Genomic DNA, 54,720 nt, shown 5'->3' with positions numbered 1-54,720 from the left:
ACCTCGATCTGGGCGCCGCAATTGGGGCAGGACAGCAGGCGGACCGTCGCGGCAAGATCCGATCCGGCATCCAGGCGAAGGCCCTGCTCCAGCGGGATTTCCGCCAGTTCCGGCGCCTTGTGCCCGGCATCCCATTGCAGGGCGCGGCCTGTTTCGGGATCGGCCAGGATCGCATCCTCGCCCTCCACTCCACCCCGGGTCTGGCGGGCGGGCGCGCGGGCCGGGCCGTCGCCGATGGCCTGCCGGTGCCCGCACCAGTCGCAGACCAGCACCTGCTGGCCCGGCTGGAAGCGCAGGCTGGCCCCGCATCGTTCGCAAGGATAACGGTGTTCGGCCGGCGGGGTCGGCATGAGGCGGTCAGCCGGGCAGGGGCGGCGGCATGGTCGGGAACAGATGCGCCAGTTCGGGAATGTCGCCCGCCTTCCGCCAGCCGTCCTGGCCCGGCGTCCAGACCAGCGTTTCGTGCAGGACGCGACCCTCGGCCGACAGGCGCTGCAATCCAGCGCGGTCGAACGGCCCCTCGGCCCGGCCGTTCAGCGCGACATGCCATACCGCCGCGTCCTGCGGCAGGGGCGGAGGGATCGCAGCCCCGGCCTGCGGAACGCTGCCCCACGGACCCGAGGCCGGGCGCGCCGCCATGCCGGCGCCAAGCGCCGCGCCCATGGCAGCACCCATCCCTGCCCCGGCGGCGCCGGGGTTCTGGCTGGCATTCACCATCGCCTCGCCCGCCGCATATCGGCCAAAGCGGTCCAGGTCGCCCAGGATTCCCATCGAGGTGCGCTTGTCCAGCATCTTCTCGACTTCCTGAGGCAGGCTGATGTTTTCGATGTAGAATTCCGGGATCGTCAGGCCATAGGCGCTGATCGTCGGTTCGATCGCGGTGGCGACCAGCTTGCCCAGGTCGCCGGTGTTCGCGGCCATGTCCAGCACCGGGATCCCCGATCCGGCGATGACGCGGGAAAACTCCTGCACGATCACATTGCGGATCTGGAAGGCGATCTCGTCGCGGGTGAATTCGCCGTCGGTGCCGACGATTTCCGTCATGAACCGCGCCGGGTCGGTTACGCGCAGGGAATAGGTGCCGAAGGCGCGCAGCCGCACCGGGCCGAATTCCGGGTCGCGCGCCATCACCGGGTTCTTGGTGCCCCATTTCAGGTCGTTGAAGCGCGTGGTGTTGACGAAATAGATCTCGGACTTGAAGGGGCTGCGAAAGCCGTGGTCCCAATGCTGCAATCGCGTCAGGATCGGCAGGTTGTTGGTTTCCAGCATGTAGAGGCCGGGGCCGAAGGTATCGGCCAATTGCCCTTCATGGATGAAGACGGCGGCCTGGCCCTCTCGCACCGTCAGCTTGGCGCCGTATTTGATCGCGTTGCCGACGGTCGGATAGCGCCAGACCATCGTGTCGCGGGTGTCGTCGGTCCATTCGATGACCTCGATGAATTCGCCGCCGAGAATGTCGAAGATCGCCATCTGTCCCTCCGCAGGATGTCTTGTGCCTGTATGCGGCCAAGCCGCGCCGCCGCGCAAGTCAGATGCTTTGCGCCAGCAACTCGGCCGCGATGCGGCGGACGATCGGCTCGGCCTCGGCCGCCGACATGCCGGGACGCAGGCGCGGGTCATAGAGGATCCGCAGCAGCAATTCGTCGTGCCGGGTCAGCAGGGCGAATTCCTCGTCGTCGTTGAAGATCGACGGGCGGGCGTCGGGGCTGTCATTGGCAAGGCCCATGCCCTGGGCCAGTTCCTCGTGGATGCAGGATGTCTGCAACAGCGGCGGCAGTTCGGCCCGGATCAGCGCCACGGCATTGGAATAGACCGGCGACGCGCCCCGCGAATAGGCGAAGACGGTGCAGAAATTGTCCGCGTCCAGGGCCTGCATGACCGCGATATCCTGCGCGGGGATTCCGGGCACCAGCTGCGCCAGGCGCGGGCCGATGGCACGGCGTTCGTCGTCGGACAGGACCATGACCACGAAATTGCCGCCGTTCTCGGCCAGCGACACGCTGTGCCCGGTCGCCTGCGCCAGCCGCGCGGCGAACTGGCTGACCTCGACCCGATAGGCGCGGCGGGTGGCCACATCGACGACGGCCCCGAACTCCATCTGGATCCGCACCGGATCCTGCCAGCGGCGCAGGGGCGCGGGGGTGCCGCTGTCCCTGGCCTGGATGCCGCCCGCGCCATATTCGTCGCGCAGCGCGATGGCGATGAAATCGCGGGTCAGCGCGTCTTCGTCGATGGGCGCGTCCAGGGGCACCCGTTCCCGGCGCAGGCGGCCCTGGTCCAGAAGCGCGCGTTCGGCGCGGGCATAGAAATCCCGCTGCGCCGTGCTTGCAAGGCTGGCCTGGGTCAGGGCCTGGGACGCGGCGGCGTTGGCGGCGCGATTGCGTTCCGCGCGGGCCTTGCGCAATTCCGCCTGCGACGGGCCGTCATCCTGGGGCCGCGCGACCGGGCGCGCGGCGGGAACCGGCTGCGGTTCGGTTTCGGGCGCCTGGCACGCCGCCAGGGCCAACAGCACCAGCAGCGGCAGGCTGCGCAAGCCGTCTGTCCTGTGGCTCATGTCCGCGCCGGAGTCCCCTGACCCTGGGCCGTGGCGCGGGCCAACGTGTCGCGCAGATCGGCCTCCATCTTGGTCAGGTCGTTTTCGGCGGCGGCGCGGCGGGCGCGGCCCTCGTCGGCGATGCGCAGGCTGTCCTCGATCGTGGCGATCAGTTGCGCATTGGCCGCCTTGACCGAGTTGATGTCGAAGACGCCCCGTTCGGTCTGGGTGCGGATCTGCGCATTGGCCTGACGCAGGTTGTCGGCATTGCGGGTCAGCAGGTCGTTGGTCAGATCGCTGGCTTCCTTGACGGCGCGCGCGGCCTCGGCGCTGCGCTGGATCGTCACCGCCTGGGCAAGCTGCGTTTCCCACAGCGGCACGGTGTTCACCAGGGTCGAGTTGATCTTCGTGACCAGCGACTTGTCGTTTTCCTGCACCAGCCGGATCGAGGGCAGGGACTGCATCGTCACCTGCCGCGTCAGCTTCAGGTCGTGGACGCGGCGTTCCAGATCGTCGCGGCCCGCCCGCAGGTCGCGCAGCGCTTGGGCCTGCATGACCTGCTGATCCTCGGGGGCGGCCTTCACGCGGGCCTCCATCTCGGGGATGGTGGTGCTGTCCAGTTCCCGCAACTTCTCTTCTCCGGCGGCGATGTACAGCGCCAGTTCGTCATAGAAGTTCAGCGTGTGGTCATACAGCAGGTCCAGCGACTTGATGTCCTTCAGCAGCGTCTGTTCGTGCCGTTCCAGTTCGACCGTGATGCGGTCGATCTGGGTCTGGACCTGTTCGTAATTCGCCACGAATTTCGCGAAGGGCGCCGACCGGCCCAGCAGCTTTTCCCACCAGCTGCGCGTCCGCCGCATATCCAGCTCGCTGGTCGAGAAGCCGCGGATCGTCGTCACGATGCTGCGCAGGCTTTCGCCCGCGGGACCGACATCCTTGCTTTTGACATCGGCCAGCATCTTCTGGCTGATTTCCTGCAAGCCCGCCTGCGCGCGGGTGCCGAAGCGGACGATGGATCCGGTATCGCCCAGGTCGATCTCGTCCATGCGGCGGCGGATTTCGGCCTGAAGCTGGGGATCGCCGTCGCGGACCGACAGCGGATCGGCCTTGGGCTGGGGCAGGGGCGCCGATGTCACCGTCTCGATCTCGGTGCGGATGTCTTCGGCGCGGCGGCGGGTCTCGTCGGTCATGGCGCTTCCTTCCCTGGGCCTGTGCAAGCCAAGCATGTTGCGGCGCAGCATAGGCGGAATGCGGCGCAGTTCAACAAAGCGCCGCGCGAAAAAATGCGGTCCATGCAGCCCCGCAACAGGGGGCGATTCGCGTGGCCTTCGGGCGGGTCGGGGGCGCGGAACTGCTGAATCCTATCCAAAATGTCAGGTCATTAACGCAGTTAAATCAAACTTTATGCATATTCTTCCCTGCGCCAGGGTGCTAATGTCGTCCCGTTAGCAGGTGCCGTCCCCGATTTTCAGGGGGCATATTTTTTCCAAGTGTTAGTGCAGGTAAAGATGTCGGTGAAATCCCAGTCGGTTGCCCTGGCCCGTGTCGCGGCCGTCCCTTCTGTCCAAACCTCGCGTCCTTGGCTGTATCGCAGCCTGATCAAGCGTCCGCTGGACCTGATGCTGGTGCTGCTGACCTCTCCGGTGGTGGTTCCGCTGGTCCTGCTGCTGGCGCTGATCGTGATGCTGGACGGCAGGAACCCGTTCTATTCGCAGCAGCGCGTCGGCCGCGACGGCCGGATGTTCCGCATGTGGAAGCTGCGCAGCATGGTCCCCGACGCCGATCAGCGGCTGGAGGAGCATCTGGACCGCGATCCCCAGGCCCGGCAGGAATGGAACACGACGCAGAAGCTGCGCAACGATCCGCGCGTGACCGCCTTCGGCCGGATCCTGCGCGCCAGTTCCATGGACGAGTTGCCGCAACTGTGGAACGTCGCCACCGGAGACATGAGTCTGGTCGGTCCCCGTCCCATGATGCCCGACCAGCAGGCACTGTATTCGGGGCAGGGGTATTACCGTCTGCGTCCCGGCATCACCGGCTTCTGGCAGACCGCCGGGCGCAACAAGACGACCTTTGCGGCCCGCGCCTGGTATGACGACCGCTATGAACGCAGCCTGTCCTTCGCCGGCGACGCCGCGATCCTGCTGCGCACCGTGTCCGTGGTGCTGGGCCGGACCGGCTGCTGATCAGGGGCGCTGCCGCAGCGCCGCCATCGCCTCGGACGGCAGGATGGCGGCGCAGCGGGCGTATCGCGGCACCAGCCGCTTCGGCGCCGACAGCATCCGCCAGGCCCATTCCATCGCGATCCGCCTGACCCAACGCGGCGCACGAGTCTGGTTTCCCGCCAGGAAATCCAAGCCCGCGCCGATCGAGGCGAAGCCGACCCCCGGCGCGACCTCGCGCCCCCGCGCCGCCAGCCGTTCCTGTTTCGGCGCGCCAAGCGCCAGAAGGCACAGCCGCGCCCCGCTGTCCCGCACCTGCACCAGCAGATCGCGCGCCGCATCGCCATCGGGGTCGAAGCCCATCGGCGGGGCGATCCGCGCGACGATCCGGCAGCCGGGCGCGCGGCGCCTGATCTCATCCGCCGCCGCCGCCAGGGCTGCATCGGTGGTGCCGACCAGGGCCAGGCCCACGCCTTCGGCCGCGGCAAGCTGCGCCAGGGGGATCACCAGATCCGAACCCGTCACCAGCCCGACCGGACGGCGCGCCAGACGCGACAGCCAGACGATGGGGTTGCCGTCCGCCACCACCAGATCCTGCCCGGCATAAGCCTTGCGGAAGGTGTCGTCGGCCCGCAGCTTGACCAGGTGATCCAGGTTGATGGTCGCCAGCGCGAAGCCCTGGCCGCTGCGCAGCCGCCGAGTGATTTCTGCCAGAAGCGAAGGGCGGTCGGGCATGTTCACCCGAACGACCGAGGATCCATAGGAAAACTGCATTGCCATGTTCCGCACCGGGCCGCGTTCCGGCCTTTGCCGCTTCCTTGCAGCTTTGCGTCCTGGCTGCAATCGGGCAGTTCAACCTTTCGGCAAATAGGGGATTGCGCCCGCCAGATCGGTGTCGTCGATCAGGTGGAAATTGCTGATGCTGCCCGCCTTGCGCGCCTGGGCGAAGGGGGCATAGTCGGGATCGGCGGCAAAGGCGCGGGCGGCGTCCTTGGACGGAAACTCGATCAGCGCGATCAGGGTGTTGCCTAGGGCCTTGCCCTCCAGCGTGTCGATATTGCCCGAACGCGACAGATAGCGTCCGCCGTGCCGTGCCGCGATCTCGTGGACGCGGGCGGCGTAATCGGGCACCCAGGAATCGTCGGTCACGGTCACGTCCGCGATCAGATAGGCAGTCATCGGATCCTCCCCCGGTTCATCTGCTGGGGACACAGTGCCTGCGGCCGGCGCATCAGGCAAGCACGGCTGTCGGCTGCGGACGAAATCGCATTGTCCTTCATTGCGGCTAACGATAGCGTGAGCGGTAGCAAACGGGCCTTACGCGAACGGGCACAGGTCAGCATCGGTAAACCTTTCGGACGGACAGCATGGCGACGCTGAGACAAATCCTTGTTTTTTCCGGCCTGGTCGCGGCGGCTGCCCCGCAGGGCCTTCTGGCTCAGGCGCCCGGCGGCGACATGCCGCCCCCTGCCGTCACCGTCGTGACCTTGCAGGCCCAGGACGTGACACTGACCGCCAGCCTGCCAGGCCGCGTCGTGGCCTCGGCCGAGGCGGAACTGCGGCCCCAGGTCGGCGGTCTGATCGTCGAACGCCTGTTCGAGGAAGGCAGCCCTGTCGCGCAAGGCGACCCCCTGTACCGTATCGACCCGCGCAGCTATGAGGCGGCGCAGGCCCAGGCGCAGGCGGCCTTGGCCCAAGCCCAGGCCCAGGCCGATGCCGCCCGACGCGAGGCGGAACGGGTCGTGGCCCTGCGTGACCGGCGTGTGGCCAGCGAACAGACCCAGGACAGCGCCGTCGCCGCCCGCGACGCCGCCGAAGCCGCAGTCAAGGCGGCCGAGGCGCAGTTGCTGGCGGCCCAGATCGACCTGGACCGCACCACCATCACCGCGCCTCTGGACGGGGTGATCGGCCTCGCCCAGGCCAGCCCCGGCGCCCTGGTCACGGCGGGGCAGGCCAACCCCCTGGCCGTGATCCGCCGCATCGACCCGGTGCGCGTGGACGTGACACAATCGGCGGCGGAAATCATCCGCTGGCAGCGCATGGGAGCGGATGCCGCGCTGCCCGAGGGCGCCGACCGCACCGTGACGTTGCGCCTGGCCGATGGCAGCACCTATGAACATACCGGATCCCTGACCGCGGCCGAGCCGCATGTGGACGAAACCACCGGCGTGATCACATTGCGGATGGAATTCGCCAATCCCGAGGGGTTCCTTCTGCCCGGCATGTTCGTGCTGGCCGACATCCCGCAGGCGCAGTTGAAGGACGCCATCCTGGCCCCGCAAGAGGGCGTCAGCCGCGACCGGCGCGGCCGTCCCGTCGCCATGGTCGTGAACGATCAGAACCTGGTCGAGGAACGCGCCCTGGAAATTGCCCAGGACCACGGCAATCAATGGGTGGTGACCAAGGGCCTTGCCGCCGGCGACCGCATCATCGTGGCGGGCGTGCAGCGCATCGCGCCGGGCGCGCCGGTCACGCCGCAGGAACGCGGCAGCGAGGATGCCGGCGCCGCGGCAGCTACCCCCGGAGAAGCGGCCCCCGAACCGCAAAATCCCGACCAGGCGACCCAGGCCGAAGCCGCGTCCGCCAACTGACGTTCCAGCCAGCGAAGGCGTGACAGACCATGGCCCGTTTCTTCATCGACCGTCCGGTATTCGCCTGGGTAATCTCGATCATCATCATGGGCATCGGCATCCTGTCGATCCTGACCCTGCCGGTGGCCCAGTATCCGCAGATCGCGCCGCCCTCGGTCACGGTGCGCGCCACCTATCCGGGCGCCTCGGCGGAAACCATCTCGAACACCGTGACGCAGGTGATCGAACAGCAGATGACCGGGCTGGACGGGCTGCGCTATATCTCGTCCAGCTCGACCTCGGCGGGGTCGTCGTCCACCACGCTGACCTTTGAAACCGGGACCGACGTGGACATCGCCCAGGTCCAGGTCCAGAACAAGCTGTCCCAGGCGACGCCCCTGCTGCCCGAACCCGTGCAGCGCCAGGGCGTGGTGGTCGAGAAGTCGACTGCGGGCTTCCTGATGGTCATCGGCCTGATCGGCGACGACAACTATGACCAGACCGACCTGTCGGACTATATGTTCTCGAACCTGGTGGACGATCTGTCGCGGGTCGAGGGCGTCGGCAGCGTCCAGGTCTTCGGCGCACCCTATGCGATGCGCATCTGGCTGGATCCCGACAAGCTGGCGGCATACGAGATCACGCCTTCGGACGTGGTGGCGTCGGTAACGGCGCAGAACACGCAGATTTCCGCCGGGGCCTTCGGCGACCTGCCCGCCGTGCAGGGCCAGCAGCTGAACGCCACCGTGACCGCCCAGTCGTTGCTGTCGACGCCCGAGGATTTCCGCCAGATCGTCCTTCGGGCCGAGGAAAACGGCGGCCTTGTGCTGCTGCGCGACGTGGCGCGGGTCGAGATCGGGTCGGAAAGCTATGCCACCGACGCGACGTTCAACGGGCGCCCCTCGTCCGGGATGGCACTGTCGCTGGCGCCAGGGGCCAACGCGCTTGATACCGCCGACCGGGTCAAGGCGCGGATGGTCGAATTCGCCGAATTCTTTCCCGAGGGCGTCGATTACGTCATTCCCTTCGATACGTCGCCCTTCGTGTCGATCTCGATCGAGGAGGTCGTCAAGACGCTGATCGAGGCCATCGTGCTGGTGTTCATCGTCATGTACGTGTTCTTGCAGAACTGGCGGGCGACGCTGATCCCGACATTGGCGGTGCCCATCGTCCTGCTGGGCACGTTCGGGATCATGGCGGCCTTCGGCTTCACCATCAACACGCTGACCATGCTGGCGATGGTGCTGGCCATCGGCCTGCTGGTCGACGACGCCATCGTGGTCGTCGAAAACGTCGAACGCATCATGGAGGAGGAAGGGTTAGAGCCGCGCGAGGCGACGCGCAAGTCCATGGGCCAGATCACCGGCGCGCTGATCGGGATCGCCCTGGTCTTGTCGGCCGTGTTCGTGCCGATGGCCTTCTTCGGCGGCTCGACCGGGGTCATCTATCAGCAGTTCGCCATCACCATCGTTTCGGCCATGGGCCTGTCGGTTCTGGTCGCGCTGACCCTGACGCCCGCCTTGTGCGCGACGCTGTTGCGGTCCAAGGACCATCACACCAAGAAGGGCCTGTTCGGCTGGTTCAACCGCAACTTCGACCGCACGACGAACGGCTATACCGGCGCCGTCGGCTGGATCGTGCGCCGCCCGCTGCGGTCGCTGCTGGTCTATGCCGCCATCGGCGCGGCGATGGTGCTGTTGTTCCTGCGCACCCCCGAAGGCTTCCTGCCGGACGAGGATCAGGGGATCATGTTCGTGCTGATCCAGGGTCCGACCGGCGCCACCGCCGAACGGACCGCCGCCGTCATCGACCAGGTGCGGGATTATTTCCTGAACCAGGAAAAGGATTCGGTCGAATCGATGTTCGGCGTGGTGGGCTTCAGTTTCGCGGGCCAGGGCCAGAACGTCGGCATGGCCTTCGTGCGGATGAAGGACTGGGACGAACGGCTGGACCCCTCGCAATCGGTGCAGGCCGTGGCGGGCCGGGCCTTCGGCGCGTTGTCCGGCATTCAGGACGCGATGGTCTTTCCCATCGTCCCCCCGTCAGTGATCGAGCTTGGCAACGTCTCGGGCTTCGATTTCTATTTGCAGGCGCGCGGCGGGCAGTCGCACGAGGATCTGCTGAACGCCCGCAACCAGTTCCTGGGCATGGCGGCGCAAAGCCCGCTGATCGCCCAGGCCCGACCCTCGGGGCTGGAGGATGCGGCCCAGTTCAGCCTCGACATCGACTGGCGCAAGGCGGGCGCGATGGGCGTCACCGCGACCGACGTGGCGAACCTGTTGCAGATCGCCTGGACCGGCCGCTACGTCAACGATTTCGTGGACCGGGGCCGCATCAAGCGCGTCTATGTCCAGGGCGAGGCGAATTCCCGGTCCACCCCCGGCGATTTCGACAAGTGGCGGGTGCGCAATTCGATGGGCGGGCTGGTGCCATTCTCGAACTTCTCGACCGGGAACTGGTCCTTCGGCCCGCAGGGGCTTAGCCGTTATAACGGCATTCCTGCGATGCAGATCCAGGGCGGTCCCGCGCCGGGGGTCAGTTCCGGCGACGCCATGGCCGAGGTCGAGCGCCTGGTATCCCAACTGCCCGGCTTCGCCGTCGCCTGGACCGGCCTGTCGCTTGAGGAGCAGGAATCGGGCGACCAGACCATGCTGCTCTATGCGCTGTCGCTGGCGGCGGTGTTCCTGTGCCTGGCGGCGCTTTACGAAAGCTGGTCGATCCCGCTGGCGGTGATCCTGGTCATGCCCATCGGCGTTCTGGGCGCGCTGCTGGGGGCGTATCTGGGCGGCTTCGACAACGGCGTGTTCTTCCAGGTGGGGCTGCTGACCGTGATCGGCCTGACCGGCAAGAACGCCATCCTGATCGTGGAATTCGCCCGAGAACAGTCCGAACAGGGCGTCCCCCTGTTCCGGGCCGTGGTCGAGGCCGCGCGCCAGCGGTTCCGCCCGATCATCATGACCTCGATCGCCTTCACGCTGGGGGTGCTGCCGCTGCTGCTCTCCACCGGGGCGGGGGCCAACGGCCGCAACGCCATCGGCGCGACGGTGATCGGCGGGACCGTCGCCTCGACCGTGATGGGGATCCTGTTCGCGCCGCTGTTCTATGTGCTGATGCGCCGACTGCTGGGGCGCAAGGACAAGCTGGATGAGGGCGCAGCGGTGCCCGCCGCATGATCGACAAGCTGGAAATGTTCCTGGCGGTCGCCAAGGAACGCCATTTCGGCCGCGCCGCCGAAAGCCTGGGGCTGACGCAGCCCACGCTGTCGGCGGGCATCAAGCAGCTTGAGGAACAGCTTGGCGTGCTGCTGATCTTTCGCGGCTCGCGCTTCGGCGGGCTGACGCCAGAAGGCCAGTCGGCCCTGGTCTGGGCCCGCCGCATCGTCGGCGACGCCCGCCAGTTGCGGGAGGAGATGCGCGCCACCCGCCACGGCCTGTCCGGCCAGCTGCGCATCGCGGTGATCCCCACGGCCCTGACATGGGCCGCCCGGATCAGCGCCCGCTTCGGCGCCGCCCATCCGAATGTCGGCATGACCATCCTGTCGCGCACCTCGGTCGAGATCCTGCAAATGATCGACGACCTGACGGTGGATGCGGGGATTTCCTATCTGGACAACGAACCCCTGGGCCGGGTCAGCACGGTTCGCCTGTATGACGAACGCTACATGCTGGTCTGCGCGGCCGATTCGCCCCTGGCCGGAAAGGACCGTATCGGCTGGGCCGATCTGGCGGGGCACCGGCTGTGCCTGCTGACCAGCGACATGCAGAACCGCCGCATCATCAACCGCAACCTGATCGAGGCGGGCGTGACCCCGCAGGCGACGGTCGAATCCAGTTCGACCGTGGTGCTGGTCGCGCATGTGCTGGAGGGCGGCTGGATCACCATCCTGCCCGAGGACATCGCCGCCTTCCTGACCGAAGGCAAGCCGCTGCGGACCATCCCGCTGGACGGCGACGGCGCCAGCCATGCCGTGGGCCTGGTCGCACCCTGGCGCGAGCCGCATACGCCGGTGCTGGAGGCGCTGCTGGCCGAAGCACGGCGGATGGCTAACGATAGATGATTTCTATCGACTGACGAAACAACGATATTGATTTCGCGATGGCGGGTCTGGTCTGATGGTCGGAACACGGATCGTCGAAAGGCTAGCTTATGCATGTCAATGCGCCAGCCCCGACCGAGGAGGAGATCCGCAGCGTTGTCACGCCGCTCGCCTCTCTGGAAGGGCCACTTCTGCCGATGCTGCACGCATTGCAGGACGTATACGGATATGTCCCGCAGGAATGCGTGCCGGTTCTGGCGGAGGTGCTGAATCTGGGCCGGGCGGAAATCCATGGCGTCATCAGCTTCTATCACGATTTCCGCGCCCATCCGACCGGCCGCCACGTCCTGAAAATCTGCCGGGCCGAGGCCTGCCAGTCGATGGGCGCCAATGCTCTGGCCGAATCCACCCTGCAAAAGCTGGGGATCGGCTGGCATGACACGACAGCCAACGGCGCGGTGACGGTCGAACCCGTCTATTGCCTGGGCATGTGCGCCTGCGCGCCCGCCGCGATGGTCGATGGCCGCGTCGTCGGCCGCCTGGACGATGCCCGCATGGACCGCATCCTGGCCGAGGTGGGCGCATGAAGATCTTCGTCCCCCTGGACAGCGCCGCCAGGGCGCTTGGCGCGGATGACGTGGCCGATGCGATCGCGCGCGAGGCCAAGGCGCGCGGGCTCGACCTGCATCTTGTCCGCAACGGCACGCGCGGCATGGTCTGGCTGGAGCCCTTGGTCGAAATCGACACCCCACAGGGGCGCATCGGTTACGGAAATGTGACCCCGGAACAGGTGCCCGACCTGCTGGACGGCAGGTTGAACAGTCTGGGCCGGGTCGAGGATATCGACTGGTTCGCCCGCCAGACCCGGCTGACCTTCGCCCGCTGCGGCGTGATCGACCCGCTGGATCTGGACGATTACGCGGCCAATGGTGGTCTGGTCGGTTTGCGCCGCGCGCTGACCATGACCAAGGCGCAGATCGTGCAGGAGGTTATCGACAGCGGATTGCGTGGCCGGGGCGGGGCAGGGTTTCCGACCGGCATCAAGTGGAAGACCGTCAGCGAAGCCGAGGCGCCGCAGAAATACATCGTCTGCAACGCCGATGAGGGCGACAGCGGCACCTTTGCCGACCGCATGATCATCGAGGGCGATCCCTTCCAGCTGATCGAGGGCATGGCCATTGCGGGCCTGGGCGTCGGCGCGACGCGCGGCTATGTCTATCTGCGGTCGGAATATCCCGACGCCATCGCGATCCTGACCCGCGCGGTCTCCATCGCCCGCCAGCGGGGCCTGCTTGGTCCCGACGTGCTGGGATCGGGCCGCGCCTTCGAGATGGAGGTCCGCACCGGCGCGGGCGCCTATGTCTGTGGCGAGGAAACGTCGCTGCTCAACAGCCTCGAAGGCAAGCGCGGCACCGTGCGCGCCAAGCCGCCGCTGCCCGCCTTGCAGGGCTTCCTGAACCGGCCCACGGTCGTGAACAACGTCATCTCGCTGACCACGATCCCCGTGATCTTCGAACGCGGCGCCGCCCACTACGCCGATTTCGGCCTGGGCCGGTCGCGCGGCACTGTGACCTTGCAGATCGCCGGCAACGTCAAGCGCGGCGGGCTGTTCGAAACCGCCTTCGGCCTGACCCTGGGCCAGGTCGTGAACGAGATCGGCGGCGGCACCGCCAGCGGCCGCCCGGTGAAGGCGGTCCAGGTGGGCGGCCCCCTGGGCGCCTATATGCCGGTCGAGAAATTCCACACGCCGATGGGTTACGAGGAATTTGACCAGAACGGCGGGCTGATCGGCCACGCGGGGCTGGTGGTCTTCGACGACAGCGTGGACATGCTGCGCATGGCCCGTTTCGCGATGGAGTTCTGCGCCGTCGAATCCTGCGGAAAATGCACCCCCTGCCGGATCGGGGCGGTGCGCGGCGTGGAAACCATCGACCGGATCGCCCAAGGCGACGCAGCGGCGATCCCGCTGCTGACCGACCTTTGCGAGACGATGAAGGACGGCTCGCTCTGCGCGCTTGGCGGCTTCACGCCCTTCCCCGTCATGTCCGCCCTGACCAATTTCCCCGACGATTTCGCCACCTATCGGGAGGCAGCCGAATGAGAGATTTCATCATCCCCCAATACCCGTCGGGCGACGACCGCGACATGGGCACCCCCGCCCGCAGCGGCGCGCCGGTTACGCTGACCGTGGACGGCTTTCCCGTCACGGTGCCGGAAGGCACATCGGTCATGCGCGCCGCAGCCTTGGCCGGAATCATGGTCCCCAAACTGTGCGCCAGCGACAATCTGGAGGCCTTCGGATCCTGCCGCCTGTGCGTGGTCGAGATCGAGGGGCGGCGCGGAACGCCCGCATCCTGCACCACCCCCGTGACGGAAGGCATGGTGGTCCATACCCAGTCCGACAAGCTGCGCCGGATGCGCAAGGGCGTGATGGAGCTGTATATCAGCGACCACCCGCTGGACTGCCTGACCTGCGCGGCCAATGGCGATTGCGAATTGCAGGACATGGCTGGCGCCGTGGGCCTGCGCGACGTGCGCTACAAGGCGCCCGAGGAACGCAGCCTGCTGAACCACTTCGCCACCCGCGACGGGGCGGGGATCAATGCGCTGTATGTCCCCAAGGACGAAAGCAACCCCTATTTCACCTATGATCCGGCGAAATGCATCGTCTGTTCCCGCTGCGTCCGCGCCTGCGAAGAAGTGCAGGGCACCTTCGCGCTGACCATCGAGGGGCGGGGATTCGACAGCCGCGTCAAGGCGGGGACGATCGGCGACGATTTCCTGACCTCGGACTGCGTGTCCTGCGGCGCCTGCGTGCAGGCCTGCCCGACCGCGACCTTGCAGGAAAAATCGGTGATCGAACTGGGAACGCCAGAACGGTCGGTCATCACCACCTGCGCCTATTGCGGCGTCGGCTGTTCCTTCAAGGCGGAACTGAACGGCGACCAGCTTGTGCGCATGGTCCCCTACAAGCACGGCAAGGCGAACCGGGGCCATTCCTGCGTCAAGGGCCGCTTCGCCTATGGCTATGCCCAGCACAAGGACCGGATCCTGCGCCCCATGATCCGCGACACCATCGAGGAACCCTGGCGCGAAGTGTCCTGGGACGAGGCGCTGAGCTTTGCCGCCAACCGCCTGAAGGGCATCCAGCAGAAATACGGCCGCAAGTCGGTGGGCGTCATCACCTCCAGCCGCTGCACCAACGAGGAAACCTATCTGGTGCAGAAACTGACCCGCGCGGTCTTCGGCAACAACAACACCGACACCTGCGCGCGCGTCTGCCATTCGCCGACCGGATACGGGCTGGGCAAGACCTATGGCACCTCGGCCGGGACGCAGGACTTCGACAGCGTGGAACAGGCCGATGTGGTGATGATCATCGGTGCCAACCCGACCGACGGCCACCCGGTCTTTGCCAGCCGCCTGAAAAAGCGCCTGCGCCAGGGGGCAAAGCTGATCGTGGTCGATCCGCGCCGCACCGACATCGTGCGGTCCCCGCATATCCAGGCGCAATATCACCTGCCGCTGAAACCAGGCACCAACGTCGCCACCGTCACCGCGATGGCGCATGTGATCGTGACCGAGGGACTGTTCGACGAGGATTTCATCCGCACCCGCTGCGACTGGGACGAGTTCCAGTTCTATGTCGATTTCGTCAGCGATCCGCGCCACAGCCCCGAAGCGGTCGAGATGCTGACCGGGGTGCCCGCCGCCGACCTGCGCGCGGCGGCGCGGCTTTATGCGACGGGAGGGAACGCGGCGATCTATTATGGTCTTGGCGTGACCGAGCATTCGCAGGGGTCCACCACGGTGATCGGCATCGCTAACCTGGCCATGCTGACCGGCAATATCGGTCGCGCCGGCGTCGGCGTGAACCCGTTGCGCGGTCAGAACAACGTGCAGGGCAGTTGCGACATGGGCAGCTTCCCGCACGAACTGCCCGGCTATCGCCATGTCAAGCTGCCCGATGTGCGGGCGATTTATGAACAGGCCTGGGGCTGCGAGATCGACCCCGAACCCGGCCTGCGGATCCCGAACATGCTGGACGCGGCGGTCGAGGGCACCTTCAAGGGCCTGTACTGCCAGGGCGAGGACATTCTGCAATCCGACCCCGACACCCATCACGTCGCCGCCGGGCTTGCGGCAATGGAATGCGTCATCGTCCACGACCTGTTCCTGAACGAAACGGCGAACTATGCCCATGTCTTCCTGCCGGGATCGACCTTCCTGGAAAAGGACGGCACCTTCACCAATGCCGAACGCCGCATCAACCGCGTCCGCAAGGTGATGGCGCCCCGCAACGGTTACGAGGACTGGGAGGTCACGCAGCTTCTGGCCAAGGCCATGGGCGCGGACTGGCATTATACCCATCCCCGCCAGATCATGGAGGAGATCGCGGCCACCACGCCCAGCTTCGCCGGCGTCACCTATGAACTGCTGGAGGAGAAGGGTTCCGTCCAGTGGCCCTGCAATGCAACTGCGCCCGAGGGCACGCCGCTGATGCATATCGACGGCTTCGTGTCGGGCAAGGGGCATTTCATGGTGACGGAGTATGTCGCCACCGACGAACGCACCGGGCCGCGCTTCCCGTTGCTGCTGACCACCGGGCGGATCCTGGCGCATTACAACGTCGGCGCCCAGACCCGTCGCACCGAGAACGTCGCCTGGCACCCCGAGGACGTTCTGGAAATCAACCCCCATGACGCCGAACAGCGCGGCATCAACGAGGGCGACTGGGTGCGGCTGGCGTCGCGCGCCGGGGAAACCACGCTGCGGGCGACGCTGACTGACCGGGTGGCGGCGGGTGTGGTCTATACGACCTTCCATCACCCCTCGACCCAGGCTAACGTGGTGACCACAGATTTTTCCGACTGGGCGACGAATTGCCCGGAATTCAAGGTCACCGCCGTGCAGGTCAGCCCCTCGAACGGTCCCACGGACTGGCAGGAGCGTTACAACGAACAGGCCGAACGGTCGCGGCGGATCCTGACTGCCGCGGAGTAAGCCATGACCCTGCCGCCGCCCTTTGGGGCCTCGGACGCCACCCACCATCGCCCCGGCAGCAGCGTCGCGGTCACTCGCGCGCTGCCCGACGAGGTGGCGATCGCGATGGTCTATCACGGCTCGACCCATGCGGTGATGATGGCGACGCCCGCCGATGTGCAGGACTTCGCGGCGGGCTTTTCGCTGACCGAGGGCATCGTCACCGGCCTGGACCAGATCGCCAGTTGCGAGGTGATCTCGCATCCCAAGGGGATCGAGGCGCAGATGTGGCTGGCCGAGGACCGCGGCGAGGCACTGGCCGCGCGCCGCCGGTCGCTGGCCGGGCCGGTCGGCTGCGGGCTGTGCGGCATCGACAGCATCGAGGCGGCGGTGCGGTCCCTTCCGGACCTGTCCGGCACCGGGCCTGCCCTGACGGTTGAGGATGTCGCCGCCGCGACTGAATCGCTGCGCGGCTGGCAGCCGCTGCACGACAGAACCCGCGCGGTCCATGCGGCGGGCTTCCTGCTGCCCGGCCAGGGCGTGGTGCTGGCGCGCGAGGATGTGGGGCGGCACAATGCCCTGGACAAGCTGATCGGCGCGATGGCCCGGCAGGGGATCGACCCTTCGCAGGGCGCCATCGTCCTGACCAGCCGCGTGTCCACCGAGATGGTGCAGAAATGCGTCATGGCGGGCTGTGCCATCCTGATCGCCGTCTCCGCCCCGACGCTGCACGCCCTGCGCCTAGCCCAAGGGTCGGGCCTGACCCTTGCCGCATTCGCGCGGGGCGAGGGTTTCGATCTGTTCTGCCACCCCGAACGGCTGCGCGCCGAGGTTTCCGATGTCGCCTGAAAAGATGGTCATGATGGCCAACCAGATCGCCACCTTCTTCGACACCCAGCCGGGCCACGCGCCCGACAAGATCGCCGACCATCTGCGCGACTTCTGGGAGCCGAGGATGCGCGAGCAGTTGAAATCCTATCTCGCCCAGGGCGGAGCGGGCCTGCGCCCCTCGGTGCAAGAGGCCGTCCGGCACCTTTGATGCGGCGGGCGTGAAACCGTCCTGTCGGCTTGCGTGTTGATGGGGGAAATCACCTCGGGGGACGGATGCGCGATACAGCCGATAGGGTGGATCTGTCCGCCTGCCGATTGTGCGTGATCGGCAATCTTGGATCGGGAAAGAAGGACGGCCGCCAGCAGGCCGAGGCGATCCGCGATGCGCTGGAAGGCCGGGTTGCCGAATTCGCCCTGCGCGCGACCGACCGGGGAGAGCAGTTGCCGGGCCTTGCCCGCCGCGCGGTCGAGGATGGGTTCGACATCGTGGTGGCCTATGGCGGCGACGGCACCCAATCGGCAGTGGCGGGCGCGCTGACCGGGACGCAGACGGTGATGGGCGTGCTGCCGGGCGGCACCTTCAACTATTTCGCGCGCGATTTGGGCGTGGGCGAGACGGTCGAGGATGCGCTGGAAACCCTGCTGGACGCCAACGTCAGGCCCGTCGATGTCGGCCAGATCGAGGATCTGGTGTTCCTGAACAATGTCAGCCTGGGCGCCTATCCGCATATCCTCAAGACGCGCGAGGGGATCTATGAACGCTGGGGCCGGTCGCGGCTGGCGGCCTATTGGTCGGTGCTGGTGGCGATGCGGCGGCTGCGCCATCCGATGCGCCTGACCGCCACGGTCGACGGCCAGGACCGTCATTTCACCACTGCCCTGGTCTTCGTCGCCCGCAGCGCCTATCAACTGGACGCCTTCGGGCTGGACGGCGCGGATGCGATCCGGGCGGGCAATTTCGCGGTTCTGATTGCCAAGGCGCGCAAGCCCCTGCCGCTGCTGCGGTCTGCCTTTCGGCTGGCTTTCGGCTTCAGCGCCAAGGACAGCGATTTCGACCTGATCCTGACAGACCGCCTGGTGATCGAGACCGGCAAGCGCCAGCAGTTGATCGCCCATGACGGCGAAAAGACCCGCATGGTTAGCCCCTTCCACCTGCGCGTCCGGCATGGCGACCTGAAGGTTCTGGTTCCCGCCGATGGCGTCAGCAAAACCAGGGACGCGCGGGCGTGACGCGGATCGTCCACCTGTCGGATCTGCATTTCGGATTCCATCGCGCCGCCCTTGCCGAACCGCTGCTGGCGCGGGTGAACGGCGCCGGGGCCGATCTGGTGGTCGTGACCGGCGACGTGACCCATCGCGGACGGAGCGGCCAATATGCTCAGGCCGCCGCCTTCCTGTCGCGGATCCGGGCGCCCCTGATGGTGGTGCCGGGCAATCACGACGTGCCGCTGTATAACCTGGCCGTCCGCTATCTTGCGCCCTATGCGGGATTTCGCCGGGCGATGGGACGGGATCTGGTGCCTGTGCGACAGGCGGGCGGCGCGCGGGTTCTGGGCCTGAACAGCGTCGATCCCTTCGCCGTGCAGCGCGGCATCATCCGCACGGGAGAGATCGGGCGGCTGATCGGCCGCCTGGATCCGCTGGCCACGAACATCGTCGCGCTGCATCATCCGCTGGAACATCTGGCCCAGGTCGACAAGGAATTGGCCCGCCGCGCGCCGCAGGCCCTGGCACGGCTGGAACGCGCGGGCGCGCAGATCGTGCTGTCGGGGCATCTGCATGTCTGGGCGACGGGTGCCATGCTGGAACAGACGGCCCATCCGGGCGTGCTGCAAATCCAGGCGGGCACGGCTTTGTGCGGGCGGTTGTCGGACCGGCAGAACGAATTCGCGGTCTTGCAGATCGACGGGCCGATGCTGACCATCGAACGCCATATCGCGCCCATGGACGAACCGGATTTCCGCCCCCCGGAATACGAGCATTTCTCGCGCGAGAGCGGGATCTGGGTCGCTCATCAGCCGCCCGAAACGCCGATCGTCCCCGGCGCGACCGAGACCGCCTTCAGCACCGCGTGAACCGGCAGGCCGGGGCGCAGGTCCAGCGCGGCGGCCGAGCGCGCGGTGATCCGCGACAGGATCACCTGATCGCCCGCGTCCAGCCGCACCAGCACGCTGTCCCCGGCCGGGCCCAGATCGCGGATCCGTGCGGGGATGACGTTCAGCGCGGAGATCCCCTGCGGCGGCACGGTGGCGATCATCACGTCCTGCGCCAGGATGCGCAGCCGCAGCAGCGTGCCGACGGGCGCGGCGATCCGGGGCAGGTACAGCGGTCCTGCCGGGGCCGCCAGCCGGGTCAACCCGTCGCACTCCTGCGCGTCGACTCGCGCGGTCAAGACGGCGCCCGCCTCGGCAAGGCCCAGCAGGGGGGCGACCGCCGGGTCCGACAGCAGCGCGGCGACCGGCCCCGCCGCCGTCACCCGGCCCCGATCCAGCAGGACGACGGTGGTCGCCAGCCGGGCGACCTCGGCCGTGGAATGGCTGACATAGAGGATCGGCAGCCCGGCCTGATCGCGCAGCCGTTCCAGATAGGGCAAGATCTCGTCCTTGCGGGGCTGGTCCAGCGCGGCCAGCGGTTCGTCCATCAGCAGCAGGCGGGGATGTGACAGCAGCGCCCGGCCGATGGCGACACGCTGGCGTTCCCCCCCCGACAGGGCGTTGGGGCGGCGGGTCAGAAGCGGGCCGATGCCCAGCATCTCGACCACGCGCGGCAGGTCGGACGGGCGGCCGCGGGCCGTGAACCAATGACCATAGAGCAGGTTCTGCCGCACGGTCAGATGCGGAAACAGCCGCGCGTCCTGAAAGACATAGCCGATGCCGCGCCGATGCGGCGGCAGGAAGATGCCCCGGTCGCTGTCGTTCAGCACGGTGTCCTGGAGCGTGACGCGCCCCGATTGCGGGCGCAGCAGGCCTGCGACGGCGTTGACGACGGTGGTCTTGCCCGAACCCGACCGGCCGAACAGCGCGGTCAGCCCGGCGGGGGCCTGGAAGGCGGCGTCAAGGGTGAAGCCCGCGAAGGCGTGGCGCAGCGCGACCGACAGCATCAGGCGCCCCGGATCCGCCGCGCGATCAGGCGCGACAGCCATTCGGACAGGAACAGCGCAGCCATGGCGACCGCGACGGCGATCAGCACCAGCCGGGCGGCGGCGGCCTCGCCCCCCGGCACCTGCAGGAAGGCATAGATGGCCGAGGGCAGGGTCTGCGTCTGGCCGGGGATGTTTGACACGAAGGTGATCGTCGCGCCGAATTCCCCCATCGCCTTGGCGAAGGCCAGGATCGCGCCCGCCAGGATGCCAGGCAGGATCAGCGGCAGCGTCACGGTCAGAAACACCCAGGGGCGCGGTGCCCCCAGCGTCGAAGCCGCATGTTCCAGTCGGGGATCCACCGCCTCGATTGCCAGGCGGATGGCGCGGACCATCAGCGGAAAGGCCATGATCGCGGCGGCCAGCGCCGCGCCGGTCCAGCGGAAGGCGAAGACGATGCCGATCTGGTCCAGCCATTGCCCGACCCAGCCGCGCCGTCCGAAGGCAAGCAGCAGCAGATAGCCGGTGACGACCGGCGGCAGCACCAGCGGCAGATGCACCAGCCCGTTCAACAGCCCATGCCCCGGAAAGCGCCATCGCGCCAAGGCATAGGCGACCAGGATCCCCAGGGGCAGGCTGGCCGCGACTGCCCACAGCGATACCTTCAGCGACAGGCGGACCGCCTGCCACGCTTCGGGGGTCAGCCAGTCGGTCAAGTCAGTCCTTCACGCTGAAGCCATGCTTTTCGAAGATTGCATCCGCAGCATCGCCCGACAAGGCGTCGTAGAAGGCGCGGTCGGCATCGTCCGCAGCCCCGGTCAGCAGGGCGGCCGGATAGATGATCGCCGGATAGCTGTCGGCGGGAAATTCGCCCACGATGGTCACGTCATCCTCGGCCGCGGCGTCGGTGGCATAGACGATGCCATAGGGGGCCTCTCCGGTCGCGACCAGGGCCAGGGCGGCGCGCACATTGTCGGACTGCGCCACATCGGCCTGAACGCCGTCCCACAGGCCCAGGTTTTCCAGCGCGGCCTTGCCGTATTTCCCGGCGGGCACGGACTCGACCAGGGCCATCGCCAGCTTGCCGCCGTCCAGCATTCCGGCCAGGTCGGTGTCAGAGCCGATCGTGACCGGCTGCGCGTCGCCATGCGCGATCAGCACCAGCCTGTTGCCCAGGATATCGTCGCGAGTCTGGACCAGACCGGCCTTCTCGACCTCGTCGACCCATTGGACATTGGCCGAGATGAACAGATCGGCCGGCGCGCCCTCGATGATCTGCTTGGCCAGAGCGTTCGACCCGGCATAAGAGATGGTGACGGTGTTGCCGGTGTCGGCGATGAACTGCGCGGCAACCTCGTCCAGCGCGTTTTTCAGCGAGGCGGCGGCGAAGACGCTGACATCCTCGGCCCAGGCGGGCAGGGCAGTCAGGGACAGGGCGGCGGCAAGCAGGGCAGGGCGCATCGGAAACCTCGTGGGATATGTTTTCCCGAACCTATCGCCCTGCCTCACGGACCTGCAAGCGATATTTCCGGTTGAATATAACCTGGTGCCCGCCCCTTTTTGCATTGAACCACGGGCCGAACACGACTATATGACCGCCAGTCTTACGGGCGACATGGTCACAACAGACCGCATCGGAATGGGTCGGGCGTCAACGCCGCGACCCTTTGTCGTTCCCGGAAGGCAGCCATAAAGACCGGCGGAGCCAACCGCATGGCCAGTAACATGACCCAAAGGAAAACGATCATATATGTGCGCTAAAGCGACCATGGAGGAATTCGAAGCCCTCCTGAACGAAAGCTTCGACATCGACACCCCGGACGAAGGTTCGGTCGTCAAGGGCAAGGTCATCGCCATCGAGGCGGGCCAAGCCATCATCGACGTCGGCTACAAGATGGAAGGCCGCGTCGATCTGAAAGAATTCGCAAATCCCGGCGAAGAACCCAGCATCAAGGTCGGCGACGAGGTCGAGGTCTATCTGGACCGCGTGGAAAACGCCCGCGGCGAAGCCTCGATCAGCCGCGAGAAGGCCCGCCGCGAGGAAGCCTGGGACCGTCTGGAAAAAGCCTATGCCGATGAAGAGCGCGTCGAAGGCGCCATCTTCGGCCGCGTCAAGGGCGGCTTCACCGTCGATCTGGGCGGCGCCGTGGCCTTCCTGCCCGGTTCGCAGGTCGATGTGCGTCCCGTACGCGATGCCGGCCCGTTGATGGGTCTGAAACAGCCGTTCCAGATCCTGAAGATGGACCGCCGCCGGGGCAACATCGTCGTGTCGCGCCGCGCCATCCTGGAAGAATCCCGCGCCGAACAGCGCGCCGAGGTCATAGCCAACCTGACCGAAGGCCAGGTGGTCGATGGTGTCGTCAAGAACATCACCGAATACGGCGCCTTCGTCGACCTGGGCGGCGTTGACGGCCTGCTGCATGTCACCGACATGGCCTGGCGCCGCGTCAACCATCCGTCCGAGATCCTGGCGATCGGCGAGACCCTCAAGGTCCAGGTCATCAAGATCAACAAGGACAGCCACCGCATCAGCCTGGGCATGAAGCAGCTTCAGGCCGATCCGTGGGATACCGTCGGCGACAAGTTCCCGATCGGTTCGGTCCATCAGGGCCGCGTGACCAACATCACCGACTACGGCGCCTTCGTGGAACTGGAAGCCGGTGTCGAGGGTCTGGTCCACGTTTCGGAAATGAGCTGGACCAAGAAGAACGTCCATCCGGGCAAGATCGTCTCGACCTCTCAGGAAGTCGAAGTGATGGTGCTGGAGATCGACGAAGCCAAGCGCCGCGTGTCGCTGGGCCTGAAGCAGACGCAGCGCAACCCGTGGGAAGTCTTTGCTGAAACGCATCCCTCGGGCACCGTCATCGAGGGCGAGGTCAAGAACATCACCGAATTCGGTCTGTTCGTCGGCCTGGAAGGCGATATCGACGGCATGGTCCACCTGTCCGACATCTCGTGGGATGCGCGTGGCGAGGATGCGATCCAGGACTTCCGCAAGGGCGACGTGGTGAAAGCCGTCGTCCAGGACGTGGATGTCGAGAAAGAGCGCATCAGCCTGTCGATCAAGTCGCTGGAAAACGAGCACATGGCCGAAGCCGTTGACGGCGTGAAGCGCGGCTCGGTCGTCACCGTCGAAGTGACCGCCATCGAGGACGGCGGGATCGAGGTGGAATACAACGGCGTCAAGTCGTTCATCCGCCGTTCCGATCTGGCCCGCGACCGCCAGGATCAGCGCCCCGAGCGCTTCCAGGTCGGCGACAAGGTCGATGCCCGTGTCACCAACATCGACACCAAGACCCGCCGCCTGGGCCTGTCGATCAAGGCCCGCGAGATCGCCGAGGAGAAGGAAGCTATCGACCAGTACGGCAGTTCGGATTCCGGCGCCTCGCTGGGCGACATCCTGGGCGCCGCGTTGAACCGCAGCAACTGATCGCGGTCCTGACCGCCTGACATCGCCCGTTCCGCCTGCGCGGGACGGGCTTTTTCGTGCCCGCCGGGCGGCCGGGTTCCGCTCACGCATCTTGCGTGGCGGGGGCAAAACTGGCATCGCTATGGAAACTGGGAACCTTTTCCTGCGTTGCCTTTTTGTCGCAAGTCTTGCGGACGACGCCTTGCAGCCCGTTACGCCACCTGGGGGGATGATGATCCGGTCCGAACTGATCCAGCTTATCGCTGATGAAAACCCGCATCTGTTCCGGCGCGACGTCGAGCGGATCGTGAACACCGTGTTCGAGGAGATCATCGACGCCATGGCGCGCGGGGACCGGGTCGAACTGCGCGGCTTCGGCGCCTTCTCGGTCAAGAAGCGCGATGCCCGCACCGGCCGCAATCCTCGCACCGGCGAGGCGGTCGATGTCGATCAGAAATACGTTCCCTTCTTCAAGACCGGCAAACTGTTGCGCGATCGGTTGAACGGGGACGCCTGACCGGCATAGAAAGCCCGTAAGGACACCGCGCCGCGCCCTTGCGGCCGCAACCAAGGATATTCCATGCGCTTTCTTCGACTGATCTTCGTAGTGTTGCTGGCCCTCATCCTGGTGGCCGTGGCTCTTGCCAACCGCGAGACGGTGACGCTGTCGGCATTTCCTGCGAATTTCGGGCAATATCTGGGCGGGCAATGGTCCGTGGCCCTGCCGCTGTTCCTGGTGATCTTCCTGGCCTTCGCCTTGGGGATGCTGGCCGGACTGGTGTGGGAGTGGCTGCGCGAATCCCATATCCGGCGCGAGGCGCGGGCCCAAGCCGACCGCGCCGCCCGGCTGGAAAACGAGGTCGGCCACCTGCGCCACCGCCACGCCGCCCCCAAGGACGAGGTTCTGGCGATTCTGGACCGGCCGAAGCCCAAGCCGTCCACCGTTCCCGCCGCCACGACCGCACCGGCGCCGGGCACCACACTGCCCGCCCCCGGTCGCTGAGGAATGGCCCAGGTCAAGATCTGCGGCCTGCGCCGTCCCGACCATATCGAGGCCGCGGCCCAGGCGGGGGCGCGCTATGTCGGGCTGGTGTTCTTTCCGAAATCGCCGCGCGCCGTCTCGGTCGAGGAGGCGGCGTTGCTGACGCAGCACATCCCGATGGGCGTGGCGGCGGTCGGGCTGTTCGTGAACCCGGACGATGCGCTGCTGGATCAGGTGTTGGGCCGTGTGCCGCTGGACATCATTCAGCTTCATGGCGGCGAAAGTCCCGACCGGGTGGCGCAGGTCAAGGCGCTGACCGGCCTGCCGGTGATGAAGGCGGTGGGGGTGTCCGGTCCCGAAGACCTTCCCGCGCTGACCGATTACGGGCTGGTCGCCGACATGCTGCTGGTGGATGCCAAGCCGCCCAAGGGGGCCGACCTGCCCGGCGGCAACGGCCTGTCCTTCGACTGGCGGCTGCTGGTCGGGCGGAAATGGCTGCGCCCCTGGATGCTGGCGGGCGGCCTGACCCCGCAGAACGTGGCCGAGGCGATCCGCCTGACCGGCGCCCCGGCGGTCGATGTCTCGTCCGGGGTAGAGACCGAGCCGGGCATCAAGGACGAAGGGCTGATCCGCGCCTTTGTCGCGGCGGCCTCGTGACCGTCCGGTTCCGTCCCGCGCATCGGGACGACATTCCGGCGGTTGCGGCCCTGCTGGCCGACGACATCCTGGGCCGGACCCGCGAAGGGGCGGACATGGCGCCTTATCTGGCGGCCTTCGACGCGATGCAGGCCCAGGGCGGCAACATGCTGGTGGTGGGTCTGTCGGATGACCGCATCGTCGCCTGCTATCAGATCGTCTTCATTCCCGGTCTGTCCGCGACCGCCAGCCTGCGCGCCCAGATCGAAGGGGTGCGCGTCGCCTCGGACCTGCGGGGCCGGGGGATCGGCGCGCGCCTGATTGCGGATGCCGAGGATCGGGCGCGGGCGGCGGGATGCGGCCTGATGCAGTTGACGACCAACCGGACGCGGGTCGATGCGCACCGCTTCTATGACCGCACGGGCTTCACGCCCAGCCATATCGGCTATAAGAAGCCGCTCTAGGATTTCAGGGAAGGCGCGCCCCATGGCAGACGATCTGGTGAACAGCTACAAGACCGGCCCCGACGAACAGGGCCGCTTCGGCATCTATGGCGGCCGCTTCGTCAGCGAGACGCTGATGCCGCTGATCCTGGACCTGGAAGCCGAATACGAACGCGCCAAGACCGACACCGCCTTCTGGGCAGAGATGGACGATCTGTGGACGCATTACGTCGGACGCCCCTCGCCGCTGTATTTCGCGGAACGCCTGACCGAGCATCTGGGCGGCGCCAAGATCTATATGAAGCGCGACGAGCTGAACCATACCGGCGCGCACAAGATCAACAACGTGCTGGGCCAGATCCTGCTGGCGCGGCGGATGGGCAAGACCCGGATCATCGCCGAAACCGGCGCGGGCCAGCATGGCGTGGCGACGGCTACGGTCTGCGCGCGATTCGGGCTGAAATGCGTGGTCTACATGGGCGCGCATGACGTTGAACGCCAGGCGCCCAACGTGTTCCGCATGCGCCTGCTGGGGGCCGAGGTCGTGCCCGTCACCAGCGGCCGGGGCACGCTGAAGGACGCGATGAACGACGCGCTGCGCGACTGGGTGACGAATGTGCGCGACACCTTCTATTGCATCGGCACGGTGGCGGGGCCGCATCCCTATCCGGCCATGGTTCGCGATTTCCAGTCGATCATCGGCAAAGAGGTCAAGGAACAGATCCTGCCCCGCGAGGGCCGTCTGCCCGACACGATCATCGCCGCCATCGGCGGCGGGTCGAACGCCATGGGGCTGTTCTATCCGTTCCTGGACGACAAGGACGTGCGCATCATCGGGGTCGAGGCCGGGGGCAAGGGCGTCGACGACCGGATGGAGCATTGCGCCAGCCTGTCGGGCGGCCGGGCGGGCGTGCTGCACGGCAATCGCACCTATCTGTTGCAGGACGATGACGGTCAGATCCTGGAAGGCCATTCGATCAGCGCAGGCTTGGACTATCCCGGCATCGGCCCGGAACATGCCTGGCTGAACGACACGGGCCGCGCCGAATATGTCAGCATCACCGATACCGAGGCGTTGGAGGCGTTCCAGCTGTGCTGCGCCCTGGAAGGCATCATCCCGGCCCTGGAACCCAGCCACGCCTTGGCGCATGTGATGAAGATCGCGCCCGACCTGCCGCGCGATCACCTGATCGTCATGAACATGTGCGGGCGCGGCGACAAGGATATCTTCACCGTCGCCAAGCATCTGGGATTTGATATCAAGACATGATGTCAGCGGCTTAGCGTCAGAATATCGAAACGGCTTTCAAGATGGGGGGCGGGGAACATCACCCGCCCCCCGGTTTTGCCGGTCATCTGGACCACCGCGACCTGGGGTGTGCGTTGCGGGCTGGCCTGGGGATCGAAGGCGGGCAGGTCGGCATAGGGCGGCGGCGTGTCACCCGCGATGAATCCCACGCCCAGATAGACCAGCCGGTCGCCGTCGCGATGGATGCGCCCCCTGGTCCGCTGCGATCCGGTCAGCTTTTCCAAACTGCCGTCGCTGCCGATCCGGCAGCGGAACGGCGGATAGACGGTCAACGGCAGCAGCCCGCCGATCTTGATCGTCCGGCATGCCCATTCCCCCGCCAGCAGCGGCAGCGCCTGATCGGGCGGCAGCGGCGCGCCCTGCAAGATGTTGGCCAGCATCGCCACGTCGGTCGGATCGCCGCCTGCGAAAGCCTGCAACAGCGCGTCGCCTGCCGCCGCGTGGAACGCGCCCAGCCTGCGGTCGTCGTCGGGATGGATCGCCGTGCCGTCGCCCAACTGCTGCGCCAGCCCTGCCAGGGGCAGCAGACAGAGCGCGGCGGCCAGCAGTTCAGTTCTGCGCATCGGCGGCATGGGCGCGCAGCAGTTCCAGCGGAATGATGTCCAGGGCGCGGGCATGGGTCGCCTCCAGCACCACCTTGGGCGCGCCGAATTCCTGCGCCGCTTGCAGGAAGCGCGCCGCACAGAGGCACCAGCGGTCGCCCGGCTTCAACCCGTCGAAGCGGAATTCGGGACGCGGCGTGGACAGGTCGTTGCCCAGGTATTTCGACAGCGCCAGGAATTCGGCATCGACGATCACGCAGACCGTATGACTGCCCGCATCGCCCTGTCCGGTATCGCAGCAGCCGTTGCGGTAAAAGCCCGTCAGCGGCGACATCGAACAGGGCTCCAGCCGGGTTCCCAGCACGTTCAGCGATGGCTCCATGGCGTATCCTCCTGCCGCAAGGCTACGGCTGGCGGAAGCGATCCGTCAACTGCCGCAGCTTGTCGGTCAGGCTGGCGGGCTGTTCGGAAACCGCCGGGACAGGCGCGGGGGCAGGGGCAGGGACAGGGGGCGTCCGCAGCGGCGCGCCGGGCGCGGGCCGGGTGCCGCTGTTCCGGGCGGGCTGGGTCCGCGCCGCGACCGCGTTCTGGAACCGCGCCCCGTCCCCCGCCGCCAGGTCCGCCGCCCCGTCCGAGACGCCGCGCAGCAGGTCGTCCAGCCAGTCGGCATCGGCCTTGGCAAAGTCCGACAGCACATAGGGCGCAACCCGGTCCTTGTGGCCGGGATGGCCGATGCCCAGCCGCACCCGGCCGTAATCCGCGCCGATATGCTGGTGGATCGACCGCAGCCCGTTATGCCCCGCATGGCCGCCGCCCTGCTTCACCCGGCATTTGCCCGGCGCCAGGTCCAGGTCGTCATGCAGCACGATCACCTCGGCCGGGGACAGCCTCAGGTATCGCATCGCCTCGCCCACCGATTGCCCCGACAGGTTCATGAAGGTCTGCGGCTTGAGCAGGATGACCCGCGCGTTTCCCAGCCGACCTTCCGAGACCAGCCCCTGAAACCGCGCCTTCCAGGGCGAAAAGCCGTGATCGGCGGCGATCCGGTCCACGGCCATGAAGCCGATATTGTGCCGGTTCGCCGCATATTTCGCGCCGGGATTGCCCAGCCCCACGATCAGCTTCACGCCATCCTCCTGCCGCCCGGCCGGGCGAAGTTCGTTCCATGCCTTGCGGCGGACCTTGCCCGTTACTAAGACTCTGTCAACCTTTCGCGGCTAACAGATGGGATCAGCGCCCTGACGAATCGCGCAGGCAGGGACACCAGGCAAGGACAGACGATGACCGATCCGGCAGAATTCTACATGAACACGCTTGTGCCCATGGTGGTCGAACAGACCTCTCGGGGGGAACGAGCCTACGACATCTTCTCGCGCCTGCTCAAGGAACGGATCATCTTCGTGTCGGGTCCGGTCCATGACGGCATGTCCACGCTGATCTGCGCGCAGCTGCTGTTCCTGGAGGCTGAAAATCCGAACAAGGATATCAGCATGTATATCAACAGCCCCGGCGGCGTCGTGACCTCGGGACTGTCGATCTATGATACGATGCAGTATATCCGCCCGCGCGTGTCCACGCTGGTGGTGGGCCAGGCCGCCTCGATGGGGTCGCTGCTGCTGGCGGCGGGGGAAAAGGGGCTGCGCTATTCGCTGCCCAACAGCCGGGTAATGGTCCACCAGCCCTCGGGCGGCTTCCAGGGCCAGGCCACCGACATCCTGATCCATGCGCGAGAGACCGAGAAGCTGAAGCGTCGCCTGAACGAGATCTATGTCCAGCATACCGGCCGCAGCCTGGCCGAGGTCGAAGAGGCGCTGGAACGCGACCGCTTCATGTCCCCCGAAGAGGCGAAGGACTGGGGCCTGATCGACGAGGTCGTCGCCCCGCGCGGCAAGGCGGAACCCGAGAAGAAATAGGGTCGTTGGGGATTGTGACGGGCGCGCGTCAACCCTAACATAAAGGACAGACACCGTGGCGGCCTGTTCGCCGCGGAAAATTCAGATGCGGCACAGGGCGACCGGCGCCGCCTGCGGGTTGGCAGACCTGCGGCAATCAAGGAACGTGGACGATGGCGAACCAGTCCGGCAGTGACAGCAAGAACACGCTCTATTGCAGCTTTTGCGGCAAGAGCCAGCACGAGGTTCGCAAGCTGATTGCGGGACCGACCGTCTTCATCTGCGACGAATGCGTCGAACTTTGCATGGATATCATCCGTGAGGAAACGAAATCCTCGGGGCTGAAATCCGGCGACGGGGTGCCGACCCCCAAGGAAATCTGCGCGGTCCTGGACGATTACGTGATCGGCCAGGAACATGCCAAGCGGGTGCTGTCGGTGGCCGTCCACAACCACTACAAGCGGCTGAACCACGGCGCCAAGGGCGATATCGAGCTGGCCAAGTCGAACATCCTGCTGATCGGCCCGACCGGCTGCGGCAAGACGCTGCTGGCCCAGACCCTGGCGCGGATTTTGGACGTGCCCTTCACCATGGCCGATGCGACCACCCTGACCGAAGCCGGTTATGTGGGTGAGGATGTCGAGAATATCATCCTCAAGCTGCTGCAAGCGTCGGAATACAACGTGGAACGGGCGCAGCGCGGCATCGTCTATATCGACGAGGTCGACAAGATCACCCGCAAGTCCGACAATCCCTCGATCACCCGCGATGTGTCGGGCGAGGGGGTGCAGCAGGCGCTGCTGAAGATCATGGAGGGCACCGTGGCCAGCGTCCCGCCCCAGGGCGGGCGCAAGCATCCGCAGCAGGAATTCCTGCAAGTGGACACGACCAACATCCTGTTCATCTGCGGCGGCGCCTTCGCGGGCCTGGATCGGATCATCGCGCAACGCAACAAGGGCACGGCAATGGGCTTCGGCGCCTCGGTCAAGGAGAACGACGACCGCGGCGTGGGCGAGCTGTTCAAGGAACTGGAACCCGAGGATCTGCTGAAATTCGGCCTGATCCCGGAATTCGTCGGCCGTCTGCCGGTGATCGCGACTCTGACCGACCTGGACGAGGAAGCGCTGATCATCATTCTGACCAAGCCGAAGAACGCGCTTGTGAAGCAGTATCAGCGCCTGTTCGACCTGGAAGGCGTGCAGTTGACCTTCACCGACGACGCGCTGCAAGCCATCGCCAAACGCGCCATCAAGCGCAAGACCGGCGCGCGCGGCCTGCGCTCGATCATGGAGGACATTCTGCTGGACACCATGTTCGAACTGCCGGGCATGGACAGCGTCGAGGAGGTCGTGGTCAACGAGGAAGCCGTGGACAACGCCGCCACCAAGCCGCTGCTGATCCATTCGGATCCGAAAAAGGAAACCGCCTCGGCTGGCTGAGCAGTGGCGGGCTGGGCATCGGGGGCCGCAAGGCCCCCCGTGTCGTTCGTGCAGGCTGGATCTTCGCCGCGCTTTGCGCCATATCGGTGCCAGCCAAAGACCAAGAGGTTTCCGCCCATGTCCTTCCTGCTTCGCGCCTTGACCTGGTGGAACAGCCAGACGATCAACACCCAGTTCTGGACCTGGCGGAACGGCATCAAGGTGGGCGAGGATGCCGAGGGCAACGTATTCTACCAGAACAAGGACGGATCGCGCCGCTGGGTGATCTATAGCGGCGAATCGCAGGCCAGCAGGGTCAGCCCCGAATGGCACGGCTGGCTGCACCACACCTGGAGCGAGCCGCCGACCAAGGCGCCGCTGCCCCACAAGCCCTGGGAAAAGCCGCACCAGGAAAACCGGACGGGGACGCCCGGCGCCTACTATCCCGAAGGATCGCTGTACCGGGCGGAACAGCCGAAGCGGCGTGACTATGACGCCTGGCAGCCGGAATAGATGACCTCCGGGGCCGATCATCGGGCGGAACTGCTGGCGGGCGCCGTCGTGCTGGCCGTCGCGGCGGGGTTCCTGGGCTGGGGTTTCGGCAAGGGGTTCGCGCGCGAGGCGGGGTATGAGGTCAGGGCCTCTTTTCCCGATGTGGACGGCGTAGCGGTGGGGACCGAGGTTCGGCTGGCGGGCGTTCCCGTGGGCCGCGTGACCGGCGTGACGCTGAACCCCGATACCTACATGGCCGATGCCCGCCTGAGCCTTCCCTCCGGTATCGTCCTACCCAGCGACAGCGCCGCGCTCATCCAGTCCGACGGGCTGCTGGGCGGGGCCTATATCCAGATCCAGCCGGGCGGCAGCCCCGACAACCTGGCGCCGGGCGACGAGATCGAGGACGTTCAGGGCGCCGTCAGCCTGTTGCAGTTGATGATGAAGTTCGTGGACAGCCAGGCCGAGGATAATTCGTGATCCGCGCCCTGGCCCTGGCCCTGGTCGCGGTCCTGGCGGCCCCGGCCGCCGCGCAAGAGGTTGCCCGCGCGGAGGGCGCCTTGCTGCGCGGATTGGACAAGATCTCGGGCCGGACCACCGACCTGCCGGTCCATGTCGGCGAGGCCGTGCGGTATGGCCGCCTGCAGGTCCGGTTGGGCGAGTGCCGCTATCCGGCGGGCGATCCCAGTTCCGACGCCTATGCGCAGATGACGATCACCGACATGTCGGAAAACGTCACGCTGTTCAGCGGCTGGATGATCGCGTCATCGCCCGCGCTGTCGGCGCTTGACGATACGCGCTATGATGTCTGGGTGATTTCCTGCCAAAGCTGATCCGCGGTCGGCAGCGGATGCGAGTGCAGGTCGGCGCGCCGTGACAGGGCGTCCGCCAGCATCAGGCGATAGGCGTCTCGGGGGATTTCCCGGCCGCCCATGCGTTCAAGATGCGGCGTCAGGAACTGCGTGTCGAACAGCGAGAAGCGGCAGCGGGCCAGATGGCTGGACATCCACAGCAGCGCCATTCTGGATCCGTTGGTCCGCGCCGACACCATCGATTCCCCGAAGAAGGCCGCCCCTAGCGTCACTCCGAAAAGGCCCCCGGCGAAGGCGCCGTCATGTCGCACCTCAAGCGCATGGGCATGTCCCGCCTGATGAAGCTGACGGTACAGCCGGGCCAGCGGAGCGTTGATCCAAGTCGTTTCCCGGTTCGCGCAAGCCGCCACCATCGCGTCGAAATCGCCGTCCAGATGCGCCGACCAGCCGCCCCGGCGCAGGTCGCGCAGCAGGGACCGCGCGGCATGGACGCCGCCCACCGGCAGAATTCCCCGCAGGGGCGGATCGAACCAGTAAAGGCGCGGGTCGGCCGCGCTTTCCGCCATGGGAAAGACGCCGCGCGCATAGCCTTGCAGCAGTTGCGCGGCGGTCAGCATCGGCGCGGTCAGCCGAACTTCTGTTCCAGCCAGCGTTCCAGCCAGTGGATCGAATAGTTGCCCGCCAGAATGTCGGGTTCCTGCAACAGCGCCGTGAACAAAGGCACGGTCGTGTCGATGCCGTCCACGATCAGTTCGCCCAGGGCGCGGTCCAGCCGGGCCAAGGCCTCGGGCCGGTCACGGCCATGAACGATCAGCTTGCCGATCAAGCTGTCGTAATAGGGCGGGATCGAATAGCCGTCGTAAAGCGCCGAATCGATGCGCACGCCCAGGCCGCCCGGCGCGTGATACTGGGTGATCCGGCCGGGGCAGGGCGAGAATCCCGGCACCTTTTCGGCATTGATCCGCACCTCGATGGAATGGCCCCGAATCGACAGGTCTTCCTGGCGGAACTCCATCTCGGCGCCGGATGCCACCAGGATCTGCTGGCGGACCAGATCGACGCCGAAGATCGCCTCGGTCACGGGATGTTCGACCTGAAGGCGGGTGTTCATCTCGATGAAGTAGAACTCGCCGTCCTCGTACAGGAATTCGATGGTGCCCGCCCCGGCATAGCCGATCCGGGCCACCGCGTCGGCGCAGATCTTGCCGATCCGGGAGCGCTCTTCGGGGGTGATGGTCGGTCCGGGCGCTTCCTCCAGCACCTTCTGGTGGCGGCGTTGCAGCGAACAGTCGCGTTCGCCCAGATGGACAGCGCGGCCCTTGCCGTCGCCGAACACCTGGATTTCGATATGGCGCGGCTTTTGCAGGTATTTCTCGATATAGACATCGGGATTGCCGAAGGCGGCCTTGGCCTCGGCCCGTGCGGTGCGGAAGGCGACCTCAAGACCCTTGTCGTCATGGGCGACCTTCATGCCGCGCCCGCCGCCGCCCGCCGTGGCCTTGATGATGACGGGATAGCCGATGGCGGCCGCGACCTTGCGCGCGTCCTCGACATCGTCGACGCCGCCTTCGCTGCCGGGCACGCAGGGCACCCCCAGGTTCTTCATCGTGTCCTTGGCGGTGATCTTGTCGCCCATGATGCGGATATGTTCCGCGCGCGGGCCGATGAAGGTGATGCCGTGGTCTTCCACCATCTGCACGAAGGCGGCGTTTTCGGACAAGAAGCCATAGCCGGGATGGATCGCCTGCGCGCCGGTGATCTCGCAGGCCGAGATGATCGCGGGCATCGACAGATAGCTGGCCGACGAGGGCGCCGGGCCGATGCAGACCGATTCGTCGGCCATGCGGACATGCATCGCATCGGCATCGGCGGTGGAATGGACGGCGACCGAGGCGATGCCCATCTCGCGGCAGGCGCGGATCACGCGCAAGGCGATCTCGCCCCGGTTGGCGATCAGGATCTTGTCGAACATGCCGTCCCTCACTCGACGACCATCAGCGGGGCGCCGAATTCGACCGGGGTGCCGTCGTCGATCAGGATGCGCTTGACCGTGCCGGCGCGGGGCGACGGGATGTGGTTCATGGTCTTCATCGCCTCGACGATCAGCAGCGTGTCGCCTTCGGCCACCGCCTGTCCGATCTGGACGAAGGGCGCGGCGCCCGGTTCGGCGGACAGATAGGCGGTGCCGACCATCGGCGATGTCACGGCGCCGGGCAGGCTGGCCGGATCCTCGCTGATCGCGGGCAACTGCGCGGCGGCGGCAGGGGCCGAAGCAGGCGCGGGCGCCGGGGCGGCGGCAGGGGCGGGCGCGGCATAGGCGACCTGCTTGCCCTGCTTGGACAGGCTGACCGTCAGGCGGTCATGTTCGCCGTATTCCCGTTTCACCGACAGTTCGGACAGGTCGCTGGCATTCAGCAGTTCGGCAAGCGACTGGATGAAAGCCACGTCGCCTTCGTGATGCTTGCCGTTTTGGGAATCGTTGCTCATGCGGTCCTCTGCGAATGTCCTATGGTGCCGCGACCTTGCCCGGTCGCGACGATTTTGCAGCCTTATAGCCTTGGAACCGCGTCAAGGGGAAGGGTTTCTCAACCCAAGGTGGGCCGCGACGCCTTTTCGGCCAGGCCCGAGGTTCCCGCCCGGCGGTCCAGTTCCGCTTCGACCTGGGCCAGCGTCACATCGCGCGCGGCCAGCATCACCAGCAGGTGGAAGATCACGTCGGCGGCCTCGGCGGTCAGGCGGTCGCGGTCGCCCTTGACGGCCTCGATGATCGCCTCGACGGCCTCCTCGCCGAACTTCTCGGCGCATTTCTCGGGGCCTTTCGCCAGCAGCTTCGCGGTCCAGCTGTCGTCCGGGTCGGCGGACTTGCGGGCGGCGACGGTGGCGGCCAGGTCGTGGATCGCGCTCATGTCAGCCTCATCGGGATGCCTGCGGCGGCCATGTGGGCCTTGGCCTCGGCGATGGTGAAGGTGCCGAAATGGAAGATGGATGCGGCCAGGACCGCGCTGGCATGGCCTTGGGTGACGCCCTCGACCAGATGGTCCAGCGTGCCGACCCCGCCCGAGGCGATCACGGGGATGTTCACGGCATCCGCGATGGCGCGAGTCAGGGGAATGTTGAAGCCCGCCCGCGTGCCGTCGCGATCCATGCTGGTCAGCAGGATTTCCCCCGCGCCCTTCGCCTCGACGGTGCGGGCGAAGTCGACGGCGTCGATGCCGGTGGGCTTGCGGCCGCCATGGGTGAAGATCTCCCATCGGCCATCCGCGACGGTCTTGGCGTCGATGGCCACGACGATGCACTGGCTGCCGAAGCGGTCGGCGGCCTGGGCCACCACGTCAGGGTCGGCCACGGCGGCCGAGTTGAAGCTGACCTTGTCGGCCCCGGCCAGCAGCAGGCCGCGCACATCGTCATGGGTGCGCACGCCGCCGCCCACGGTCAGCGGCACGAAGCACTGTTCGGCGGTGCGCGTCACCAGGTCGAACATGGTGCCGCGATTTTCATGCGTGGCGTGGATGTCGAGGAAACAGATCTCGTCCGCCCCCGCCGCGTCATAGGCTTTCGCCGCCTGCACGGGATCGCCCGCGTCGATCAGGTCCACGAAGTTGACGCCCTTGACGACGCGCCCGTCGGCCACGTCGAGGCAGGGGATGATGCGGGTTTTCAGCATGGGCTTCTCCTTGCGGGACCGTCCTATGCGCAAACGGGGTTTCGTTGAAGATGCGATTTGCAGGTGATAGCGTGGCGCCAACGAACGGAGGCGCCGATGGACGACCAGTTGAAGACCGAACCCCGCCTGACATCCCTGTCCCATGGCGGCGGCTGCGGCTGCAAGATCGCGCCGGGCGTGCTGACCGGACTGCTGCGCGGCACGGCGATGCTGCCGGTGCCCGAGGCGCTGCTGGTCGGGATCGAGACATCCGACGATGCCGCGGTCTACAGACTGAACGACCGGCAGGCCCTGGTGGCGACGACGGATTTCTTCATGCCGATCGTCGACGATCCGCTGGATTTCGGCCGCATCGCCGCGACCAATGCGATCAGCGATGTCTATGCGATGGGCGGCACGCCGATCATGGCCCTGTCGCTGGTGGGGATGCCGATCAACACGCTGTCGGGCGAGACCATCGCCCGGATCCTGGAAGGCGGCGCGATGGCCTGCCGCGCGGCCGGGATCCCCATCGGCGGCGGCCATACCATCGATTCGGTCGAGGCGATCTATGGCCTCGTGGCCTTGGGACTGGTCGACCCGGCGCATGTGAAACGCAATTCCGGCGCGCAGCCGGGCGATGTGCTGATCCTGGGCAAGCCTCTGGGTGTCGGGATCATGTCGGCGGCGCTGAAAAAGGGCGCGCTGCCCGATGACGGCTATCGCGCGATGATCGCGGCCACGACCCGGCTGAACACCCCCGGCCCGGATCTGGCGCGGCTGCCGGGCGTGCATGCAATGACCGATGTGACGGGCTTCGGCCTGGCGGGCCATGCGTTGGAGATGGCGCGCGGGTCGGGCTGCGACTTGCGGCTGGACTGGTCCGCCGTGCCGCTGCTGGCCGGGGTGCGCGACCTGGCGTCGAGCGGCCATGTGACGGGCGCGTCGGGGCGGAACTGGGCCAGCTATGGAGCCGAGGTCGCGTTGCCGGACGGCTTTGCCGACACCGACCGCGCGCTGCTGGCCGATCCGCAGACCAGCGGCGGGCTGTTGGTGGCCTGCGCCGAGGATCAGGCCGACGCGGCTTTGGCGATCTTTGCCGAACACGGCTTTGCCGAGGCGGCCGTGATCGGGCGGGCGGTTGAAGGCCCCGGGCGGATCGTGGTCGGCTGAGGGCGTCCGCCTCCGGCGGGGGTATTTGGACAAAGAAGAAGCGGCGGTGTCAGGCCGCTTCGGCCGTTCGGGCGCGGGCGATTTCCTCGGCCGTGAGGGGGCCGGGGAAATGGCAGGCGGTCTGGTGGTCGCTGCCCGCCAGCACTGGCACCTCGGCCGCGCAGCGGGCGGCCGCGCGGGGGCAGCGGGTGCGGAACACGCAGCCAGAGGGCGGGTTCGTGGGCGAGGGCAGTTCGCCCCGCAGCGGCACGATCCGCGCCGCCGGATCCTGGGCCGGATCGGGGACCGGCACCGCCGACAGCAGCGCCTGGGTATAGGGATGCTGCGGATTCGAATAAAGGTCGTCCGAGGACGCGATCTCCATCACCTTGCCCAGATACAGGACCATCACCCGGTCGCTGATATGGCGCACCACCGACAGGTCGTGGGCGATAAAGATCAGCGACAGACCCAAGTCCGCCTGCAAGCGCATCAGCAGGTTGATGACCTGCGCCTGAATGGAAACGTCGAGCGCGCTGACGGGTTCGTCGCAGATGATCAGGCGGGGTTCCACGATCAGCGCGCGGGCGATGCCGATCCGCTGGCACTGGCCGCCGCTGAACTCGTGCGGATAGCGGTTGATCTGGCTGGGCAGCAGGCTGACGCGGTCCATCATCGCCTTGACCCGGTCCCGGATCTGCGCCCTGGGCAGGTCAGGGCGGTGGGTGGCCAGCGGTTCGGCAATGATCTGGCCCACGGTCATGCGCGGGTTCAGACTGGCCAGCGGATCCTGGAAGATCATCTGGATCTGGCTGCGATAGGCCATCATCCGGCGGGGCGACAGGCCGATCAGGTCGGCGCCGTCGATCCACTCCGCGCGGCCCTTGGCCGGGACCAGCCCGATCAGGGTGCGGGCCAGGGTCGATTTCCCGCAACCGGATTCGCCCACGACGCCAAGCGTCTGGCCTGCCGGCAGGGTGAGATCCACGCCGTTGACGGCACGCAGCAGGCGGGACCGGGTCCAGGGCATCGCGCCGGAAGGGCGAATGGGAAAGCTGACGCGCAGGTCGCGGACGGTCAGAAGCGGTCGGGGCATGGGAATGCCTTCGTTCCAGCCCGCAGCTCGTCCAGCGGCGCGAAGCAGGCGCGCCAGCGGTCCGGGGCGAAGGGTGCCAGCGGCGGGCGGTCGTCGCAGGCGTCGCGGCGATAGGCGCAGCGCGGCTGGAAGGCGCAGCCGGGGGGCGGGCGGCTCATGTCCGGGGGCTGGCCGGGGATGACGGCCAGTTCGGCATCCCTTACGTCGATGCGCGGGACCGCCGACAAAAGGCCCTGGGTATAGGGATGGGCCGGATCGGCAAAGACCGGCCCGACCGGCCCCAGTTCTCGGATCCGGCCCCCATACATCACTGCGACCCGTTCGCAGGCCCCCGCCACCACGCCAAGATCATGGGTGATCAGGATCATCGCCATGCCGAAATCGCGTTGCAGGTCGGCCAGCAGCGTCATGATCTGCGCCTGAACCGTCACGTCCAGCGCGGTCGTCGGCTCGTCCGCGATCAGCAGTTTCGGGCGGCACAGCAGGGCCATCGCGATCATCACCCGCTGGCGCATCCCGCCGCTGAATTCGTGCGGGTAAAGCCGCACCCGGCCACGCGCGTCGGGGATCCGCACGGCGTCCAGCATCCGCACGGATTCGGCCACCGCGTCGCGTTTCGACAGGCCCTTGTGCAGGACCAGCACCTCGGCCATCTGGTCCGAGACGCGCATATAGGGGTTCAGCGAGGTCATCGGATCCTGGAAGATCATCGCGACCTTTTCGGCGCGGACCCGGTTGATGACCTTGGGCGGGGCGTTCAGGATGTCCTGCCCGTCAAGCCGGACCCGGCCCGAAGCCTCGCCATTGCGCGCCAGCAGGCCCATCACCGCGAAGGCGAGTTGCGATTTGCCGGATCCGGATTCGCCGACGATGCCCAGCGTCTCGCCCGGATCGACGGACAGGGTGACATTGTTCACGGCCTGCACCGCGCCGTCATGGGTGCGGAAGCGGACGGACAGATCCTCGATCCAAAGCAGCGGCATCGTCAGCGATCCTTGGGGTCCAGGGCGTCGCGCATGCCGTCGCCCACGAAGAAGAAGCCGAACAGCGTGATCACGAAGAAGAACAGCGGGAAGGCAAGCTGCCACAAGGTGCCATAGTTCATCGTTCCCGCGCCCTCGGAAATCAGCGCGCCCCAGGATGTCAGCGGCTCCTGCACGCCCAGGCCCAGGAAGCTGATGAAGCTTTCGGTCAGGATCATCAGCGGCACCAGCAGCGTGGCATAGACCGCGACCACGCCCAGCAGGTTCGGGACGACATGGCGGGTGATGATGCGCCATGTGGGGACGCCTGTGGCGCGCGCGGCCTCGATGAATTCGCGGTTCTTCAGCGACAGGGTCTGTCCGCGCACGATGCGAGCCATGTCCAGCCAGGAAATCAGGCCGATGCCCAGGAACAGCATCGACATGGACCGACCGAACATCACCAGCAGCAGGATCAGCACGAACATGTAGGGGATCGACATCAGGATATCGACCAGCCGCATCATCGCCTGGTCGGTGCGCCCGCCGACATACCCGGCAACCGCGCCGTAAAGCGTGCCCACGATCACCGCGATGCCCGCGCCGACGATCCCCACCAGCAGGCTGATCTGCGTGCCCTGGACGGTGCGGGCGAACAGATCGCGGCCCAGGTCATCGGTGCCGAAGTAATGGCCGTTGGACCAGGAAGGCGCGCCCATGGTGGCGACCTGGCCCATGACGCTGAAATCCAGCTCCTCGTTCGACCACACGGCGGCCTGACTGCCGAAGATGGCGAACAGCGCCACCAGGACCAGGATCATCAGGCCCGCCATGGCCGCCTTGTTGCGGAAGAACCGCCTGCGGGCATCGGCCCAGGGCGACCGGCCCCTTACCTCGGCCTGGGCGATCCGGGCGGCCAGAGAGCGCATCTTCCGTTCGTCGATCACCATGGCCTAGTACCGGATTTTCGGGTCGATCCAGGCATAGAGGATGTCCACGACCAGATTGAACAGGATGGTCAGCGCGCCGACCAGGATGGTGACGCCCATCATCACCGCATAATCGCGGTTCAGCGCCGAATCGACGAAGGCCTTGCCGATGCCGCCGGTGGAAAAATAGATGTCGATCACCACCGATCCGGTGATCATCGACACGAAGACCGGCCCCAGATAGCTGACGACCGGCAGCATCGCGGGCCGCAGCGCATGGCGCAGGATCACGCGGTATTCGGGCATTCCCTTGGCGCGCGCGGTGCGGATGTGGTTGCTGCTCAGAACCTCCAGCATCGACGACCGGGTGATCCGGGCGATCGAGGCCATATAGCTGGTGGAGAGCGCGATCACCGGCATGATCCAGAAGGACGGGTCCGAAAAGCTCCACCCGCCGCCGGGCAGCCAGCCCAGCCACAGCGTCAGGACCAGCACCAGCAGCGGCGCCATCACGAAATTCGGCAGCACCTGCGCGCCGATGGAGATGCCGACCGCCAGGTAATCCAGCCATGTGTTCTGCCGGGTCGCGGCCAGCGTGCCCAGGGTGATGCCGACGGCCACGGCGGCCAGAAAGGCCAGCGACCCATAGGTCAGCGTCACCGGGAAACCGTCGGCGATCAGCTGGTTCACCGTGCGGTCGGGATAGACGAAGCTGGGGCCAAAGTCTAAATGCACGACGATGCCCCAGACATAGTTCCAGATCTGGCGCCACAGCGGGTCGTCCAGGCCGTATTTGGCATTCAGGTTCGCCAGGACTTGCGGCGGCAGGGCGCGTTCATGGGTGAACGGCCCGCCCGGCGCCAGGTGCATCAGCAGGAAGGACAGCACGATCAGCAACAGCAGCGTGGGAACCGCGATGGCCAGCCGCCGCAGGATATAGGCGAACATCGGCGGGCCTTAGTCGGCGATCCGGTAGAAGTCCTTGGCATACCAGGCATTCGTGACGTTTTCCGTGGGAACGCCCTTCACGGCCGGGTTCAGCATGTCGACCTTGGCATAGTGATAGACGAAGACCGCCGGAACCTCTTGTGCCAGGATTTCCTCGGCCCGTTTATACAGGGGGGCGGTGTCTGCGGCGGTTTTGGACTCGGCCATCAGCTTGTCGTATTCCGCGTTCGACCATTTGCCCGAATTATAGCCTTCGGTGCGGAACCAGTCCAGGAAGGTCGAAGCCTCGTTATAGTCGGCGCACCAGGCATAGCGGGCCATGTCGAAATCCTGGTTCTGCATCCGGTCGGTATGCACCTTCCATTCGACATTGTTCAGCGTGATGTTCACGCCCAGCGGCTTCCAGAACTGCTGGGCGGCGATCGCCAGCTTCTTGTGGTTCTCGTCCGTGTTGTATTGCAGGGTCAGGGCCAGCGGCTTGTCGGGACCATAGCCCGCCTCGGTCAGCAGGGCGCGGGCCTTTTCGGTCCGCTGTTCCTGCGTCATGGCGGCGATTTCCGTGTCGGGGGCCTGGAAGCCCTCGATCGCCCAATGGGTCCAGCTATAGGCGGGCTTCTGGCCGCCTTGCAGCACCTGGTCCACGATGATGTCGCGGTTCAGGCCCAGGGACAGCGCCTGGCGGACGCGCACGTCCTTCAGCGCCTGGGGGCCCTTGTCCGAAACGTTGAAGACATAGGCATAGGAACAGGCATAGGGGATCGACACAGCCTGGTCGGGATATTCCTGCGACAGGCGCGGATACTGCCCCGCCGGGATCTGCACGCGATCGAGTTCGCCCGCCAGATACCGCGTCAATGCGATGTTGTTGTCGTTCACGGTCACGCCGCGCACGGTCTGCATCATGACATTGGCTGCGTCCCAGTATTCAGGGTTCTTCACCACGGTGATGTCCACGCCCAGGTTGTGGCTTTGCAGCGTGAAGGCCCCGTTGCCGACCAGATTGCCGGGCTGGGTCCAGGCGTCGCCGTGCTGTTCCACGACCTTTTGCGGCACCGGGAAGGTGGTCGCGTGAGACAGCGTTTTCAGGAAATAGGGGGTGCGCGCGATCAGCCTGACCTCCAGCGTCCTGTCGTCCACGGCGCGCACGCCCAACTGGTCGGGCGGCAGGTCGCCCGCGATGATCTGCGTGGCGTTCTGCACGTTCATCAGTTCCAGGAACCACGCATATTCCGAGGCGGTTTCCGGGTTCACCACCCGCTGCCAGGCATAGACGAAATCCTGCGCCGTCACCGGATCGCCGTTCGACCACCGGGCGTCGCGCAGGGTGAAGGTATAGGTCAGCCCGTCGTCGCTTTCGGTATGGCTTTCGGCCACTCCGGGGACCATCGCGCCGGTCGGACCCTCGTTCATCAGCCCTTCGAACACCTGGCGCAGGACATCGGAGCCCTCGACATCGGTGTTCTTGGCCGGGTCCAGTGTCTTGATCGCGTCCAGCAGCCAATAGGTATAGGTCTGGCTGTCGGCCAAGGTCTCGCCCGCCGCCGGCTGGACGGCCTGGGCCGGAAGGGTCAGGGCGGCAAGAAGGGCGGTGGTCGTGAACAGCTTGGACATCGGCGGCTCCCCTTGGTGTTGTTTCTGCACGCGTGGCGCTCAACTTACCGCACAAGAACGGCAGGTAAAGCCGCATCGCTGTCGCAGGGCGCGGCGTTCCGTGACAGAGCGACCTGCGGAAGCGGCGGCTTCTGACCGGAAAACGCTTGGTCAGCTTGACCTGACGGGGATCGCCCCAGCCGCCGCGACGTTGCGTCGGATCATCTCCTGGAACCGGCCGGGGGGGGGGCGCCTTGACGCGCCAGTCACCGAACTTCTTGACCGGTTTTGCCACTTCGATCATACCGCGACAGGATGAACAGTCGGCTGGACGGCGCACAAGGCTGATTTCCATGGGGGAGGAATTTCGATGAACGGCCTTTTGGCCCTGTCGCGCGGGATCGACCGCGTCAACACCGTGATCGGACGCAGCGCGGCCTGGCTGATCCTGCTGGCGATCTTCGTCAGCGCGATCAACGCGGTAGTCCGCAAGGTATTCAGCGTGTCGTCGAACGCCTATCTGGAACTGCAATGGTACCTGTATGGCGGCGCGTTCCTGCTGGCGGCCGCCTATACGCTGCTGGAAAACGAACATATCCGCATCGACATCGTCTATGGGGCCTTCTCGCGCCGGGTCCAGCACTGGATCGACCTGCTGGGAACGATCTTCTTCCTGATGCCGGTCGTGCTGCTGACGCTGTATTACGTCTGGCCCTGGCTGATGCGCAGCTATCGCGGCGGCGAGATGTCGATGAACGCGGGCGGGCTGATCCTGTGGCCCGCCAAGGCGCTGCTGTTCGCGGGCTTCGCGCTGCTGTTCTTCCAGGGCATTTCGGAAATCATCAAGAAGATCGCCGTGATGCGCGGCCTGATCCCCGATCCCTTCCCGGCGACCGCCCATCACGCGCCGCTGGAGATCGATCCCGAACTGGCCGCCCAGGCGGGCTTTGCCGATCCCGACCATCCGCTGACCGATCTGGCCGACGACGCGCGCAAGGAACCCCGCACATGATGGAGCTTATTGCGCAGAACATGGCGCCGATCATGTTCGTCTCGCTGATCATCTTCCTGCTGATCGGCTATCCCGTAGCTTTCGCGCTTGGCGCCAACGGGCTGCTGTTCTTCATCATCGGGGTGGAACTGGCGCCGCTGTCGGGCGGGTCGATCAACCTCAGCTGGCCGTTGCTGGGCGCTATTCCCGACCGCTTCTTCGGCGGCGTCGTCGCGAACGAGACATTGCTGGCGGTGCCATTCTTCACCTTCATGGGCATCGTGCTGGAGAAATCCGGCATGGCCGAGGATCTGCTGGACACGATCGGCCAGTTGTTCGGCCCGATCCGGGGCGGTCTGGCCTATGCGGTGATCATCGTCGGCGCGCTGCTGGCCGCCACGACCGGCGTCGTCGCCGCCTCGGTGATCGCAATGGGGCTGATCTCTCTGCCGATCATGCTGCGCTATGGCTATGACCGGCGGATCGCGTCTGGCACCATCGCGGCGTCGGGGACATTGGCGCAGATCATTCCGCCGTCGCTGGTGCTGATCGTTCTGGCCGACCAGCTGGGCCGGTCGGTGGGCGACATGTACAAGGGCGCGATGATCCCCGGCCTGGTGCTGACCGGGCTGTACATGGTCTATATCTTCGTGATGTCGATCCTGCGCCCGCATTACCTGCCCGCCCTTCCGAAAGAGGCGCGGACCCTGGGTTCCGGCGTCACCTCGCTGATCGTGGCCTTGGCCGTCGCTGCGGGGATCTTCTGGGCTACGACCCGCTGGCTGGGCCCCGCGCATGCGTCCGACGCGCCGATCTGGGGCATGGTGATCGCGGTCACGGTGATCTATGTCGTCGCGCTGATCGACAAGACCTTCGGGATCAACATGATGTCGCGGCTTGCCCAGCAGGTCATCATCGTCCTGATCCCGCCGCTGGCGCTGATCTTCCTGGTGCTGGGTACGATCTTCTTGGGGATCGCCACTCCCACCGAGGGCGGCGCCATGGGGGCCGTCGGCGCCCTGTTCATGGCCGGCATTAAGCGCCGCTTGTCGATAGACGTGATCCGGCAGGCGCTGTATGCGACCACGCGGCTGTCGGCCTTCGTGATGTTCATCCTGATAGGGGCGCGAGTATTCTCGTTGACCTTCTATGGCGTGAACGGGCACCTGTGGGTCGAACATCTGCTGACCTCGTTGCCGGGGGGCGAATACGGCTTCCTGATCGTCGTGTCGATCCTGGTGTTCCTGCTGGCCTTCTTCCTGGATTTCTTCGAACTGGCCTTCATCATCGTGCCCCTGCTGGCCCCTGCCGCCGAAAGCCTGGGCATCGACCTGATCTGGTTCGGCGTGATCCTGGGCGTGAACATGCAAACCGCCTTCATGCACCCACCCTTCGGCTTCGCGCTGTTCTATCTGCGTTCGGTCGCGCCGAAGCTTCCCTACAAGGACCGCCTGACCGGCAAGATGATGGAGCCGGTGCGCACCAGCCATATCTATTGGGGTGCGGTGCCCTTCGTCTGCATCCAGATCGTGATGATCGGCGTGGTGATCGCCTTCCCGCAGCTTGTCATGCATTACAAGGGCGCACCCATCGACACATCGGGCGTGCGGCTGGAGATACCGGCGGGCAGTTCGGGCGGCTTCGGCAGCCTGGGCGGCGCGCCGAATTTCGGCGCCCCGGCAGCACCTGCAACCCCGGAAGCCCCGGCGCCCGCCGCACCGCAGCCGGACCAGACGCAAGGCAGCGGCGGCCTGGGTCTGGGCGGCCCGCCGCCGGGCCTGGGCGGAAACTGACAGGATCTCGAAAGGGCCGGGAAACCGGCCCTTTTTGTTGATCCACGCCATGAAAAAACCGCCGCAGAACCCCGCGGCGGTTTTCGGTTCAAGAGGCGGGATCAGCCCTGGGTGGGGGCCAGCTTGCCGTTGCGCTGCTGGATCATCATGAAGGTGTCGAAGGTATATTCCGCCGTCTGGTTGTACAGGTACCAGTCATCGCGGAATTGCAGCTGCGCCTCGTACTGCCGCTTGAAATGTTCGTTTTCAGCGGACAGTTCGGCATAGACCTCGTTCGCGGCGGCAAAAGCGGCGTTCATGATTTCCTCGCTGAACGACCGCAGCTGCGCGCCCGACGCGGCCAGTTCCTTCAAGGCCGTGGGGTTCTTGAAGTCGTATTTCGCCAGCATGTTCTGGTCGGTCGCCTGGCAGCAGGTCCGCAGCAGCGACTTGTAGTGTTCGGGCAGTTCGTCATACTTGGCCTTGTTGACAAAGAAGCTGACCGTCGGCCCGCCTTCCCAGAAGCCGGGGTAATAGTAATAGGGCGCGACCTTCTGGAAGCCCAGCTTGTTGTCGTCATAGGGGCCGACCCATTCGGCGGCGTCGATGGTGCCCTTTTCCAGCGACGGATAGATGTCGCCGCCCGCGATCTGCTGCGGCACCACGCCCAGCTTTTCGACGACGCGCCCGGCCAAGCCGGAAATCCGCATCTTCAGGCCCTGCATGTCGGCGACGGTGTTCACTTCCTTGCGGTACCAGCCGCCCATCTGCACGCCGGTGTTCCCGGCCGGGAACGCCACCAGGTTCACCGTTTCCAGGAACTGGTTGTACTGGTCGATCCCGCCGCCGTGATAGTTATAGGCGGCCTTGGCGCGCGCGCTGAAGGTGAAGGGCAGGTCGGCGCCGCAGGCGAAGGCCGGGTTCTTGCCCCAGTTGTAGTAACCCACCGAATGCGCGGTTTCGACGGTGCCGTCGGTCGCGGCGTTGATGGCGTCCAAGCCCGGCACGATCTCGCCGGCGGCGAAGACCTGGATGTTGAACTTGCCGTCCGAGGCTTCCTTCAGGCGGGTCGCGATCTCCTCGCCGCCGCCATAGATCGTGTCCAGCGACTTGGGAAAGGACGATGCCAGCCGCCAGTTGATCGTCGGCGATTCCTGCGCGATGGCAGGGGCGGCAAGCGTCGCGCCGGCTGCCGCCGCAACGCCGCCGACCGATGCCGTGGTCAGGAACGACCTGCGGTGCAGGGTCTTGGAATCTTTCATGAACTCTCCTCCGATGTTGGCAAGCGGGATCGTTGCCCAATGGGGTCGCGCCCCAAGCGAGGTCCAGTTTAGCCAGCGATTTCGGCCTGTCGAGGGGACTGCGTATCTCGGGCGGAAAAAACGAAACCGCCCCCGGCGGATGCGCGGGGGCGGGGGGCGGCGGGGCTTGGCCGGGGTTCAGCGCAGGATGCTGCGGCCGGCATATTCGGCGGTTGCGCCCAGCATCTCCTCGATGCGGATCAGCTGGTTGTATTTCGCCAGCCGGTCGGACCGCGCGAGGCTGCCGGTCTTGATCTGGCCGCAGTTGGTGGCGACCGCCAGATCCGCGATGGTCGCGTCCTCGGTCTCGCCCGAGCGGTGGGACATCACGCTGGTATAGCCGTTGCGGTCGGCCAGACGCACCGCGTCCAGCGTTTCCGACAGGGTGCCGATCTGGTTGACCTTGACCAGCAGGCTGTTGCCGCAGCCCTTCTCGATCCCCTCGGCCAGGCGCGCGGGGTTGGTCACGAACAGGTCGTCGCCCACCAGCTGCACCGACGCGCCCAGACGGTCGGTCAGCAGCTTCCAGCCGTCCCAGTCGTCCTCGGCGCAGCCGTCCTCGATCGACAGGATCGGATAGTCGGCGCAGAGCGCGGCCAGATAGTTCACATTCTCGGCCGAGGTGAGCGACTTGCCCTCGCCCTTCATCTCGTATTTGCCGTTCTTGAAATATTCGGTCGACGCGCAATCCAATGCCAGCATGATGTCGTCGCCGGGCTTGTAGCCCGCCTTCTCGACCGCCTTGAGGATGAAATCCAGCGCGTCGCGGGTCGAGGACAGGTTCGGCGCAAAGCCGCCCTCGTCGCCCACGCCGGTCGCCAGGCCCGCCGCCGACAGTTCCTTCTTCAGCGTGTGGAACACCTCGGACCCCATGCGCACGGCGTCGCGGATGTTCTCCGCAGAAACCGGCATGATTATGAATTCCTGGATGTCGATGGGGTTGTCGGCATGTTCGCCGCCATTGATGATGTTCATCATCGGAACCGGCAGGATGCGCGCCGCCGTGCCGCCCACGTAACGATACAGCGGTTGCTGGCAGGCGTCCGCCGCCGCCTTGGCAACTGCCAGCGAGACGCCCAGGATCGCGTTCGCGCCCAGGCGGCCCTTGTTCGGCGTGCCGTCCAGTTCGCACATCATCGCGTCGATGGCGCGCTGTTCGGTCGCGTCCTCGCCGATCAGGTTCTCGGCGATCTCTCCGTTCACGGCGGCCACGGCTTCCAGAACGCCCTTGCCCAGGTAGCGCGCCTTGTCGCCGTCGCGCTTTTCGACCGCCTCATGCGCGCCGGTGGACGCGCCCGAGGGCACGGCCGCCCGGCCCATCGTGCCGTCTTCAAGCGTCACATCGACCTCGACGGTCGGATTGCCGCGGCTGTCCAGGATTTCACGCGCATAGATGTCGATGATGGCGGTCATGATTGTCCCTCGGGGTGTTTGGTGTCGGCGCCTTCATAGCGGCCGCAGGGGCAGGCCGAAAGCCGCAAATTCACGGCTGCTCGATCTCGGCCCAGATCGGCAGATGGTCCGAGGCGTCGCGCGCCTGCGCGCCGGTGAAGACCCCCTGATCCAGCAGGGTCAGGTGATGCGACATGGCGATCCGGTCGAAGCGGAACCGGGGCAGGGGCGCGGGATAGGACGGGCCGGGGGCGATGACGCGGAACCCCGCCAGGGATTCCAGCCCCCGGCTGTCGTGCCATTCGTTGAAATCGCCCATCAGCACGATATTGTCGTCGGCGATCCGCGCCGCCTGCGCGGTGATCCGCGCCAGTTGCGCCCGGCGGGACGACCGCGCGAGGCCCAGGTGGACGCCGATCACCGTCAGTTTCGGCAGGCGCAGCACGACCGCGCCGCGCGGCTCCAGCCCCGGCAGGGGCAGGCGGCGCAGGATGGCCTGTTCGGCCAGATCCGGGCGCATCAGGATCGTCTGGCCGTGCCATCCCAACGAGTTTTCGCCGGTCGTCGTCATATTGGCCGGAACCAGTCCGGTGGTTTTCTGGATCAGGCGGCGCGGCAGCGCCTCGGGTCGCGCGCCCAGGCGGAAATCGACCTCTTGCAAGGCGATGATGTCAGGTTGCAGGGCCGAGATGACGGCAAGGTTGCGTTCCGGCGCATGCGGGCCGGTCAGGCCACGGCATTTGTGCAGGTTGTAACTTGCCAATCTCAACAAGGACATGCCGCCTTTCGTGCTGGCCGCAGGATAGTCACGGTCCGGGTCGTTGCAAGGGGCAGGTCAGGTGCCGCAGAAGGTCTGATGCACGATCTGTTCGCTGCGGGGCGCCGCCGCCAGGTCTTCCCAGCCGGGCCGCCCTTCGCGCGGATGCGTCGCCGCGTCGAACAGCCGCCGGAACGGATCCAGATCGTCCGCCACGGTGGCGGCGATGGCCTCCTCGATCCGGTGGTTGCGCGGAATGCGCAGGGGGTTCGCATGGCGCATCAGGGCGGGATCGGGATTCCGGGCCTGCCAGTCGGCGGCCCAGGCGTCGAAGGGGGCGCGGTCGGTGAATTCGTCCCGCGCCGCGCCGTCCGCCAGGCCCGCGAATACACGGGTGAAATCGGCGCGCTGCTGCGCCATCAGGGTCAGCAGGCGTTCGGCCAGGGGCTGCGCATCGGCGGCTTCGGTCAGGCCCAGCTTCTCGCCGAAGCGGCGGCGCCATGCGGCCTGATAAAGCGGTGCGAAGCTGTGGACGGATTTCGTGGCAGCGTCGATGGCGGCGTCGCGTTCGCCCATCAGCGGGATCAGGCAGGTGGCAAGCTGCGCCAGGTTCCAGACCGCGATCTGCGGCTGCTGCGCCCAGGCATAGCGGCCCGCCCGGTCGATCGAGGAAAACACCGTGTCGGGATGATAGGCATCCATGAAGGCGCAGGGGCCATAATCGATGGTCTCGCCCGAGACGGCCATGTTGTCTGTGTTCATCACGCCATGGATGAAGCCCAGGGCCATCCAATGCGCGATGGTTTCCGCCTGCCGGGCCACGACATGATCCAGCAGCGACAGCGGGCCGTTGGCGGTGGGGTAATGACGGGCGATGACGTGATCGGTCAGGGCGGCAAGCGCGTCGGTCTTGTCGCGGACGGCGAAGAACTGGAATGTGCCGACGCGGATATGGCTTGCTGCCACGCGGGTCAGCACGGCGCCGGGCAGGGCGCTTTCGCGCCAGACCGTTTCGCCGGTCGCGACGGCGGCCAGGGCGCGGGTGGTGGGCACGCCCATCGCGTGCATGAATTCGCTGACGATGTATTCGCGCAGCACCGGCCCCATCCAGGCCCGCCCGTCGCCGCGCCGGGAAAAGGGCGTCGGCCCGCTGCCCTTCAATTGGATGTCGAAGCGCGCGCCGTCCGAGGCCACGATCTCTCCCAGCAGGACGGCGCGACCGTCGCCAAGCTGCGGCACGAAGCCGCCGAACTGGTGGCCCGCATAGGCCTGGGCGATCGGTTCCGCACCGTCGGGAACCGCGTTGCCGGCCAGCATCGCCAGCCCCTCGGGTCCGGCCAGCCAGTTGCTGTCCAGGCCCAGTCGGTCAGCCAGGGGTTCGTTCAGCGCCAGCAGCCGGGGGGCGGCTACGGGTGTCGGCGCCACGCGGGCAAAGAAGCCCTGCGGCAGTCGGGCATAGCTGTTGTCGAAAGGGATCATCCGGGCCTCCTGTCCCTCTTCATCTAGGGGCAGGAGGGGTTCGGAAAAAGGGCTGCGCCTCAGCCGCGCGGCTTGACGTGCGGCGACCGGGTGATGCCCGCCCCGTGCAGCGCGCCCGCCACCGCGCCTCCGGCCAGCGGCGCCAGGATGAACAACCACAGCTGCGACAGCGCCTGCCCGCCCACGAAGACCGCAGGCCCGATGGACCGCGCCGGGTTGACCGAGGTGCCGGTCACGTCGATGCCGACCAGATGGATGCCCGTCAGTGTCAGGCCGATGGCCAGCCCCGCGAAACCGGCGGGCGCGTCGGTCTGGGTCGCGCCCAGGATCACCGTCACGAACAGGAAGGTCGCCACGAATTCGAACACCAGCGCGGCGGTCAGGCCGTAGCCGCCGTTATAGCCCGCGCCCCAGCCGTTCTGGCCCAGCCCGTTCTGGGCGATGGCATAATCCGCCTTGCCCGAGGCGATGACATAGATCACCGCAGCCGCCGCGACCGCGCCCAGAACCTGCGCGATGCAATAGGCGATAAAATCCCCCATTCCCATCCGCCCCGAGGTCAGGAAGCCCAGCGACACCGCCGGGTTCAGCTGCGCGCCCGAGATCGCGCCCAGACCATATGCGGCGGCGACGATGGACAGGCCGAAGGCCATGGCGATGCCGTGAAAGCCGATATGCGCGCCCATCAACACCGCCGAGCCGACGCCGAAGAAAACCAGGATGAATGTACCGATGAATTCGGCCAGGGCCTTGCTGGACATCATGCACTCCTTAAAAAAGATTCGGGTCACATTCCCGTGTGCGCGAGTGTGTGGATTGCGATAGGTTAATCAAGCGAAATCCCGGCAACCGCTGGAACACTTGCACGGCGGCGGCCACGCGCGTATCGCATGACCGCAAAGGAGCCTGCGCCATGAAATTTCTCGACCTCGCCAAAGTCTATATCCGCTCGGGCGGGGGCGGCGCGGGCTGCGTGTCCTTCCGGCGCGAAAAGTTCATCGAATATGGCGGCCCTGACGGCGGCGACGGCGGCAATGGCGGCGATGTCTGGGCCGAGGCGGTCGAGGGGCTGAACACCCTGATCGACTTCCGCTATCAGCAGCATTTCTTCGCCAAGTCGGGCCAGCACGGCATGGGCAGCCAGATGACCGGCAAGTCGGGCGAGGACATCACGCTGAAAGTACCCGTGGGCACCGAGATCCTGGACGAGGACGAAGAGACCGTCATCGCCGACCTGACCGAACCCGGCCAGCGGGTACTGCTGGCCAGGGGCGGCAACGGCGGCTGGGGGAACCTGCATTTCAAGACCTCGACCAACCGCAGCCCGCGCAACGCCAATCCGGGCCAGCCGGGGGTGGAGCGCACGATCTGGCTGCGGCTGAAGCTGATCGCGGATGCCGGGCTGGTGGGTTTGCCGAACGCAGGCAAGTCCACCTTCCTGGCGGCGGTGTCGAACGCCCGACCCAAGATCGCGGATTATCCCTTCACCACGCTGCACCCGAACCTGGGCGTGGTCGGCATCGACGGCCATGAATTCGTGATGGCCGACATTCCCGGCCTGATCGAGGGCGCCAGCGAGGGCAGGGGATTGGGCGACCAGTTCCTGGGCCATGTCGAACGCTCGCGCGTGCTGCTGCATCTGGTCGACGGCACGTCCGAGGACGTAGCGGCCGACGCCCGCACCATCCTGACCGAGCTTGAGACCTATTCGCCGATCCTGATGGACAAACCGCGCGTGACCGCCCTGAACAAGATCGACGCGCTGGATGACGAGACCATCGCCGAACGCAAGGCCGCCTTGGAAGCCGAGATCGGCGGGCCGGTGTTCCTGATGTCCGGCGTCGCCAAGCTGGGCGTGACCGAGGTGCTGCGTGCCCTGTGGACGCAGATCGAGCCGTCCCGGCGCGCCACCAAGGACGAGCCCGAGGCGCCATGGCAGCCTTAAGCCCGGCCCTGACCGCCGCGCGCCGCCTTGTCATCAAGATCGGCTCAGCGTTGCTGGTGGACGACCAGGGGCTGCGCGGCGACTGGCTGCGGGCCTTGTGCGACGACGTGGCCGACTGGCGGCGGCGCGGCTGCGACGTGGTGCTGGTCTCCTCGGGTTCCATCGCGCTTGGCCGCCGCGTCCTGGGCCTGCCGCTGGGCGCGCTGCCGCTGGAACAGGCGCAGGCCGCCGCCGCCGTGGGCCAGATCCGGCTGGCGCGCGCCTATGAGGAAGCCTTGGCCCCGCATGGCGTGACCACCGCCCAGGTTCTGCTGACGCTGGAGGACAGCGCCGACCGCCGCCGTTATCTCAACAGCCGGGCGACCATGCAGACGCTGCTGGGCTTGGGCGTGGTGCCCATCGTCAACGAAAACGACACCATCGCCACGGACGAGATCCGCTATGGCGACAACGACCGGCTGGCCGCGCAGATCGCCGTGACCTGCGGGGCCGACCAGTTGCTGCTGCTGTCGGACGTGGACGGGCTTTACACCGCCAATCCCAAGACCGACCCGACCGCCCTGCACCTGCCGGTGATCGAACACCTGACGCCCGAGATCGAGGCGATGGGCGGCGATCCGGTTTCGGGCCTGTCCAAGGGTGGCATGAAGACCAAGCTGATGGCCGCGCGCACCGCGATCGCCGGGGGCTGCGCCATGGCGATCGCCGAGGGGTCGGTGATGCGCCCCCTGTCGGCGGTGGCGCATGGCGCGCGGTGCAGCTGGTTCCTGCCGGAAAGCGATCCGCAGCTTGCCCGCAAACGCTGGATCGCGGCGATGAAGCCCAAGGGGGCGCTTGTCGTGGATCAGGGCGCCGCCCTTGCGTTGGGCCAGGGCAAGTCTCTGCTGCCTGCCGGGGTCCGAACGGTGGTGGGAGAATTCGGGCGGGGCGATCCGGTGGCGATCACCGGCCCCTCGGGCGAGACGCTGGCGACCGGGCTGGTCCGCTATACCGCCGACGAGGCGCGGCGCATCGCGGGCCACCGTTCCGACCGGATCGAGGCGATCCTGGGCTATACCGGCCGCGCCGCCCTGGTCCATCGCGACGACATGGCGCTGTAGGCGCAGCGGATTTTTTGGCCGCGCGGGAATAAACCCGTGGCTGGTCCGTCATCATCCCGCAGGCAGGACGGCCTGCGCCGGATGAAAGGACCGCAGCCATGACACGACACCGCTTTCTGATCGCCCTTGCGACAGCCGCCAGCCTTGTGATGCCGGGCATCGCCCTTGCCGATGACGATGACGATTTCCGCCGCCCGTTGCGGGGCTTCGCCGCCCCGCAGCTTCAGTGGTCGATCTGGGGCTGGGACGACGGACGTCGCTGGTTCTACGGCCTGCCGGCGGGTCACAGCCACCATTATCATGACCATCACGACGACGACGACGACGAGGATGATGATGATGACGACCGCCGCGGCCGGTGGCGCGATGATGACGACGACGACTGAACAAAAAAATATGGGGCAGGATCAGGCGCGCCCCGGCTGACCGGCTGGGGCGCCTTCCCCTATTCGAGGGGCCGTCGCCCCAACAGCCGCAGCAGCAGGCCGCGCCCGGCCCGCAACAGCGGATAGACCGCCGCCGCCCGCCGCCGGTCGCGCAGCACCCAGGCCATCGGTCCGCGTCCCGCCAGCCGCGACAGCATCCACACCGCCTCACCGCCATGCCAGATCCGGCCCTCGCGCCGGACCACCATCCCGGTGTTCAGGTCGCAGCCCGCCCGGCGCAGGTCCGCCAAGCGGGGATCGTCGCCGCGCGCGTCGATCAGGTCCACCGGACCGATGGCGTCGCGCAGCCGCAGCATCTGCACATAGTTCCGGCACAGCGGGCAGTCGCCGTCATAAAAGACCTCCAGCCCGCCATGCGCCATTCAGGCGGCCTTCGCGCCACTGCCATAGCGGTCATAGAAGCCCTGGCCGCTGTCGGCCATGTCGCGCAGCAGCCTGGGCGCAGCGAAGCGGTCGCCGTGGTCCGCCGCCAGCCGGTCGCAAATCTGCACCGCGCGGGCCGAGCCCAACATGTCCAGCCAGCTGAACGGGCCACCCGACCAGGGCGCGAAGCCCCAGCCCAGGATCGCACCCACATCGCCCTCGCGAATGTCCTCCAGCACGCCGTCCTCGAAGGCGCGCACGGCCTCCAGAGCCTGCACCAACATCAGGCGGTGCTGGACATCGTGCAGATCCGGCTGGTCGTCCGACTGCGGATAGCGTGCCGCCAGGCCGTCCCACAAGCCCTGCCGCTTGCCCGCATCGTCATAGGCATAGAAGCCCGCCTTGGCCTTGCGGCCCAGACGACCCTGGTCGGCCATCCAGAACAGCACCTCGTCCACGGCGCCGTCGGGATAGGCGTCGCCCATCGCGGCGCGGGTGGCCTTGGCGATCTTCACGCCCAGATCAATGCTGGTCTCATCGACCAGTTGCAGCGGACCCAGCGGCATTCCCATCAGCTTGGCGGCGTTTTCGACCAGCACCGGGTTCACGCCCTCGGCCACCATGCGGATGCCTTCGTTGATATAGGGGATGATACAGCGGTTGGCATAGAAGAAGCGCGCGTCATTGACCACGATGGGCGTCTTGCGGATCTGGCGCACGAAATC

57 protein-coding genes (2 of these 57 running past the window's edge) are annotated in these 54,720 nt (G+C 66.6%); 28 read left to right on the top strand and 29 right to left on the bottom strand.

What is annotated here, in order from left to right; genetic code table 11:
* The 4 genes in view from ACTJI6_RS10380 to ACTJI6_RS10365 are tightly spaced (at most 58 nt apart) and all read right to left on the bottom strand, a layout consistent with a single transcriptional unit that may run on beyond the window.
* Positions 1 to 350 carry the 5' portion of a zinc ribbon domain-containing protein gene (locus ACTJI6_RS10380; RefSeq protein WP_440800413.1) on the bottom strand. It extends 910 nt beyond the left edge of the window, so only the first 350 of its 1,260 coding nucleotides appear in the window; its start codon is at positions 348 to 350; its stop codon lies beyond the left edge, outside the window.
* A gap of 7 nt (positions 351 to 357) precedes the next feature.
* On the bottom strand, positions 358 to 1,470 hold the full coding sequence (locus tag ACTJI6_RS10375; protein ID WP_440800411.1) for an SPFH domain-containing protein: 1,113 nt from the start codon (positions 1,468 to 1,470) through the stop codon (positions 358 to 360).
* 58 nt (positions 1,471 to 1,528) lie between these two features.
* Positions 1,529 to 2,554, bottom strand: a complete 1,026-nt coding sequence (locus ACTJI6_RS10370) for a DUF2927 domain-containing protein (protein WP_440800409.1) — start codon at positions 2,552 to 2,554, stop codon at positions 1,529 to 1,531.
* On the bottom strand, positions 2,551 to 3,723 hold the full coding sequence (locus ACTJI6_RS10365) for a toxic anion resistance protein (RefSeq protein WP_440800407.1): 1,173 nt from the start codon (positions 3,721 to 3,723) through the stop codon (positions 2,551 to 2,553). Before ACTJI6_RS10365 ends, ACTJI6_RS10370 begins: the two co-directional genes overlap by 4 nt.
* 318 nt (positions 3,724 to 4,041) lie before the next feature.
* Here ACTJI6_RS10365 and ACTJI6_RS10360 point away from each other — a divergent pair, with 318 nt between their 5' ends.
* A complete protein-coding gene (locus tag ACTJI6_RS10360; RefSeq protein ID WP_440800405.1) occupies positions 4,042 to 4,719 on the top strand; it encodes a sugar transferase in 678 nt (225 codons plus the stop codon).
* Here the strand turns inward: ACTJI6_RS10360 and ACTJI6_RS10355 are convergent, their stop codons facing one another.
* Positions 4,720 to 5,469 carry a WecB/TagA/CpsF family glycosyltransferase gene (locus ACTJI6_RS10355; protein ID WP_440800403.1) on the bottom strand — a complete coding sequence of 250 codons (750 nt, stop codon included), beginning with the start codon at positions 5,467 to 5,469 and terminating at the stop codon, positions 4,720 to 4,722.
* A 78-nt stretch (positions 5,470 to 5,547) separates the two neighbouring features.
* Positions 5,548 to 5,874 (bottom strand): DUF1330 domain-containing protein, encoded by a 327-nt coding sequence (locus ACTJI6_RS10350; RefSeq protein ID WP_440800401.1) that lies wholly within the window; start codon positions 5,872 to 5,874, stop codon positions 5,548 to 5,550.
* 188 nt (positions 5,875 to 6,062) lie between these two features.
* Between ACTJI6_RS10350 and ACTJI6_RS10345 the strand changes: the two genes are divergently transcribed.
* The 10 genes from ACTJI6_RS10345 to ACTJI6_RS10300 all read left to right on the top strand — a co-directional run bounded on the left by ACTJI6_RS10345 (position 6,063) and on the right by ACTJI6_RS10300 (position 19,190).
* A complete protein-coding gene (locus tag ACTJI6_RS10345) occupies positions 6,063 to 7,286 on the top strand; it encodes an efflux RND transporter periplasmic adaptor subunit (RefSeq protein ID WP_440800399.1) in 1,224 nt (407 codons plus the stop codon).
* A 29-nt stretch (positions 7,287 to 7,315) separates the two neighbouring features.
* The gene (locus ACTJI6_RS10340; protein ID WP_440800397.1) at positions 7,316 to 10,438 is read left to right on the top strand and encodes an efflux RND transporter permease subunit; all 3,123 of its coding nucleotides are present in this window, start codon (positions 7,316 to 7,318) and stop codon (positions 10,436 to 10,438) included.
* Positions 10,435 to 11,322, top strand: coding sequence for a LysR family transcriptional regulator (locus ACTJI6_RS10335; protein WP_440800395.1), 888 nt, complete (start codon positions 10,435 to 10,437; stop codon positions 11,320 to 11,322). The genes ACTJI6_RS10340 and ACTJI6_RS10335 overlap by 4 nt, the downstream gene beginning before the upstream one ends.
* An 89-nt stretch (positions 11,323 to 11,411) precedes the next feature.
* A complete protein-coding gene (locus tag ACTJI6_RS10330) occupies positions 11,412 to 11,888 on the top strand; it encodes a formate dehydrogenase subunit gamma (RefSeq protein WP_440800393.1) in 477 nt (158 codons plus the stop codon).
* A complete protein-coding gene (locus ACTJI6_RS10325; protein ID WP_440800391.1) occupies positions 11,885 to 13,402 on the top strand; it encodes a formate dehydrogenase beta subunit in 1,518 nt (505 codons plus the stop codon). Before ACTJI6_RS10330 ends, ACTJI6_RS10325 begins: the two co-directional genes overlap by 4 nt.
* Positions 13,399 to 16,305, top strand: coding sequence for a formate dehydrogenase subunit alpha (gene fdhF, locus ACTJI6_RS10320; RefSeq protein WP_440800389.1), 2,907 nt, complete (start codon positions 13,399 to 13,401; stop codon positions 16,303 to 16,305). The genes ACTJI6_RS10325 and fdhF overlap by 4 nt, the downstream gene beginning before the upstream one ends.
* A gap of 3 nt (positions 16,306 to 16,308) precedes the next feature.
* Positions 16,309 to 17,133: a formate dehydrogenase accessory sulfurtransferase FdhD gene (fdhD, locus tag ACTJI6_RS10315; protein ID WP_440800387.1), complete on the top strand. Its 825-nt coding sequence runs from the start codon at positions 16,309 to 16,311 to the stop codon at positions 17,131 to 17,133.
* Positions 17,123 to 17,323: a formate dehydrogenase subunit delta gene (locus ACTJI6_RS10310; protein WP_126154745.1), complete on the top strand. Its 201-nt coding sequence runs from the start codon at positions 17,123 to 17,125 to the stop codon at positions 17,321 to 17,323. The genes fdhD and ACTJI6_RS10310 overlap by 11 nt, the downstream gene beginning before the upstream one ends.
* Positions 17,324 to 17,388: 65 nt before the next feature.
* Entirely contained in the window at positions 17,389 to 18,345 is a 957-nt protein-coding gene (locus ACTJI6_RS10305; protein WP_440800384.1) for a diacylglycerol/lipid kinase family protein, read from the top strand.
* Complete coding sequence (locus tag ACTJI6_RS10300) at positions 18,342 to 19,190, top strand: metallophosphoesterase family protein (protein ID WP_440800382.1); 849 nt, start codon at positions 18,342 to 18,344, stop codon at positions 19,188 to 19,190. The genes ACTJI6_RS10305 and ACTJI6_RS10300 overlap by 4 nt, the downstream gene beginning before the upstream one ends.
* Here the strand turns inward: ACTJI6_RS10300 and modC are convergent.
* From modC to modA, 3 genes are read right to left on the bottom strand one after another with little or no spacing between them, the layout of a single operon-like run.
* A complete protein-coding gene (gene modC / locus ACTJI6_RS10295; protein ID WP_440800603.1) occupies positions 19,130 to 20,218 on the bottom strand; it encodes a molybdenum ABC transporter ATP-binding protein in 1,089 nt (362 codons plus the stop codon). The two genes, ACTJI6_RS10300 and modC, sit on opposite strands and share 61 nt — an antisense overlap.
* The gene (gene modB / locus ACTJI6_RS10290; protein WP_440800380.1) at positions 20,215 to 20,910 is read right to left on the bottom strand and encodes a molybdate ABC transporter permease subunit; all 696 of its coding nucleotides are present in this window, start codon (positions 20,908 to 20,910) and stop codon (positions 20,215 to 20,217) included. The genes modC and modB overlap by 4 nt, the downstream gene beginning before the upstream one ends.
* Before the next feature lies 1 nt (position 20,911).
* Complete coding sequence (gene modA, locus ACTJI6_RS10285; protein ID WP_440800378.1) at positions 20,912 to 21,655, bottom strand: molybdate ABC transporter substrate-binding protein; 744 nt, start codon at positions 21,653 to 21,655, stop codon at positions 20,912 to 20,914.
* Positions 21,656 to 21,944: 289 nt separating this feature from the next.
* Between modA and rpsA the strand changes: the two genes are divergently transcribed.
* From rpsA to trpB, 6 genes are all read left to right on the top strand, one after another.
* On the top strand, positions 21,945 to 23,624 hold the full coding sequence (rpsA, locus tag ACTJI6_RS10280; protein WP_440800376.1) for a 30S ribosomal protein S1: 1,680 nt from the start codon (positions 21,945 to 21,947) through the stop codon (positions 23,622 to 23,624).
* Between the two features lie 211 nt (positions 23,625 to 23,835).
* Complete coding sequence (gene ihfB / locus ACTJI6_RS10275; RefSeq protein WP_089388111.1) at positions 23,836 to 24,120, top strand: integration host factor subunit beta; 285 nt, start codon at positions 23,836 to 23,838, stop codon at positions 24,118 to 24,120.
* Between the two features lie 63 nt (positions 24,121 to 24,183).
* Complete coding sequence (locus ACTJI6_RS10270) at positions 24,184 to 24,606, top strand: lipopolysaccharide assembly protein LapA domain-containing protein (protein WP_440800374.1); 423 nt, start codon at positions 24,184 to 24,186, stop codon at positions 24,604 to 24,606.
* 3 nt (positions 24,607 to 24,609) lie between these two features.
* Positions 24,610 to 25,242: a phosphoribosylanthranilate isomerase gene (locus tag ACTJI6_RS10265; protein ID WP_440800372.1), complete on the top strand. Its 633-nt coding sequence runs from the start codon at positions 24,610 to 24,612 to the stop codon at positions 25,240 to 25,242.
* A complete protein-coding gene (locus ACTJI6_RS10260) occupies positions 25,239 to 25,685 on the top strand; it encodes a GNAT family N-acetyltransferase (protein ID WP_241232782.1) in 447 nt (148 codons plus the stop codon). Before ACTJI6_RS10265 ends, ACTJI6_RS10260 begins: the two co-directional genes overlap by 4 nt.
* Positions 25,686 to 25,707: 22 nt before the next feature.
* The gene (trpB, locus tag ACTJI6_RS10255; RefSeq protein WP_440800370.1) at positions 25,708 to 26,934 is read left to right on the top strand and encodes a tryptophan synthase subunit beta; all 1,227 of its coding nucleotides are present in this window, start codon (positions 25,708 to 25,710) and stop codon (positions 26,932 to 26,934) included.
* A 2-nt stretch (positions 26,935 to 26,936) separates the two neighbouring features.
* Here the strand turns inward: trpB and ACTJI6_RS10250 are convergent, their stop codons facing one another.
* The 3 genes from ACTJI6_RS10250 to pth are packed head-to-tail and all read right to left on the bottom strand — an operon-like array spanning position 26,937 to position 28,642.
* Complete coding sequence (locus ACTJI6_RS10250; RefSeq protein ID WP_440800368.1) at positions 26,937 to 27,536, bottom strand: DUF4893 domain-containing protein; 600 nt, start codon at positions 27,534 to 27,536, stop codon at positions 26,937 to 26,939.
* Positions 27,523 to 27,897, bottom strand: a complete 375-nt coding sequence (locus tag ACTJI6_RS10245) for a DUF2237 family protein (protein ID WP_126154756.1) — start codon at positions 27,895 to 27,897, stop codon at positions 27,523 to 27,525. Before ACTJI6_RS10245 ends, ACTJI6_RS10250 begins: the two co-directional genes overlap by 14 nt.
* Positions 27,898 to 27,919: 22 nt before the next feature.
* Entirely contained in the window at positions 27,920 to 28,642 is a 723-nt protein-coding gene (gene pth / locus ACTJI6_RS10240; protein ID WP_440800365.1) for an aminoacyl-tRNA hydrolase, read from the bottom strand.
* A 153-nt stretch (positions 28,643 to 28,795) separates the two neighbouring features.
* On the opposite strand from pth, the gene ACTJI6_RS10235 reads away from it, so the two are divergent.
* From ACTJI6_RS10235 to ACTJI6_RS10215, 5 genes are all read left to right on the top strand, one after another.
* The gene (locus tag ACTJI6_RS10235; protein WP_126155889.1) at positions 28,796 to 29,428 is read left to right on the top strand and encodes an ATP-dependent Clp protease proteolytic subunit; all 633 of its coding nucleotides are present in this window, start codon (positions 28,796 to 28,798) and stop codon (positions 29,426 to 29,428) included.
* Between the two features lie 152 nt (positions 29,429 to 29,580).
* Positions 29,581 to 30,846 (top strand): ATP-dependent Clp protease ATP-binding subunit ClpX, encoded by a 1,266-nt coding sequence (gene clpX / locus ACTJI6_RS10230; RefSeq protein WP_126155890.1) that lies wholly within the window; start codon positions 29,581 to 29,583, stop codon positions 30,844 to 30,846.
* 117 nt (positions 30,847 to 30,963) lie between these two features.
* Complete coding sequence (locus tag ACTJI6_RS10225; RefSeq protein ID WP_126155891.1) at positions 30,964 to 31,338, top strand: NADH:ubiquinone oxidoreductase subunit NDUFA12; 375 nt, start codon at positions 30,964 to 30,966, stop codon at positions 31,336 to 31,338.
* Entirely contained in the window at positions 31,339 to 31,797 is a 459-nt protein-coding gene (mlaD, locus tag ACTJI6_RS10220) for an outer membrane lipid asymmetry maintenance protein MlaD (RefSeq protein ID WP_440800362.1), read from the top strand.
* On the top strand, positions 31,794 to 32,150 hold the full coding sequence (locus ACTJI6_RS10215; RefSeq protein ID WP_440800360.1) for a DUF2155 domain-containing protein: 357 nt from the start codon (positions 31,794 to 31,796) through the stop codon (positions 32,148 to 32,150). The genes mlaD and ACTJI6_RS10215 overlap by 4 nt, the downstream gene beginning before the upstream one ends.
* On the opposite strand, the gene aat is transcribed toward ACTJI6_RS10215, so the two are convergent.
* The 5 genes from aat to hisF all read right to left on the bottom strand — a co-directional run bounded on the left by aat (position 32,117) and on the right by hisF (position 35,793).
* Positions 32,117 to 32,746, bottom strand: coding sequence for a leucyl/phenylalanyl-tRNA--protein transferase (gene aat / locus ACTJI6_RS10210; protein WP_440800358.1), 630 nt, complete (start codon positions 32,744 to 32,746; stop codon positions 32,117 to 32,119). The two genes, ACTJI6_RS10215 and aat, sit on opposite strands and share 34 nt — an antisense overlap.
* An 8-nt stretch (positions 32,747 to 32,754) precedes the next feature.
* Positions 32,755 to 34,101, bottom strand: a complete 1,347-nt coding sequence (accC, locus tag ACTJI6_RS10205) for an acetyl-CoA carboxylase biotin carboxylase subunit (RefSeq protein WP_440800356.1) — start codon at positions 34,099 to 34,101, stop codon at positions 32,755 to 32,757.
* Between the two features lie 8 nt (positions 34,102 to 34,109).
* A complete protein-coding gene (gene accB, locus ACTJI6_RS10200; protein WP_440800354.1) occupies positions 34,110 to 34,616 on the bottom strand; it encodes an acetyl-CoA carboxylase biotin carboxyl carrier protein in 507 nt (168 codons plus the stop codon).
* Between the two features lie 98 nt (positions 34,617 to 34,714).
* On the bottom strand, positions 34,715 to 35,035 hold the full coding sequence (locus ACTJI6_RS10195) for a phosphoribosyl-ATP diphosphatase (protein ID WP_126155896.1): 321 nt from the start codon (positions 35,033 to 35,035) through the stop codon (positions 34,715 to 34,717).
* Entirely contained in the window at positions 35,032 to 35,793 is a 762-nt protein-coding gene (gene hisF / locus ACTJI6_RS10190) for an imidazole glycerol phosphate synthase subunit HisF (protein ID WP_440800351.1), read from the bottom strand. The genes ACTJI6_RS10195 and hisF overlap by 4 nt, the downstream gene beginning before the upstream one ends.
* A 96-nt stretch (positions 35,794 to 35,889) precedes the next feature.
* Here hisF and selD point away from each other — a divergent pair, with 96 nt between their 5' ends.
* On the top strand, positions 35,890 to 36,945 hold the full coding sequence (gene selD, locus ACTJI6_RS10185) for a selenide, water dikinase SelD (RefSeq protein WP_440800349.1): 1,056 nt from the start codon (positions 35,890 to 35,892) through the stop codon (positions 36,943 to 36,945).
* Between the two features lie 49 nt (positions 36,946 to 36,994).
* Here the strand turns inward: selD and ACTJI6_RS10180 are convergent, their stop codons facing one another.
* From ACTJI6_RS10180 to ACTJI6_RS10160, 5 genes are read right to left on the bottom strand one after another with little or no spacing between them, the layout of a single operon-like run.
* Entirely contained in the window at positions 36,995 to 38,020 is a 1,026-nt protein-coding gene (locus tag ACTJI6_RS10180; protein ID WP_440800347.1) for an oligopeptide/dipeptide ABC transporter ATP-binding protein, read from the bottom strand.
* The gene (locus tag ACTJI6_RS10175; protein ID WP_440800345.1) at positions 38,002 to 39,003 is read right to left on the bottom strand and encodes an oligopeptide/dipeptide ABC transporter ATP-binding protein; all 1,002 of its coding nucleotides are present in this window, start codon (positions 39,001 to 39,003) and stop codon (positions 38,002 to 38,004) included. The genes ACTJI6_RS10180 and ACTJI6_RS10175 overlap by 19 nt, the downstream gene beginning before the upstream one ends.
* Before the next feature lie 2 nt (positions 39,004 to 39,005).
* Positions 39,006 to 39,932, bottom strand: a complete 927-nt coding sequence (locus ACTJI6_RS10170) for an ABC transporter permease subunit (RefSeq protein ID WP_440800343.1) — start codon at positions 39,930 to 39,932, stop codon at positions 39,006 to 39,008.
* A gap of 3 nt (positions 39,933 to 39,935) precedes the next feature.
* Positions 39,936 to 40,859 carry an oligopeptide ABC transporter permease OppB gene (oppB, locus tag ACTJI6_RS10165; RefSeq protein ID WP_440800341.1) on the bottom strand — a complete coding sequence of 308 codons (924 nt, stop codon included), beginning with the start codon at positions 40,857 to 40,859 and terminating at the stop codon, positions 39,936 to 39,938.
* A gap of 9 nt (positions 40,860 to 40,868) precedes the next feature.
* Positions 40,869 to 42,470: a peptide ABC transporter substrate-binding protein gene (locus tag ACTJI6_RS10160; RefSeq protein WP_440800339.1), complete on the bottom strand. Its 1,602-nt coding sequence runs from the start codon at positions 42,468 to 42,470 to the stop codon at positions 40,869 to 40,871.
* Between the two features lie 349 nt (positions 42,471 to 42,819).
* On the opposite strand from ACTJI6_RS10160, the gene ACTJI6_RS10155 reads away from it, so the two are divergent.
* Positions 42,820 to 43,461 (top strand): TRAP transporter small permease subunit, encoded by a 642-nt coding sequence (locus ACTJI6_RS10155; protein WP_440800337.1) that lies wholly within the window; start codon positions 42,820 to 42,822, stop codon positions 43,459 to 43,461.
* Entirely contained in the window at positions 43,458 to 45,233 is a 1,776-nt protein-coding gene (locus ACTJI6_RS10150; protein WP_440800335.1) for a TRAP transporter large permease, read from the top strand. The genes ACTJI6_RS10155 and ACTJI6_RS10150 overlap by 4 nt, the downstream gene beginning before the upstream one ends.
* A 101-nt stretch (positions 45,234 to 45,334) precedes the next feature.
* Here ACTJI6_RS10150 and ACTJI6_RS10145 read toward each other — a convergent pair whose 3' ends face one another.
* From ACTJI6_RS10145 to ACTJI6_RS10125, 5 genes are all read right to left on the bottom strand, one after another.
* Complete coding sequence (locus ACTJI6_RS10145) at positions 45,335 to 46,456, bottom strand: TRAP transporter substrate-binding protein (protein ID WP_126155941.1); 1,122 nt, start codon at positions 46,454 to 46,456, stop codon at positions 45,335 to 45,337.
* A gap of 195 nt (positions 46,457 to 46,651) precedes the next feature.
* Positions 46,652 to 47,926: a phosphopyruvate hydratase gene (eno, locus tag ACTJI6_RS10140; protein ID WP_440800333.1), complete on the bottom strand. Its 1,275-nt coding sequence runs from the start codon at positions 47,924 to 47,926 to the stop codon at positions 46,652 to 46,654.
* Positions 47,927 to 47,996: 70 nt separating this feature from the next.
* Positions 47,997 to 48,683: an endonuclease/exonuclease/phosphatase family protein gene (locus ACTJI6_RS10135; RefSeq protein WP_126155906.1), complete on the bottom strand. Its 687-nt coding sequence runs from the start codon at positions 48,681 to 48,683 to the stop codon at positions 47,997 to 47,999.
* Positions 48,684 to 48,740: 57 nt separating this feature from the next.
* The gene (locus ACTJI6_RS10130) at positions 48,741 to 50,141 is read right to left on the bottom strand and encodes a protein adenylyltransferase SelO (RefSeq protein ID WP_440800331.1); all 1,401 of its coding nucleotides are present in this window, start codon (positions 50,139 to 50,141) and stop codon (positions 48,741 to 48,743) included.
* 59 nt (positions 50,142 to 50,200) lie between these two features.
* Positions 50,201 to 50,902, bottom strand: a complete 702-nt coding sequence (locus ACTJI6_RS10125; protein WP_440800329.1) for an aquaporin — start codon at positions 50,900 to 50,902, stop codon at positions 50,201 to 50,203.
* 152 nt (positions 50,903 to 51,054) lie between these two features.
* On the opposite strand from ACTJI6_RS10125, the gene obgE reads away from it, so the two are divergent.
* The 3 genes from obgE (at position 51,055) to ACTJI6_RS10110 (ending at position 53,572) form a co-directional block, all read left to right on the top strand.
* Positions 51,055 to 52,086, top strand: a complete 1,032-nt coding sequence (gene obgE / locus ACTJI6_RS10120) for a GTPase ObgE (protein ID WP_440800327.1) — start codon at positions 51,055 to 51,057, stop codon at positions 52,084 to 52,086.
* Positions 52,074 to 53,186: a glutamate 5-kinase gene (proB, locus tag ACTJI6_RS10115; protein WP_440800325.1), complete on the top strand. Its 1,113-nt coding sequence runs from the start codon at positions 52,074 to 52,076 to the stop codon at positions 53,184 to 53,186. Before obgE ends, proB begins: the two co-directional genes overlap by 13 nt.
* A 98-nt stretch (positions 53,187 to 53,284) precedes the next feature.
* Entirely contained in the window at positions 53,285 to 53,572 is a 288-nt protein-coding gene (locus tag ACTJI6_RS10110) for a hypothetical protein (RefSeq protein ID WP_440800323.1), read from the top strand.
* 59 nt (positions 53,573 to 53,631) lie between these two features.
* Here ACTJI6_RS10110 and ACTJI6_RS10105 read toward each other — a convergent pair whose 3' ends face one another.
* Positions 53,632 to 53,994, bottom strand: a complete 363-nt coding sequence (locus tag ACTJI6_RS10105; RefSeq protein WP_440800320.1) for a thiol-disulfide oxidoreductase DCC family protein — start codon at positions 53,992 to 53,994, stop codon at positions 53,632 to 53,634.
* Positions 53,995 to 54,720, bottom strand: the end of a protein-coding gene (locus tag ACTJI6_RS10100) for a 3-hydroxyacyl-CoA dehydrogenase NAD-binding domain-containing protein (protein WP_440800318.1). Its footprint extends 1,458 nt past the window's final position; the window shows 726 of its 2,184 coding nt (coding positions 1,459–2,184); its start codon lies off the right edge, out of view; it ends in the stop codon at positions 53,995 to 53,997. It lies immediately after the preceding gene.

It is taken from the genome of Paracoccus sp. 22332 (genome assembly GCF_052045125.1).
GTDB classification, from domain to species: Bacteria; Pseudomonadota; Alphaproteobacteria; order Rhodobacterales; family Rhodobacteraceae; genus Paracoccus; species Paracoccus haematequi_A.
Note: the sequence above shows the minus strand (reverse complement) of the source record. Positions and strands in the feature narration are given on the sequence as shown.

What these genes read in the sequence shown, in the direction of transcription:
- ACTJI6_RS10195 (WP_126155896.1), bottom strand. Translation starts at nt 35,035, where the DNA reads ATGAGCGCGATCCACGACCTGGCCGCCACCGTCGCCGCCCGCAAGTCC.
- modA (WP_440800378.1), bottom strand. Translation starts at nt 21,655, where the DNA reads ATGCGCCCTGCCCTGCTTGCCGCCGCCCTGTCCCTGACTGCCCTGCCC.
- ACTJI6_RS10155 (WP_440800337.1), top strand. Translation starts at nt 42,820, where the DNA reads ATGAACGGCCTTTTGGCCCTGTCGCGCGGGATCGACCGCGTCAACACC.
- clpX (WP_126155890.1), top strand. Translation starts at nt 29,581, where the DNA reads ATGGCGAACCAGTCCGGCAGTGACAGCAAGAACACGCTCTATTGCAGC.
- ACTJI6_RS10250 (WP_440800368.1), bottom strand. Translation starts at nt 27,536, where the DNA reads ATGCGCAGAACTGAACTGCTGGCCGCCGCGCTCTGTCTGCTGCCCCTG.
- ACTJI6_RS10350 (WP_440800401.1), bottom strand. Translation starts at nt 5,874, where the DNA reads ATGACTGCCTATCTGATCGCGGACGTGACCGTGACCGACGATTCCTGG.
- ACTJI6_RS10375 (WP_440800411.1), bottom strand. Translation starts at nt 1,470, where the DNA reads ATGGCGATCTTCGACATTCTCGGCGGCGAATTCATCGAGGTCATCGAA.
- obgE (WP_440800327.1), top strand. Translation starts at nt 51,055, where the DNA reads ATGAAATTTCTCGACCTCGCCAAAGTCTATATCCGCTCGGGCGGGGGC.
- ACTJI6_RS10125 (WP_440800329.1), bottom strand. Translation starts at nt 50,902, where the DNA reads ATGTCCAGCAAGGCCCTGGCCGAATTCATCGGTACATTCATCCTGGTT.
- ACTJI6_RS10235 (WP_126155889.1), top strand. Translation starts at nt 28,796, where the DNA reads ATGACCGATCCGGCAGAATTCTACATGAACACGCTTGTGCCCATGGTG.
- ACTJI6_RS10370 (WP_440800409.1), bottom strand. Translation starts at nt 2,554, where the DNA reads ATGAGCCACAGGACAGACGGCTTGCGCAGCCTGCCGCTGCTGGTGCTG.
- rpsA (WP_440800376.1), top strand. Translation starts at nt 21,945, where the DNA reads ATGTGCGCTAAAGCGACCATGGAGGAATTCGAAGCCCTCCTGAACGAA.
- selD (WP_440800349.1), top strand. Translation starts at nt 35,890, where the DNA reads ATGGACGACCAGTTGAAGACCGAACCCCGCCTGACATCCCTGTCCCAT.
- ACTJI6_RS10150 (WP_440800335.1), top strand. Translation starts at nt 43,458, where the DNA reads ATGATGGAGCTTATTGCGCAGAACATGGCGCCGATCATGTTCGTCTCG.
- ACTJI6_RS10335 (WP_440800395.1), top strand. Translation starts at nt 10,435, where the DNA reads ATGATCGACAAGCTGGAAATGTTCCTGGCGGTCGCCAAGGAACGCCAT.
- hisF (WP_440800351.1), bottom strand. Translation starts at nt 35,793, where the DNA reads ATGCTGAAAACCCGCATCATCCCCTGCCTCGACGTGGCCGACGGGCGC.
- ACTJI6_RS10330 (WP_440800393.1), top strand. Translation starts at nt 11,412, where the DNA reads ATGCATGTCAATGCGCCAGCCCCGACCGAGGAGGAGATCCGCAGCGTT.
- fdhD (WP_440800387.1), top strand. Translation starts at nt 16,309, where the DNA reads ATGACCCTGCCGCCGCCCTTTGGGGCCTCGGACGCCACCCACCATCGC.
- accC (WP_440800356.1), bottom strand. Translation starts at nt 34,101, where the DNA reads ATGTTCGACAAGATCCTGATCGCCAACCGGGGCGAGATCGCCTTGCGC.
- ACTJI6_RS10345 (WP_440800399.1), top strand. Translation starts at nt 6,063, where the DNA reads ATGGCGACGCTGAGACAAATCCTTGTTTTTTCCGGCCTGGTCGCGGCG.
- ACTJI6_RS10175 (WP_440800345.1), bottom strand. Translation starts at nt 39,003, where the DNA reads ATGCCGCTGCTTTGGATCGAGGATCTGTCCGTCCGCTTCCGCACCCAT.
- ACTJI6_RS10180 (WP_440800347.1), bottom strand. Translation starts at nt 38,020, where the DNA reads ATGCCCCGACCGCTTCTGACCGTCCGCGACCTGCGCGTCAGCTTTCCC.
- ACTJI6_RS10365 (WP_440800407.1), bottom strand. Translation starts at nt 3,723, where the DNA reads ATGACCGACGAGACCCGCCGCCGCGCCGAAGACATCCGCACCGAGATC.
- eno (WP_440800333.1), bottom strand. Translation starts at nt 47,926, where the DNA reads ATGACCGCCATCATCGACATCTATGCGCGTGAAATCCTGGACAGCCGC.
- proB (WP_440800325.1), top strand. Translation starts at nt 52,074, where the DNA reads ATGGCAGCCTTAAGCCCGGCCCTGACCGCCGCGCGCCGCCTTGTCATC.
- ACTJI6_RS10160 (WP_440800339.1), bottom strand. Translation starts at nt 42,470, where the DNA reads ATGTCCAAGCTGTTCACGACCACCGCCCTTCTTGCCGCCCTGACCCTT.
- oppB (WP_440800341.1), bottom strand. Translation starts at nt 40,859, where the DNA reads ATGTTCGCCTATATCCTGCGGCGGCTGGCCATCGCGGTTCCCACGCTG.
- ACTJI6_RS10105 (WP_440800320.1), bottom strand. Translation starts at nt 53,994, where the DNA reads ATGGCGCATGGCGGGCTGGAGGTCTTTTATGACGGCGACTGCCCGCTG.
- accB (WP_440800354.1), bottom strand. Translation starts at nt 34,616, where the DNA reads ATGAGCAACGATTCCCAAAACGGCAAGCATCACGAAGGCGACGTGGCT.
- ACTJI6_RS10135 (WP_126155906.1), bottom strand. Translation starts at nt 48,683, where the DNA reads ATGTCCTTGTTGAGATTGGCAAGTTACAACCTGCACAAATGCCGTGGC.
- ACTJI6_RS10325 (WP_440800391.1), top strand. Translation starts at nt 11,885, where the DNA reads ATGAAGATCTTCGTCCCCCTGGACAGCGCCGCCAGGGCGCTTGGCGCG.
- ACTJI6_RS10170 (WP_440800343.1), bottom strand. Translation starts at nt 39,932, where the DNA reads ATGGTGATCGACGAACGGAAGATGCGCTCTCTGGCCGCCCGGATCGCC.
- ACTJI6_RS10310 (WP_126154745.1), top strand. Translation starts at nt 17,123, where the DNA reads ATGTCGCCTGAAAAGATGGTCATGATGGCCAACCAGATCGCCACCTTC.
- ACTJI6_RS10130 (WP_440800331.1), bottom strand. Translation starts at nt 50,141, where the DNA reads ATGATCCCTTTCGACAACAGCTATGCCCGACTGCCGCAGGGCTTCTTT.
- trpB (WP_440800370.1), top strand. Translation starts at nt 25,708, where the DNA reads ATGGCAGACGATCTGGTGAACAGCTACAAGACCGGCCCCGACGAACAG.
- ACTJI6_RS10245 (WP_126154756.1), bottom strand. Translation starts at nt 27,897, where the DNA reads ATGGAGCCATCGCTGAACGTGCTGGGAACCCGGCTGGAGCCCTGTTCG.
- ACTJI6_RS10305 (WP_440800384.1), top strand. Translation starts at nt 17,389, where the DNA reads ATGCGCGATACAGCCGATAGGGTGGATCTGTCCGCCTGCCGATTGTGC.
- ACTJI6_RS10360 (WP_440800405.1), top strand. Translation starts at nt 4,042, where the DNA reads ATGTCGGTGAAATCCCAGTCGGTTGCCCTGGCCCGTGTCGCGGCCGTC.
- ACTJI6_RS10225 (WP_126155891.1), top strand. Translation starts at nt 30,964, where the DNA reads ATGTCCTTCCTGCTTCGCGCCTTGACCTGGTGGAACAGCCAGACGATC.
- ACTJI6_RS10355 (WP_440800403.1), bottom strand. Translation starts at nt 5,469, where the DNA reads ATGCAGTTTTCCTATGGATCCTCGGTCGTTCGGGTGAACATGCCCGAC.
- aat (WP_440800358.1), bottom strand. Translation starts at nt 32,746, where the DNA reads ATGCTGACCGCCGCGCAACTGCTGCAAGGCTATGCGCGCGGCGTCTTT.
- ACTJI6_RS10340 (WP_440800397.1), top strand. Translation starts at nt 7,316, where the DNA reads ATGGCCCGTTTCTTCATCGACCGTCCGGTATTCGCCTGGGTAATCTCG.
- mlaD (WP_440800362.1), top strand. Translation starts at nt 31,339, where the DNA reads ATGACCTCCGGGGCCGATCATCGGGCGGAACTGCTGGCGGGCGCCGTC.
- ACTJI6_RS10270 (WP_440800374.1), top strand. Translation starts at nt 24,184, where the DNA reads ATGCGCTTTCTTCGACTGATCTTCGTAGTGTTGCTGGCCCTCATCCTG.
- fdhF (WP_440800389.1), top strand. Translation starts at nt 13,399, where the DNA reads ATGAGAGATTTCATCATCCCCCAATACCCGTCGGGCGACGACCGCGAC.
- ACTJI6_RS10265 (WP_440800372.1), top strand. Translation starts at nt 24,610, where the DNA reads ATGGCCCAGGTCAAGATCTGCGGCCTGCGCCGTCCCGACCATATCGAG.
- ACTJI6_RS10110 (WP_440800323.1), top strand. Translation starts at nt 53,285, where the DNA reads ATGACACGACACCGCTTTCTGATCGCCCTTGCGACAGCCGCCAGCCTT.
- ihfB (WP_089388111.1), top strand. Translation starts at nt 23,836, where the DNA reads ATGATCCGGTCCGAACTGATCCAGCTTATCGCTGATGAAAACCCGCAT.